Annotated in this window: 56 protein-coding genes and 3 pseudogenes (1 of these 59 running past the window's edge); 39 read left to right on the forward strand and 20 right to left on the reverse strand. The window is 58.6% G+C overall.

From position 1 onward, the window contains the following. Together minD and minC are read right to left on the reverse strand one after the other, a co-directional pair. Nucleotides 1-7, reverse strand: the 5' end (the start) of a protein-coding gene (gene minD / locus LRS40_RS16540) for a septum site-determining protein MinD (RefSeq protein ID WP_032611473.1). It extends 806 nt beyond the left edge of the window; 7 of the gene's 813 nt are visible here — the first part of the coding sequence; it begins with the start codon at nt 5-7; the stop codon falls past the left edge of the window. A gap of 23 nt (nt 8-30) precedes the next feature. Further along, nucleotides 31-723, reverse strand: a complete 693-nt coding sequence (gene minC / locus LRS40_RS16545; RefSeq protein WP_142489922.1) for a septum site-determining protein MinC — start codon at nt 721-723, stop codon at nt 31-33. A 125-nt stretch (nt 724-848) separates the two neighbouring features. Between minC and LRS40_RS16550 the strand changes: the two genes are divergently transcribed. The 3 genes from LRS40_RS16550 to LRS40_RS16560 all read left to right on the forward strand — a co-directional run bounded on the left by LRS40_RS16550 (nt 849) and on the right by LRS40_RS16560 (nt 2368). Next, entirely contained in the window at nt 849-1124 is a 276-nt protein-coding gene (locus LRS40_RS16550; protein WP_142489921.1) for a YcgL domain-containing protein, read from the forward strand. Nucleotides 1125-1171: 47 nt separating this feature from the next. Next, entirely contained in the window at nt 1172-1831 is a 660-nt protein-coding gene (locus LRS40_RS16555; protein WP_142489920.1) for a fumarylacetoacetate hydrolase family protein, read from the forward strand. 93 nt (nt 1832-1924) lie between these two features. Then, nucleotides 1925-2368: a YcgN family cysteine cluster protein gene (locus LRS40_RS16560; RefSeq protein WP_142489919.1), complete on the forward strand. Its 444-nt coding sequence runs from the start codon at nt 1925-1927 to the stop codon at nt 2366-2368. 98 nt (nt 2369-2466) lie between these two features. On the opposite strand, the gene dsbB is transcribed toward LRS40_RS16560, so the two are convergent. Both dsbB and nhaB read right to left on the reverse strand, forming a co-directional pair. Then, nucleotides 2467-2997, reverse strand: a complete 531-nt coding sequence (gene dsbB / locus LRS40_RS16565; RefSeq protein ID WP_142489918.1) for a disulfide bond formation protein DsbB — start codon at nt 2995-2997, stop codon at nt 2467-2469. Between the two features lie 142 nt (nt 2998-3139). Further along, nucleotides 3140-4678: a sodium/proton antiporter NhaB gene (gene nhaB / locus LRS40_RS16570; protein ID WP_231312108.1), complete on the reverse strand. Its 1539-nt coding sequence runs from the start codon at nt 4676-4678 to the stop codon at nt 3140-3142. Nucleotides 4679-4876: 198 nt separating this feature from the next. Here nhaB and fadR point away from each other — a divergent pair, with 198 nt between their 5' ends. Beyond that, nucleotides 4877-5596 (forward strand): fatty acid metabolism transcriptional regulator FadR, encoded by a 720-nt coding sequence (fadR, locus tag LRS40_RS16575; protein ID WP_142489916.1) that lies wholly within the window; start codon nt 4877-4879, stop codon nt 5594-5596. A gap of 102 nt (nt 5597-5698) precedes the next feature. On the opposite strand, the gene LRS40_RS16580 is transcribed toward fadR, so the two are convergent. After that, the gene (locus LRS40_RS16580; protein ID WP_156264025.1) at nt 5699-7231 is read right to left on the reverse strand and encodes a SpoVR family protein; all 1533 of its coding nucleotides are present in this window, start codon (nt 7229-7231) and stop codon (nt 5699-5701) included. 323 nt (nt 7232-7554) lie between these two features. On the opposite strand from LRS40_RS16580, the gene LRS40_RS16585 reads away from it, so the two are divergent. Both LRS40_RS16585 and dadX read left to right on the forward strand, forming a co-directional pair. Then, nucleotides 7555-8853 carry a D-amino acid dehydrogenase gene (locus LRS40_RS16585; RefSeq protein WP_231312109.1) on the forward strand — a complete coding sequence of 433 codons (1299 nt, stop codon included), beginning with the start codon at nt 7555-7557 and terminating at the stop codon, nt 8851-8853. A gap of 12 nt (nt 8854-8865) precedes the next feature. Next, entirely contained in the window at nt 8866-9936 is a 1071-nt protein-coding gene (gene dadX / locus LRS40_RS16590) for a catabolic alanine racemase DadX (RefSeq protein ID WP_231312110.1), read from the forward strand. An 85-nt stretch (nt 9937-10021) separates the two neighbouring features. Here the strand turns inward: dadX and LRS40_RS16595 are convergent, their stop codons facing one another. Beyond that, a complete protein-coding gene (locus tag LRS40_RS16595) occupies nt 10022-11755 on the reverse strand; it encodes a potassium/proton antiporter (protein ID WP_231312111.1) in 1734 nt (577 codons plus the stop codon). A gap of 98 nt (nt 11756-11853) precedes the next feature. Beyond that, nucleotides 11854-12768 (reverse strand): muramoyltetrapeptide carboxypeptidase, encoded by a 915-nt coding sequence (gene ldcA / locus LRS40_RS16600; protein WP_142489911.1) that lies wholly within the window; start codon nt 12766-12768, stop codon nt 11854-11856. Nucleotides 12769-12881: 113 nt separating this feature from the next. Between ldcA and emtA the strand changes: the two genes are divergently transcribed. Beyond that, on the forward strand, nt 12882-13493 hold the full coding sequence (gene emtA, locus LRS40_RS16605; protein WP_142489910.1) for a membrane-bound lytic murein transglycosylase EmtA: 612 nt from the start codon (nt 12882-12884) through the stop codon (nt 13491-13493). Nucleotides 13494-13529: 36 nt separating this feature from the next. On the opposite strand, the gene LRS40_RS16610 is transcribed toward emtA, so the two are convergent. After that, nucleotides 13530-14261, reverse strand: coding sequence for a flagellar brake protein (locus LRS40_RS16610; protein ID WP_142489909.1), 732 nt, complete (start codon nt 14259-14261; stop codon nt 13530-13532). 208 nt (nt 14262-14469) lie between these two features. Between LRS40_RS16610 and LRS40_RS16615 the strand changes: the two genes are divergently transcribed. Continuing rightward, entirely contained in the window at nt 14470-14724 is a 255-nt protein-coding gene (locus LRS40_RS16615) for a GlsB/YeaQ/YmgE family stress response membrane protein (RefSeq protein WP_142489908.1), read from the forward strand. A 99-nt stretch (nt 14725-14823) separates the two neighbouring features. Here the strand turns inward: LRS40_RS16615 and treA are convergent, their stop codons facing one another. Beyond that, nucleotides 14824-16662 carry an alpha,alpha-trehalase gene (gene treA / locus LRS40_RS16620; protein ID WP_231312112.1) on the reverse strand — a complete coding sequence of 613 codons (1839 nt, stop codon included), beginning with the start codon at nt 16660-16662 and terminating at the stop codon, nt 14824-14826. Between the two features lie 228 nt (nt 16663-16890). On the opposite strand from treA, the gene LRS40_RS16625 reads away from it, so the two are divergent. From LRS40_RS16625 to LRS40_RS16635, 3 genes are all read left to right on the forward strand, one after another. Beyond that, complete coding sequence (locus tag LRS40_RS16625) at nt 16891-17688, forward strand: OBAP family protein (RefSeq protein WP_231312113.1); 798 nt, start codon at nt 16891-16893, stop codon at nt 17686-17688. 12 nt (nt 17689-17700) lie between these two features. Beyond that, nucleotides 17701-18537, forward strand: coding sequence for an MBL fold metallo-hydrolase (locus LRS40_RS16630; protein ID WP_231312114.1), 837 nt, complete (start codon nt 17701-17703; stop codon nt 18535-18537). 128 nt (nt 18538-18665) lie between these two features. Further along, nucleotides 18666-19415, forward strand: a complete 750-nt coding sequence (locus tag LRS40_RS16635; protein WP_142489904.1) for a phage antirepressor KilAC domain-containing protein — start codon at nt 18666-18668, stop codon at nt 19413-19415. Between the two features lie 16 nt (nt 19416-19431). Here LRS40_RS16635 and LRS40_RS16640 read toward each other — a convergent pair whose 3' ends face one another. Continuing rightward, nucleotides 19432-20388, reverse strand: a complete 957-nt coding sequence (locus LRS40_RS16640) for an AraC family transcriptional regulator (protein ID WP_231312115.1) — start codon at nt 20386-20388, stop codon at nt 19432-19434. 115 nt (nt 20389-20503) lie between these two features. Between LRS40_RS16640 and LRS40_RS16645 the strand changes: the two genes are divergently transcribed. Continuing rightward, on the forward strand, nt 20504-21700 hold the full coding sequence (locus LRS40_RS16645) for an MFS transporter (RefSeq protein ID WP_142489902.1): 1197 nt from the start codon (nt 20504-20506) through the stop codon (nt 21698-21700). Nucleotides 21701-21784: 84 nt separating this feature from the next. Here LRS40_RS16645 and hpaX read toward each other — a convergent pair whose 3' ends face one another. After that, nucleotides 21785-23167 (reverse strand): 4-hydroxyphenylacetate permease, encoded by a 1383-nt coding sequence (gene hpaX, locus LRS40_RS16650; RefSeq protein WP_231312116.1) that lies wholly within the window; start codon nt 23165-23167, stop codon nt 21785-21787. A 278-nt stretch (nt 23168-23445) separates the two neighbouring features. Between hpaX and LRS40_RS16655 the strand changes: the two genes are divergently transcribed. The 19 genes from LRS40_RS16655 (at nt 23446) to LRS40_RS16745 (ending at nt 38646) form a co-directional block, all read left to right on the forward strand. Next, a complete protein-coding gene (locus LRS40_RS16655; RefSeq protein ID WP_231312117.1) occupies nt 23446-23910 on the forward strand; it encodes a MarR family winged helix-turn-helix transcriptional regulator in 465 nt (154 codons plus the stop codon). A 334-nt stretch (nt 23911-24244) separates the two neighbouring features. Next, nucleotides 24245-25369 carry an amidase gene (locus tag LRS40_RS16660; RefSeq protein WP_231312118.1) on the forward strand — a complete coding sequence of 375 codons (1125 nt, stop codon included), beginning with the start codon at nt 24245-24247 and terminating at the stop codon, nt 25367-25369. Nucleotides 25370-25475: 106 nt separating this feature from the next. Further along, nucleotides 25476-26603, forward strand: a complete 1128-nt coding sequence (locus LRS40_RS16665) for an acyl-CoA dehydrogenase family protein (protein ID WP_231312119.1) — start codon at nt 25476-25478, stop codon at nt 26601-26603. A gap of 21 nt (nt 26604-26624) precedes the next feature. Beyond that, complete coding sequence (locus tag LRS40_RS16670) at nt 26625-26981, forward strand: IacB protein (RefSeq protein WP_142489897.1); 357 nt, start codon at nt 26625-26627, stop codon at nt 26979-26981. Between the two features lie 11 nt (nt 26982-26992). Beyond that, nucleotides 26993-27544: a nuclear transport factor 2 family protein gene (locus tag LRS40_RS16675; protein WP_156264012.1), complete on the forward strand. Its 552-nt coding sequence runs from the start codon at nt 26993-26995 to the stop codon at nt 27542-27544. Next, the gene (locus LRS40_RS16680) at nt 27534-28847 is read left to right on the forward strand and encodes a Rieske 2Fe-2S domain-containing protein (protein WP_231312120.1); all 1314 of its coding nucleotides are present in this window, start codon (nt 27534-27536) and stop codon (nt 28845-28847) included. The genes LRS40_RS16675 and LRS40_RS16680 overlap by 11 nt, the downstream gene beginning before the upstream one ends. Then, nucleotides 28847-29326, forward strand: a complete 480-nt coding sequence (locus LRS40_RS16685) for an aromatic-ring-hydroxylating dioxygenase subunit beta (protein WP_370649965.1) — start codon at nt 28847-28849, stop codon at nt 29324-29326. The genes LRS40_RS16680 and LRS40_RS16685 overlap by 1 nt, the downstream gene beginning before the upstream one ends. Nucleotides 29327-29336: 10 nt before the next feature. After that, complete coding sequence (locus tag LRS40_RS16690) at nt 29337-30077, forward strand: SDR family NAD(P)-dependent oxidoreductase (RefSeq protein ID WP_231312122.1); 741 nt, start codon at nt 29337-29339, stop codon at nt 30075-30077. A 9-nt stretch (nt 30078-30086) separates the two neighbouring features. Then, entirely contained in the window at nt 30087-31019 is a 933-nt protein-coding gene (locus LRS40_RS16695) for a PDR/VanB family oxidoreductase (RefSeq protein WP_231312123.1), read from the forward strand. A 10-nt stretch (nt 31020-31029) separates the two neighbouring features. After that, on the forward strand, nt 31030-31524 hold the full coding sequence (locus LRS40_RS16700) for a flavin reductase (protein WP_142489892.1): 495 nt from the start codon (nt 31030-31032) through the stop codon (nt 31522-31524). A 24-nt stretch (nt 31525-31548) separates the two neighbouring features. Then, nucleotides 31549-32874 (forward strand): MFS transporter, encoded by a 1326-nt coding sequence (locus tag LRS40_RS16705; protein WP_231312124.1) that lies wholly within the window; start codon nt 31549-31551, stop codon nt 32872-32874. Next, nucleotides 32871-33557 (forward strand): 3-oxoacid CoA-transferase subunit A, encoded by a 687-nt coding sequence (locus tag LRS40_RS16710; RefSeq protein WP_231312125.1) that lies wholly within the window; start codon nt 32871-32873, stop codon nt 33555-33557. Before LRS40_RS16705 ends, LRS40_RS16710 begins: the two co-directional genes overlap by 4 nt. Nucleotides 33558-33566: 9 nt before the next feature. Next, nucleotides 33567-34229, forward strand: a complete 663-nt coding sequence (locus tag LRS40_RS16715) for a 3-oxoacid CoA-transferase subunit B (RefSeq protein WP_231312126.1) — start codon at nt 33567-33569, stop codon at nt 34227-34229. Next, a complete protein-coding gene (gene pcaD, locus LRS40_RS16720; protein ID WP_231312127.1) occupies nt 34230-35009 on the forward strand; it encodes a 3-oxoadipate enol-lactonase in 780 nt (259 codons plus the stop codon). Beyond that, entirely contained in the window at nt 34993-36108 is a 1116-nt protein-coding gene (locus LRS40_RS16725) for a muconate/chloromuconate family cycloisomerase (RefSeq protein WP_231312128.1), read from the forward strand. Before pcaD ends, LRS40_RS16725 begins: the two co-directional genes overlap by 17 nt. Nucleotides 36109-36119: 11 nt before the next feature. Then, nucleotides 36120-36407 (forward strand): muconolactone Delta-isomerase, encoded by a 288-nt coding sequence (gene catC, locus LRS40_RS16730; protein ID WP_231312129.1) that lies wholly within the window; start codon nt 36120-36122, stop codon nt 36405-36407. A gap of 45 nt (nt 36408-36452) precedes the next feature. Beyond that, complete coding sequence (gene catA / locus LRS40_RS16735; protein ID WP_231312130.1) at nt 36453-37379, forward strand: catechol 1,2-dioxygenase; 927 nt, start codon at nt 36453-36455, stop codon at nt 37377-37379. A gap of 251 nt (nt 37380-37630) precedes the next feature. After that, complete coding sequence (locus LRS40_RS16740) at nt 37631-38191, forward strand: hypothetical protein (RefSeq protein ID WP_231312131.1); 561 nt, start codon at nt 37631-37633, stop codon at nt 38189-38191. A gap of 98 nt (nt 38192-38289) precedes the next feature. Further along, the gene (locus LRS40_RS16745) at nt 38290-38646 is read left to right on the forward strand and encodes a DUF4440 domain-containing protein (protein ID WP_156264000.1); all 357 of its coding nucleotides are present in this window, start codon (nt 38290-38292) and stop codon (nt 38644-38646) included. 165 nt (nt 38647-38811) lie between these two features. Here LRS40_RS16745 and LRS40_RS16750 read toward each other — a convergent pair. Then, nucleotides 38812-39153, reverse strand: a pseudogene (locus tag LRS40_RS16750) (hypothetical protein); the annotation flags it as partial. 338 nt (nt 39154-39491) lie between these two features. Between LRS40_RS16750 and LRS40_RS16755 the strand changes: the two are divergent. The 4 genes from LRS40_RS16755 (at nt 39492) to LRS40_RS16770 (ending at nt 42271) form a co-directional block, all read left to right on the forward strand. Further along, complete coding sequence (locus LRS40_RS16755; protein ID WP_231312132.1) at nt 39492-40559, forward strand: FUSC family protein; 1068 nt, start codon at nt 39492-39494, stop codon at nt 40557-40559. Nucleotides 40560-40701: 142 nt separating this feature from the next. Beyond that, the gene (locus tag LRS40_RS16760; RefSeq protein WP_231312133.1) at nt 40702-41436 is read left to right on the forward strand and encodes an AzlC family ABC transporter permease; all 735 of its coding nucleotides are present in this window, start codon (nt 40702-40704) and stop codon (nt 41434-41436) included. A 1-nt stretch (nt 41437) separates the two neighbouring features. Continuing rightward, nucleotides 41438-41761 (forward strand): AzlD domain-containing protein, encoded by a 324-nt coding sequence (locus LRS40_RS16765; protein WP_142489878.1) that lies wholly within the window; start codon nt 41438-41440, stop codon nt 41759-41761. A gap of 108 nt (nt 41762-41869) precedes the next feature. Continuing rightward, nucleotides 41870-42271, forward strand: coding sequence for a DUF4440 domain-containing protein (locus LRS40_RS16770; RefSeq protein WP_142489877.1), 402 nt, complete (start codon nt 41870-41872; stop codon nt 42269-42271). A gap of 9 nt (nt 42272-42280) precedes the next feature. Here LRS40_RS16770 and LRS40_RS16775 read toward each other — a convergent pair whose 3' ends face one another. The 4 genes from LRS40_RS16775 to LRS40_RS16790 all read right to left on the reverse strand — a co-directional run bounded on the left by LRS40_RS16775 (nt 42281) and on the right by LRS40_RS16790 (nt 46319). Continuing rightward, nucleotides 42281-42970, reverse strand: coding sequence for an RES family NAD+ phosphorylase (locus LRS40_RS16775; protein WP_231312134.1), 690 nt, complete (start codon nt 42968-42970; stop codon nt 42281-42283). Further along, nucleotides 42967-43374 (reverse strand): MbcA/ParS/Xre antitoxin family protein, encoded by a 408-nt coding sequence (locus LRS40_RS16780; protein WP_156263996.1) that lies wholly within the window; start codon nt 43372-43374, stop codon nt 42967-42969. The genes LRS40_RS16775 and LRS40_RS16780 overlap by 4 nt, the downstream gene beginning before the upstream one ends. Nucleotides 43375-43480: 106 nt before the next feature. Beyond that, entirely contained in the window at nt 43481-45754 is a 2274-nt protein-coding gene (locus tag LRS40_RS16785) for an FdhF/YdeP family oxidoreductase (protein ID WP_231312135.1), read from the reverse strand. After that, nucleotides 45747-46319, reverse strand: a complete 573-nt coding sequence (locus LRS40_RS16790) for a HutD family protein (protein WP_156263994.1) — start codon at nt 46317-46319, stop codon at nt 45747-45749. The genes LRS40_RS16785 and LRS40_RS16790 overlap by 8 nt, the downstream gene beginning before the upstream one ends. Nucleotides 46320-46586: 267 nt before the next feature. On the opposite strand from LRS40_RS16790, the pseudogene LRS40_RS16795 reads away from it, so the two are divergent. Then, nucleotides 46587-47977: pseudogene (locus LRS40_RS16795) on the forward strand (cytosine permease). Nucleotides 47978-48022: 45 nt separating this feature from the next. Here LRS40_RS16795 and LRS40_RS16800 read toward each other — a convergent pair. After that, nucleotides 48023-48418 (reverse strand): rhodanese-like domain-containing protein, encoded by a 396-nt coding sequence (locus tag LRS40_RS16800; protein ID WP_142489871.1) that lies wholly within the window; start codon nt 48416-48418, stop codon nt 48023-48025. Between the two features lie 109 nt (nt 48419-48527). On the opposite strand from LRS40_RS16800, the gene ftrA reads away from it, so the two are divergent. After that, the gene (gene ftrA / locus LRS40_RS16805) at nt 48528-49490 is read left to right on the forward strand and encodes a transcriptional regulator FtrA (RefSeq protein WP_231312136.1); all 963 of its coding nucleotides are present in this window, start codon (nt 48528-48530) and stop codon (nt 49488-49490) included. A gap of 58 nt (nt 49491-49548) precedes the next feature. Here the strand turns inward: ftrA and LRS40_RS16810 are convergent. Beyond that, nucleotides 49549-50538 (reverse strand): annotated as a pseudogene (locus LRS40_RS16810) (LacI family DNA-binding transcriptional regulator); the annotation flags it as partial. Between the two features lie 342 nt (nt 50539-50880). On the opposite strand from LRS40_RS16810, the gene LRS40_RS16815 reads away from it, so the two are divergent. Together LRS40_RS16815 and LRS40_RS16820 are read left to right on the forward strand one after the other, a co-directional pair. Beyond that, nucleotides 50881-52113 (forward strand): oligosaccharide MFS transporter, encoded by a 1233-nt coding sequence (locus LRS40_RS16815; protein ID WP_231313905.1) that lies wholly within the window; start codon nt 50881-50883, stop codon nt 52111-52113. Nucleotides 52114-52124: 11 nt separating this feature from the next. Then, nucleotides 52125-54182, forward strand: coding sequence for a beta-galactosidase (locus LRS40_RS16820; protein ID WP_231312137.1), 2058 nt, complete (start codon nt 52125-52127; stop codon nt 54180-54182). Nucleotides 54183-54250: 68 nt separating this feature from the next. On the opposite strand, the gene ychF is transcribed toward LRS40_RS16820, so the two are convergent. After that, nucleotides 54251-55345, reverse strand: a complete 1095-nt coding sequence (gene ychF, locus LRS40_RS16825) for a redox-regulated ATPase YchF (protein WP_032611353.1) — start codon at nt 55343-55345, stop codon at nt 54251-54253. 126 nt (nt 55346-55471) lie between these two features. Further along, on the reverse strand, nt 55472-56056 hold the full coding sequence (gene pth, locus LRS40_RS16830; RefSeq protein ID WP_156263988.1) for an aminoacyl-tRNA hydrolase: 585 nt from the start codon (nt 56054-56056) through the stop codon (nt 55472-55474). Nucleotides 56057-56106: the final 50 nt, after the last annotated feature.

The raw sequence follows: 56106 nt of genomic DNA on the forward strand, positions 1-56106 counted from the left end.
GTGCCATAGAAATTCCTTGTTAAAAAGGGATCAATTCAACGGTTGAACGGTCAAAGCGTTGTCTGCCAGGCGCAGACGTGCCGCTTTGCCAGAAAATTCGGCCGGGATGTTATCACTCAGCCAGTAAACACCTGCGATGGAAACCAGCTCCGCCTCCAGGTGGGTACAAAAAATTTGCGCATCGCGATCGCCGCTGGCACCCGCCAGCGCACGGCCTCGCATTGAGCCATAAATATGGATATTGCCATCCGCAATCAGCTCCGCCCCCGCGCTGACGTGGTTGGTCACAATCAGGTCACAGTTTGGCGCATAAATGCGCTGACCGGAACGCACCGGCAGATCAATCAATCGCGTTTTTGTGACAGGAGTAACAGGGACTTCAGGTGGGGCAGGGGGCTCTGCGCGTGGGGCTTTATCTTTGCCTTCGTTCAGCAGCGGAAGACCCGCCCGATCGATTTCGGCTTTCAGTTCAGCGTCTTTGCAGCCGCTAATGCCCACAATTCGCAGGCCGGTGGCGGTGACCGCCTGTTGCAAATGGTGCCAGTTAACCGGCGCTTCGAGGCCGCTTACGTTGATGACCACGGGCGCATGTTTCAGAAATGCGGGCGCCTGGGCGATTTTGTCTTCTAACGCCTGACGAATAACCTCGGGTTTTGCTTCATGCAAATGAACCACTGATAAGGTGAAGCTACTGCCTTTAAGCTCGATGGGCGTGTTTGACATCCTGGCCTTACTCAATTTGCTTTTACCACGACGTGCGCGCCGTGATATTCCGAAGAGTATCAGGCATGTTATAGTCACAATTATATTGAGGCAAGTCACCCTCCCGCTTAATTCAGAGTAAATATATGTTTTGTGTGATCTACAGAAGTACCCAGCGCGACCAGACCTACCTGTATGTCGAAAAAAAGGACGATTTCTCCCGCGTGCCTGAGGCACTGCTGAAAAGCTTCGGTAAGCCGCAGCTGGTGATGCTCATGCCCCTCGACGGGCGTAAGCAGCTGAGCAACGCCGATCTGGAAAAAGTAAAAACCGCATTGACCGAACAGGGCTATTATTTACAACTCCCTCCACCGCAAGAGAATTTACTCAAACAGCATCTCGAGGCGCAGGGGAAAAAATAGTTTAAGAATTATCTGTCAGCGTCACATTAACCGTTCAGGGGACGTATATGTATCAACATCATAACTGGCAAGGAGCCTTACTGGATTATCCGGTAAGTAAAGTCGTCTGCGTAGGAAGTAATTACGCAAAGCATATTCAGGAAATGGGAAGCGCGATTCCGGACGAGCCGGTGCTGTTCATTAAACCGGAAACGGCGCTCTGTGATATCCGCCAGCCGCTGGCATTACCCCAGGGGCTTGGCTCGGTTCACCACGAAGTGGAGCTGGCGGTGCTGATCGGCGCCACGCTGCGTCAGGCTTCTGAAGATCATGTGCAGAAGGCGATTGCCGGTTATGGTGTGGCGCTGGATCTGACCCTGCGCGATGTGCAGGGCAAAATGAAGAAAGCGGGCCAGCCGTGGGAAAAAGCCAAAGGTTTTGATAACTCGTGCCCGATCTCCGGATTTGTCCCGGTATCGGAGTTTCAGGACGATCCGCAGAACACCACCCTGAGCCTGAAGGTGAACGGCGAGGTGCGTCAGCAGGGCACCACCGCCGACATGATCCATAAGATTGTGCCGCTGATTGCCTATATGAGTCGTTATTTCACCCTCAAACCGGGCGATGTGATCCTCACCGGCACCCCGGAAGGGGTGGGTCCACTCTCCGGCGGCGACGAGCTGGAAGTGGCCGTTAACGGCCTGTCGCTGAAAACCCGCGTGCTGTAATCCCCGCTTGCCGCCCCTTTTGGGCGGCAAAACTTGCATCGAGGTGCCAGACTGGTTATAAGGTGCGCTTTATTTTGACGTGTGGACATCCTTATGAGCGAAATCCCTTTCTGGCAAAGCAAAACTCTCGACAACATGACCGACGCCGAGTGGGAATCGCTGTGCGATGGCTGCGGGCAGTGCTGTCTGCATAAGCTGATGGATGAAGACTCGGACGAAATCTATTTCACCAACGTCGCCTGCAATCAGCTGAACATTAAAACCTGCCAGTGCCGAAACTACGAGCGACGCTTCGAGTTAGAGCCGGACTGCATCAAGTTGACCCGCGATAACCTGCCGACCTTTGAATGGCTGCCGCCGACCTGCGCCTATCGTCTGCTGGCGGAAGGGAAAGACCTGCCGAAGTGGCACCCGCTGCTGGCCGGTTCTAAAGCGGCGATGCACGGCGAGCGAATTTCTGTGCGCCACATTGCGGTGCGGGAATCAGAGGTGCGCGACTGGGAAGACCATATTATGAATCACCCCAACCGCGCATAATAAAAAACCCGCCTCGGCGGGTTTTTTATTGCCGGGTGGCGCTGCGCTTACCCGGCCTACAACACCGTAGGCCCGCGCAAGCGAAGCGCCGCCGGGCATTAGCGCCCAAACAGATCGCGTTTTTTCGGTTTAAACGGCTGGGCAATCAGCACCAGCAGCGCTACGACCAGATAGGCGGCGAAAATGCCCACCAGCCACTGCGGCATCTCAAGGGTCAGGAACTCCCACTGACGCACGGAGCAGTCACCGCTTGCCACGAATACCTGCGGCAGCCACTTATCCAGCGGCAGCCAGCTCGGGAAGCGGGCGGCAAAATCGCAGGTCTGAAACGGCGACGGATGCAGCTGGATCATGGTGTGCTCCCAGGCCAGCTGCAGGCCTTTTCCGGCGCTGTAGAGCCAGATGGCAATCGCGCCGTAGCGCAGCGGGCTTTTCGGCGCGATGGCACCGACCAGGCCTGCGCCCATCACGCCAAACAGCGCGCTGCGTTCATAGATACACAACACACAGGGCTTCAGCAACATCACATGCTGGAACCACAATGCCACCATTTCGAGCGCGAAGGCGGTCAGGGCCAACAGCAACCACGCTCCGCGTCCACGCGAGCACTGGTTCAAAAATTTCAACATAATCATTTCCCTGGAACAGGTATAGAAAGCGCAGTGTAAACGAAAACAATTTGCGCGCCAGCCTCGGCACGCAAAATATAACGTAATCGGATATTTATCATTCGTCAGTGCAGCCGGGTAATAAATTACCCGCCTGACTCACTTAATGCGTCGCCAGTATACCCGTCTGTAACATCCATTGGGTAAAAGGAATGAGGGTAATTTTGACGCACAACAAACCGATGCAGGTTAATACCACCGTATAGGGCAGAGCCATCCACACCATCCGGCCATAAGAGAGTCTTATCAGCGGCGCCAGCGCCGAGGTGAGCAGGAACAGGAACGCCGCCTGGCCGTTTGGCGTGGCGACGGAGGGCAGGTTGGTCCCGGTGTTGATCGCTACCGCCAGCAGTTCAAACTGTTGCTGGTTTATCGCCCCGCCCTGTAACGCGGTTTTGGCCTCATTGATATAGACCGAGCCGACAAACACGTTGTCGGAGATAGCCGACAGCAGGCCGTTAAACAGATAGAAGAGCGACAGCTGGGCATCTTGCTCGGCCTGTAGCACGTAGCGGATGATCGGCGCAAACAGCTGCTGGTCGACTATTACCGCCACCACCGCGAAAAAGACCGCCAGCAGGGCAGTAAAGGGCAGCGCTTCGGTAAAGGCTTTGCCGATAGCGTGCTCGTCGGTCACGCCGGTGAAGGAGGTCGCCAGGATGATCACCGACAGGCCAATCAACCCCACCTCCGCCAGATGAAACGCCAGGGCGATAATCAGCCAGACGCCAATCATCCCCTGAAAAATCAACGCCAGCTTCTGTTGACGGGTCCGCTGGCTGCGGCTCTCATCATCGTAACGCTGCAATACTTCGCGAACCTGAGTCGGGAGCAGGGTGCCGTAACCAAACCATCTGAATTTCTCCACCAGCCAGCAGGTCAGCAGGCCGCACACCAGCACCGGCACGCTGACCGGGGCCACCCGCAGGAAAAACTCGGTAAAGTTCCAGCCCACGGCTTTGGCGATGATCAGGTTCTGCGGCTCGCCGACCATGGTCATCACCCCACCCAGCGCGGTGCCCACGCCGGCGTGCATCATCAGGCTGCGCAGGAAGGCGCGAAACTGCTCCAGCACCTCGCGCTGTTTGTTATCAACCTTGCTGTCATCATGCAGGTTATCTTCCGGCTGGGCGGAGGCCACCCGGTGATAGATCCCGTAGAAGCCGACGGCGACGCTGATCACCACCGCCACCACCGTCAGGGCATCGAGGAAGGCCGATAAAAAAGCGGCCGCGATGCAGAAGGCCAGCGACAGCATCGTTTTTGAGGGGATACTCAGCAGCAGGCGGGTGAAGATAAACAGCAGCAGCTGCTTCATAAAGTAGATCCCGGCCACCATAAACATCAGCAGCAGGAGCACTTCCAGATTCGACGCCAGCTCCTCTTTCACATGCTCTGCGCTGGTCATGCCGATCGCCACCGCCTCAATGGCCAGCAGGCCGCCCGGCAGCAGGGGATAACATTTCAGCGCCATCGCCAGGGTAAAGATGAACTCGGCCACCAGTAACCAGCCTGCGGCAAACGGGCTCACGAGAAAGATAAGAGGATTGATAACCAGAAAAATAATAAGGGTCAGTTTGTACCAGTCAGGCGACTGGCCTAAAAAATTGCGCCAGAAGGCGCGGCTATAAGACATTTCCACAACAGATTTCCTTGCCCGTCACATAATTACGTTTTAAGTATACGCAAACTGACACATGGAGGGGGCGTCAGGCCTGACTTTTAAATGATAAAAATAAAACGGCGATCCCTTTTTTCTCGCCTCGCTGCGCTATCTGCCTCTGCCTGCCTCTGGTATGATGAGTGAATTTTGTAAAAAGCAGTTAATGGAAAACTCACTATGGTCATAAAGGCGCAAAGCCCGGCGGGTTTTGCGGAAGAGTACATTATCGAGAGCATCTGGAATAACCGATTCCCCCCTGGCTCGATACTTCCCGCAGAACGCGAACTCTCTGAACTGATTGGCGTCACACGTACCACCTTACGTGAAGTGTTGCAGCGACTGGCCCGCGATGGCTGGCTGACGATCCAACACGGCAAACCGACCAAAGTGAATAACTTCTGGGAAACGTCGGGCCTGAATATTCTTGAAACGCTGGCGCGCCTCGATCACGAGAGCGTACCGCAGCTGATCGATAATCTGCTCTCAGTGCGTACCAACATCGCCACCATCTTTATCCGTACGGCGTTTCGCCAGCATCCGGATAAGGCGCTGGAAGTGCTGGCCCGTGCTACCGCCGTGGAAGATCACGCCGATGCCTTCGCCCTGCTGGATTACAACGTCTTCCGCGGCCTGGCTTTTGCCTCCGGCAACCCGATCTACGGCCTGATCCTCAACGGCATGAAAGGGCTCTATACCCGCATCGGTCGTCACTACTTCGCCAACCCGGAAGCCCGCAGCCTGGCGCTCGGCTTCTACCATAAGCTGAGCGAGCTGTGCTCTGAAGGGTTGCACGACCAGGTGTACGAAACCGTGCGTCGCTACGGTCGTGACAGCGGCGAGATCTGGCACCGGATGCAGAAGTCCCTGCCGGGCGACCTGGTGATCCAGGGGCGCTAAAATAAAAAACCTCTCGCTTGAGAGGTTTTTTTTCGCCCGATGTCTGGATTTCGTAGGCCGGGTAAGGCGTAGCCGCCACCCGGCAAAACAGGCCGCACCGAACTACAACATATTGCCTTTAACCGGGCACCGCTCCAGCAGCTCCACGCTGCCGTCTTCGTTCTGTTGCTCAAGCATAATGTCAAAGCCCCACAGGCGGTGCACATGCTTCAGCACTTCCTTGCGCCCTTTATCCAGCGGCGCGCGGTTGTGCGGAATATAGCGCAGCGTCAGGGAGCGATCCCCGCGCAGATCCACATTCCAGACCTGAATATTCGGCTCAAGGTTGCTTAAGTTGTACTGGGCCGAGAGGCGGGAGCGGATCTCACGATACCCCTCTTCATTGTGGATCGCCGAAATCTCCAGGTAGTTGTTGTGATCGTCATCCAGCACCGTAAACAGGCGGAAATCACGCATCACCTTCGGCGACAGGAACTGACTGATAAAGCTCTCATCCTTGAAGTCGCGCATCGCGAAATGGAGCGTCTCCAGCCAGTCGGACCCGGCGATATCCGGGAACCAGTATTTATCCTCTTCCGTCGGGTTCTGACAGATACGCTTGATGTCCTGGAACATGGCAAAGCCCAGCGCATACGGGTTAATGCCGCTGTACCACGGGCTGTTGTAAGGCGGCTGGAACACCACGTTGGTGTGGCTGTGCAGGAACTCCAGCATAAAGCGTTCTGTCACTTTGCCTTCGTCATACAGGTGGTTAAGGATGGTGTAGTGCCAGAAGGTCGCCCAGCCTTCGTTCATCACCTGAGTCTGTTTTTGCGGATAGAAGTACTGGCTCACCTTACGCACGATGCGCAGGATCTCACGCTGCCACGGCTCCAGCAGCGGGGCGTTCTTCTCCATAAAGTAGAGCAGGTTCTCCTGCGGCTCGGAAGGGTAGCGGCGCGCTTCCACTACCGTTTTCTCTTCTTCACGTTTCGGCAGGGTACGCCACAGCGTATTCACCTGGCTTTGCAGATACTCTTCGCGGCTTTTCTGCCGGGCTTTCTCCTCCTGCAGGGAGATCTTCTGCGGACGTTTGTAGCGATCCACGCCGTAGTTCATCAGCGCATGGCAGGAGTCCAGCAGCTTTTCGACCTCATCCACGCCGTAGCGCTCTTCACACTGGGTGATGTAGTTACGGGCAAAGATCAGGTAGTCGACAATCGAACTGGCATCGGTCCAGCTGCGGAACAGGTAGTTATTTTTGAAAAACGAGTTATGTCCGTAGCAGGCGTGCGCCATCACCAGCGCCTGCATGGTGATGGTGTTCTCTTCCATCAGGTAGGCAATGCAGGGGTTGGAGTTGATAACGATCTCATACGCCAGCCCCTGCTGACCGTGTTTATACAGCCGTTCGGTTTCAATGAATTTTTTGCCAAACGACCAGTGGGTATAGTTAATGGGCATCCCGACGCTGGAGTAAGCGTCCATCATCTGTTCGGAGGTAATGACTTCAATCTGATGGGGATAGGCATCCAGACGGTAGAGTTTCGCCACCCGGTCAATTTCCGCCAGATAGGTGTCCAGCAGCTCGAATGTCCAGTCGGGTCCATCGCTCAGACGTGTGGTGTCCTTATTCATGGAATCAATAGTAGCCATTAGCGCGCCCTCATTGTTGGTAGCTCTCTCTGTCTGGAGAACCTCTTTTCAAGCATAGAACACGCCATTCAAAAGCGTGCTGGCACGCTATTTTTTTCTTTGCGATTTCCCGTTTTCCACATGACGAAAAAGGGGTGTCTCGCAGAATAATATGCTGGTTAAAAATGCCGCGCAGCAGGAGATGCCAAAACCGCGCTACCCGCGTCAGCAGGGGAAGGTGTGAGTTATGTCACCATAAAAAAGGCCTATGTTGAATAATATTTTCAGCTGGGTTATCAATATGTAATCAGAAGATTGTTCTTTTGCTTATTAAGGGAGTGGCTATGCGTGTTGTCATACTGGGAAGTGGCGTCGTTGGCGTAACCAGCGCCTGGTACCTGAGTCAGGCCGGGCACGACGTGACCGTCATCGATCGTGAGCCGGGTCCGGCGCTGGAGACCAGCGCCGCCAATGCCGGGCAAATTTCTCCGGGCTATGCGGCGCCCTGGGCGGCCCCGGGTGTGCCGCTGAAGGCGATTAAATGGATGTTCCAGCGCCATGCGCCGCTGGCGATCAGTCTCGACGGCACCCAGTTTCAGCTCAAGTGGATGTGGCAGATGCTGCGCAACTGCGACACCTCACACTATATGGAAAACAAAGGGCGGATGGTGCGTCTGGCGGAGTACAGCCGCGACTGCCTGAAAGCGCTGCGCGCCACCACCGGCATTCAGTATGAAGGCCGCCAGGGGGGCACGCTGCAGCTGTTCCGCACCGCCCAGCAGTACGAAAACGCCACCCGCGATATCGCCGTTCTTGAGGATGCCGGGGTGCCGTATCAGCTGCTGGAAGCCAGCCAGCTGGCGCAGGTCGAACCGGCGCTGGCGGAGGTCGCCCACAAGCTCACCGGCGGCCTGCGTCTGCCCAATGACGAAACCGGCGACTGCCAGCTCTTCACCCAGAATCTGGCCCAGATGGCCGAGCAGGCGGGGGTTAAATTCCGCTACAACACCTCAGTCGATAAGCTGCTGTACGAAGGGGAGAATATCTACGGCGTGCTGTGCGGCGACGAGGTGGTAAAAGCCGACGCCTACGTGATGGCGTTTGGCTCTTACTCCACGGCGATGCTGAAGGGCATCGTCGATATTCCGGTCTACCCGCTGAAGGGTTACTCGCTGACGATCCCGGTGAAAGAGGACAGCGGTGCCCCGGTTTCAACTATCCTTGATGAAACATACAAAATCGCGATCACCCGTTTTGACAATCGGATCCGCGTGGGAGGAATGGCGGAAATCGTCGGCTTTAACACCGAGCTGCTGCAGCCGCGTCGGGAAACGCTGGAGATGGTCGTGGGCGACCTCTTCCCGCGGGGCGGTTATATCGAACAGGCGACCTTCTGGACCGGGCTGCGCCCGATGACCCCGGACGGTACGCCGGTGGTGGGCCGCACCCCGTTTAAGAACCTGTGGCTCAACACCGGACACGGTACGCTGGGCTGGACGATGGCCTGCGGTTCAGGGCAGTTGCTCAGTGATTTGATCTCCGGGCGCACACCGGCTATTCCGTTTGATGATTTAAGCGTCGCGCGCTACCGTCCGGGGTTCACTCCGTCACGTCCACAGCATTTACACGGCGCGCATAACTAACAAGGAGTCGTCATGTCACGTCCTGTTGTGGCTCAGCTGGATCTGCAGGCCCTGAAAGATAACCTGCACATTGTCCGTCGCGCTGCGCCAGCTTCCCGGGTCTGGGCGGTAGTCAAAGCCAATGCTTACGGCCACGGTCTGGATCGCATCTGGAGCGCATTAAGCGCGACCGATGGCTTTGCGATGCTGAATCTGGAAGAGGCGATCCTGCTGCGCGAGCGCGGCTGGAAAGGGCCGATCCTGATGCTCGAAGGCTTCTTTAACAGCGATGAACTGCCGCTGTTCGATAAGTACCGCCTGACCACCAGCGTGCACAGCAACTGGCAGGTCAAGGCGTTGCAGAATGCAAAGCTGCACGCTCCGCTCGATATCTACCTGAAAGTGAACAGCGGCATGAACCGTCTCGGTTTCCCGCCGGATCGGGTTCACAGCGTCTGGCAGCAGCTGCGGGCGGTGAAAAACGTCGGCGAAATGACGCTGATGGCCCATTTTGCCGATGCGGAAAAGCCGGACGGCATCACGGAGCCGATGATGCGCATTGAACAGGCGGCGGAAGGGCTGAACTGTCCGCGTTCGCTCTCTAACTCAGCGGCGACCCTCTGGCACCCGGAAGCGCATTTTGACTGGGTGCGACCGGGGATTATTCTCTACGGCGCGTCACCTTCCGGCCAGTGGCAGGATATCGCCAACAGCGGCCTGAAGCCGGTGATGACCCTGCGCAGTGAAATCATTGGCGTCCAGACCCTGAAAGCGGGGGATACCGTGGGCTACGGCAGCCGCTATCGTGCCTCGGGCGAGCAGCGCATCGGCATTGTCGCCGGGGGCTATGCCGACGGCTATCCGCGCATTGCCCCTTCCGGTACCCCGGTCTGGGTGGACGGCGTGCGCACCGGCACGGTGGGCACCGTGTCGATGGATATGCTGGCGATCGATCTCACCCCCTGCCCGCAGGCCGGGATCGGCACGCCGGTTGAGCTGTGGGGAAATGAGGTGAAAGTGGATGATGTCGCCGCCGCGGCGGGCACAATAGGCTACGAGTTGTTAACCGCGTTAGCCCCGCGGGTGCCCGTCATTACGGTGTAAAGTCGTTGTAGGCCGGGTAAGGCGTAGCCGCCACCCGGCATGAACGCCGGAGCCAAACGCCGGGTGGCGCTTACGCTTACCCGGCCTACTCCTCGATATCCTCCGCCACGCGCACGCCCACTTTCCGCACCCTGTTATCTTCTTTCTCCGCCACCGTCCAGATCATCCCGGCAAACTCCACCTGATCACCCACGACCGGCGCGGCACCGAGCAGCTTCTGGATAATTTCGCCCAGGGTCTGCTGGTTATCCCGATACTCCAGCCCTTCATCCAGGCCGTAGATCAACGCCACGTCGGCAAATTTGGCGCTGGCTTCGAGAATAAAATCCCCAAAGAAGCGCTGATCCAGCGCCACCGGCGGTGACTGGCTGAACAGCTTACCGAGGGCAGGGAGGTCGCGCTCGCGGCCAATTACGCAGAGAATATCCCCCTCGCGCAGCCGGGTGCTCCCGGTCGGGTGCAGCAGGGCATTATCGCGGAACAGGGCGGCAATGCGCGTCTCTTCAGGCATATGCAGATCCCGCAGCGAAGCCCCCACGCACCACTTGTCGGCGCTGAGCTGGTAGACAAACTGTTCCCACGGATTCTCCGGATGCAGATCCAGCCCGACGCGTGAGACCGGCCAGCCCACCGGCGGGATCACCACTTTGGCCTTTTTCGCTGCCCACGACAGGGAAGTCCCCTGGAACAGCAGCGACACCAGCACCACGAAGAAGGCCACGTTGAAGAACAGGCGGGCGTTGTCCAGCCCGGCCATCATCGGGAACACCGCGAGGATAATAGGGACCGCGCCGCGCAGCCCCACCCAGCTGATAAACACCCGCTCGCGCAGGTTAAATCCCTTAAACGGCAGCAGGCCGGCAAACACCGACAGCGGACGGGCAAAGAAGATCATCCATATCGACAGCAGCAGCGCCGGAATGGCAATCGGCAGCAGATCCGACGGCGTCACCAGCAGCCCCAGCACCAGGAACATGCCGATTTGCGCCAGCCAGGCGAGGCCGTCAAAGTTCTGCAGAATGCCAAAGCGGTTGCGGATCGGCCGGTTCCCGAGAAGGAAGCCACACAGGTAGACCGCCAGAATGCCGCTGCCGTCCATCGCGGTGGTGAGAGCGAAAATCAAAATCCCGCCGCTCAGGGCCAGCAGCGGGTAAAGCCCGGCAGGCAGCGAGATACGGTTGATCATCTGTTGCAGCAGGTAGCCGCCGGCGAGACCAATGATGATCCCGAGGCCAAACTGCTGAATGATGTGCCAGGCGAACATCCAGCTCAGGCTGGTTTCATGCTGCTGGATCATCTCAATCAGGGTGATGGTAAGAAACACCGCCATCGGGTCGTTGCTGCCGGACTCAATCTCCAGCGTCGAGCCGACACGTTCGTTCAGCCCTTTGCCGCCCAGCAGCGAAAAGACCGCCGCGGCATCGGTCGAGCCGACAATGGCGCCAATCAGCAGGCCTTCCATGATATCCAGCTTAAACAGCCACGCTGCCATCATCCCGGTCAGGCCGGAGGTGATGAGCACCCCGACCGTCGCCAGCGACAGGGCCGGCCCCAGCGCCACGCGAAACGAGCTGGCCTGGGTGCGCATCCCGCCATCCAGCAGGATCACCGCCAGCGCGAGGTTACTGATCATGTAGGCAAAGGGGTAGTTATCGAAGGGGATCCCCCCGACGCCATCAACGCCCGCCAGCATGCCGATGGCGAGGAAAATAACCAGAATGGGGATGCCGAGACGAGAAGAAAACGAACTCAATAATATACTGCAGGTTACAAGAACTGAACCCAGGATAAAAAGACTGATTATTGCTGCGGCATCCAATGTGTGCGTACTCCCTGCGTGACGCGATGACTGTTATTAAAACCCTAACATATTAATGCCCCTTACAGCGTGCTAATCCGGCGCTTAAGAGGCTTTTTTTATGCCTTAATCACCGGATGTCCGCTCAGGGTTAAACAGGTCTTACCTGCGGCGTGAACAAGCGTAGCCTGCGCACCCAGCGGCAGAGTGACGGTCTTCTGTTCGTGGCCGAAATCGAGCCCGCTGATGATCGGCACCGACACCCGGGCGCGCAGATAATCGATCATGGTCGCCAGATCGTAGCCGGCATCGTAATCATTGGCAGTCGCGCCGCTAAAACTGCCGAGCACAATCGCCTGCTGACGGTCGAGAATGCCCGCGTGATGCAGCTGCAGCAGCATGCGCTCAACGCGGAACGGGTGCTCGTTGATATCTTCCAGCACCAGAATGCCGTTCTCAATGGCGGGCAGCCAGCGGGTGCCGATCAGCGACACGACCATCGCCAGATTGCCGCCCCACAGCTGGCCTGCGCGTTCACACGCCGGGCCCTCGCCCTGCCACTCCACGGAATAAGTGCTGTTTTGCAGCGCGCGCCAGAAGTGATCCAGGGTAAAAGCGTTCAGCTCCGGTGCGCCAAAGTTGCCCGCCAGCATCGGGCCGCTGAAGGTGATGACGTTATGCAACGCCAGCAGGCCGAGCTGGATGACGGTGAAATCGCTGTGGCCGCAAATCAGCAGCGGGTCCTGCTGCTGGCGTTCGGCCAGCCCCTGCCAGTCGATCTGCTCCAGCAGGCGGCTGGCGCCGTACCCCCCGCGCACCGCCAGTACAATCTGGTTGGCACCCGGCAGGCGAGCGAGGGCGTTTATGTCGCTCAGGCGCTGCGCCTCGGTTCCGGCAAATCGCTGCTGACGGCGGGGTATAATTATCTGATTTTGCACCTGATGCCCGTCGTCCAGTAAACGCGCAACGCCCCGGTGGGCCGCTTCCTGATTAATGCAGTAACCTGATGGTGCGATGAGATGAAACTGAGACATGGCATTTCCTTGCTGACTTATAAATCTAAATGTATATATCATGCCGCCTGAGCGCGTCCTTCATCAAGCGGAGGATAGGGTAACAGCGATGAATGACCATAAGGACAGATGACGTGAAATTGAGATGGTTTGCTTTTTTGATTGTGTTGCTTGCAGGCTGTAGTTCAAAGCAGGATTACAAAAAACAGGAATGGAACCCGGAAGTCCCGGTGAAACGGGCGATGCAGTGGATGCCGATCACTGAAAAAGCCGGTGCTGCTTGGGGCGTCAGCCCGCGTCTGGTGACCGCCATCATTGCGGTTGAGTCGGGCGGGAACCCGAATCTGGTCAGTAAATCGAACGCGGTGGGCCTGATGCAGCTGAAAGCCTCCACCGCCGGGCGGGAAGTCTACCGCCATATGGGCTGGAGCGGACAGCCATCCACCAGCGAGCTGAAGAACCCGGAGCGCAATATTTCGATGGGTACTGCCTATCTGAGTATTCTGGAGCACGGGATCCTGCAGGGAATTGAGGACCCGGAAGTGATGCAGTATGCGCTGGTGGTTTCCTACGTTAACGGGGCAGGCGCGCTGCTGCGCACCTTCTCCTCGGATCGCAAAAAGGCGATTGCCGAGATCAACGACCTGGACAAAGACGAGTTCTTTGAGCACGTTGTCAACAATCACCCCGCTCCGCAGGCGCCGCGCTATATCTGGAAAGTGCAGAAGGCGATGGACGCCATGTAATCCGTTGCCGGGCCGCCACGCGCTGCCCGGCCGCGATTAACGCACCTTGTTGGCGCGCTCCCGCGCTTCACGCTCCAGCGAGTAGATAATCCGCTGCAGTTCCCGCTCCGGGCCTGGCCCGACATTGAGAAAACGGAAGCTCAGACGCGGCGTGGTGATGGTTTCGTTTTTGCTGTCCACCACTTTACGTTCGCTCACCGTGATCAGCTGCGCATCGAAGAAAAAGCGACCCCAACCGCCCATATCCAGTTCGATTTGCGAAAAGCGCATCCCTTCGACCAGAGCGTCGGGTTTAGCGCTATCCATCAATGCCCCCATGCCGCCCAGGGAGAGATCGTGCAGGCGAAAACGGATCACGCTCTTGTCCGGCATTTTGGCTTTACAGAAGTAGGCCGGATGCAGCGGAGCATTGATGCGGAAATATTCCCGTCGCTGGATACACCATACCGATGCCGGCAGCGAGGTGATAAAGGCGGGCAGCCCCTGCCAGGTTCCCTGTTCCAGCCGCGGCAGCTCGAACTCCACTTTCGCCCCCTGGGTGTCGGCGGCCACGGTGATGGTTTCTGCGCGCAGCACCGCACGGTTTTCGTACTCCTGGCTGCCTAAATCCATCACCAGCCGCTCTGGCGTTGCATCCAGAATTTTGCTGATGAACTGGTTGTTCCCCCAGCTGATACGCACGGGAACATTCTGTTTTTGCAGATCGCGTAATACCCCTAATACAGCCAGCGGATTAGTTTTCAGGAACTGCTCACTGTAATTACTCACGCCCCAGGGCTCCTCGATAAATGACAGTCTGTGGTTGCGTTATCGGCAGGCAACGGCGGAACTTAATACAAACCAGCAATTATTTTTTTTCGCCACAGCCGCAATTAAGTCAGTGTCCTCAATATGGTTTTCCGGCTATTGCCTATACTTATATGACTTGCGCGGGCGGGTGTTCTGCGCAAGCTTAACTCTGCAAGAGGGCATCACTATGGGTATTATCGCCTGGATTGTATTTGGTCTGATTGCTGGTGTTATCGCAAAATTCATCATGCCGGGACGGGATGGTGGCGGTTTTATTGTGACCTGTATCCTTGGGGTCGTAGGTGCGGTTGTCGGCGGCTGGCTGGCAACGATGTTTGGCATCGGCGGCAATGTATCCGGATTTAACCTGCAAAGTTTTCTGGTCGCCGTGGTGGGCGCTATTCTCGTGCTACTGGTTTACAGGATGGTACGACGCGCCTGACACACGTAAAAACGGCTCTTTTGTAAGAGCCGTTTTTTTGTGCGGTTTTCCCTGCAATATCGCCGGGTGGCGGCTGCGCCTTACCCGGCCTACGACACTTTACTGCCCGACACTCTTCTGCGTTTCCGCCGGTTCATCGTTAGCGGCTGGCTGCGACGTGGCGTTGCCGCTGGTCGCCGGTGGCGTCGTTACCGAGGGTTGATCGCTTGTTGCCGCAGGTTGGTTACTGGTGGCCGGTGCGGGAGTGGCTGCTGGTTGATTACCGGTCGCCACTGGGGTGGTGGCCGCCGGTTCATCATTAGCCGCAGGCTGCTGGGCTGGCAGTTTGTCGCAAGGGTTGGCCTGCGGGCAAACCAGATCCAGCATCTTCAGCGTTACGCCGTTGGTCCAGCCAAAGCCGTCCTGCAACGGATATTCGCCGCCACCGCCGCCCGTACCGGTGGTGGACACATCATATTTCTCCACCAGCTTCTGCTCGCGATCGTAGGTGTGCTGGACGTTGGTAAGGAAGCGCCAGGTAACGTCCATCGCCACTTTTTTATGCCCGTAGTTCTGCAGGCCTTCGGTGGCGACCCACTGCAGCGGTGCCCAGCCGTTTGGCGCATCCCACTGCTGGCCGCTGTTGACGTTGGTCGTCGCGATCCCGCCGGCTTTCAGCAGCTGGGCCTCGGCGGCCGTGGCCGTTTTGTCCGCACGCTCCTGCGAGGCTGCCTGCACGTACAGCGGGAACAGCGCCGCGGCGGTCAGCTGATCGCGCACCTGTTTGGTTTTCAGATCGTAATCCGCATACCAGCCCTGTTTGTCGTTCCACAGATAGCGCTCCATCGCTTTCTGGCGATCGGCTGCCAGACCCTCGTAACGGCTGGCCGCCGCGCTGTCCCCGCCGTCCTGACTGGCCTTCGCCAGCAGTTTTTCCATCTTGAACATCAGGGCATTCAGATCCACCGGCACGATGCTGGTGGTGCGGATCGTCCCCAGCTGCTGCGGATCGTCCATCCAGCGTGAGCTAAAGTCCCAGCCGGAGGCGGCGGCGGAACGCAGATCGCGGTAGATCTCGGTCGCCGGGCGGTTGGGGTATTTTTTCGCCGTGTTGATATCATCCAGCCAGGATTCCGGGCGTGGGGTATCGCGATTGTCCCAGTAGCGGTTCAGCACGGCACCATCGTCCAGCTTCACCACCCGCTGGCTGGCCTGCCCCGGCTGGAGGGCATCCACCCCTTCCATCCAGTAGGCGTACTCTTTTTCCATCTGCGGACGGTATTTCTTCAGCGCCTCGCTGTCGTGGGTCGCCAGCAGCTCGACCATCAGGGAGAAGAACGGCGGCTGGGAGCGGCTCAGGTAGTAACTGCGGTTGCCGTTGGGGATATGGCCCCAGCTGTCCAGCTCATAAGCGAAGTTCGCCACCATATCGGCGACTTTGTCCCAGTGGCCGCTCTCGGCCAGACCCAGCATGGTGAAGTAGCTGTCCCAGTAGTAGATCTCGCGGAAACGCCCGCCCGGCACCACGTAAGGTTTCGGCAGCGGCAGCAGCGAATCCCACTTCCCGGCGCTGGAGGTGGTGCGCGTCAGCACCGGCCACAGGCCGTCGATATGCGCGCGCAGGCTCTGTCCGGCAGGCGGAACGTACTTTTCCTTTTCCGTCGGCAGGGTAAAGTTCATGTCAACAAAGTGACGCAGGTCGAAGCCGGACTGTTTGCGCTGCATGTGGTAATCGGCAAGGATCGCCTGGGGATCGTTTTTCGGTACGGCATCGGCAAAGGTTTTTTGATCGGGGAAGAGCTTGGCGCTTTGCACGTCGTTAAACAGCGGCCCGAACAAAATGTCCGGGGGTTGTTTCTGGGCGCTGGACGAGTCGTCCGCATAGCTGAAGGCGGTGATCCCAAGCAGGATGCCGCCAATCGCCAGCCGCAGTGTGGCGGGGCGTTGAGGTCTCATCATGGTTGTTCTCCTAAGTTCGCTGGGCAGCGTGGCCGCTGTCATCAATCACCTGAAAACCTTAGACGAATCTTAGCCATTTCGCGTGTCGGATAGCGCATTTTGCGCATATCCAGACAATTTACCGTTGCGGATGGATCGGAGCGAAGCCGCTGTTTTTTCACATATATGCCGGAACAATCCTCACATCTGCACTACCTTCATAACCAGGCTAAGTGAAAGGGAGTGCCAATGAAATCTTTACCTTTGATCGTTCCAGCCATCCTGCTTCTTGTCTGCTGCGGGGCAAACAACTCACCGCCGCAGGCCCCCATCCCCGGTGAAAGCACCTCCGCCAAAATGCGCACCCTGGAAACGGGCGCCCAGGTGATTCAGTCCCGCCCGCCGGTGGAGGCCATCAGCGCGTATCTCGACGGCTTTCATTTTTACAGCGGGGATAAAAACGGACAGATGGAGGCCCATCACTACGTGACGGTGCTCAATGAAGACGTGATGCAGGCGGTTATTTATGACGGTAATACGAAGGATGCCCGGCTGATGGGCGTCGAGTACATCATCAGCGAGCACCTGTTTAATACCCTGCCGCCGGAGGAGAAAAAGCTCTGGCACAGCCATCAGTACGAAGTGAAATCGGGCAGCCTGGTGGCCCCCGGCCTGCCGGCGGTGGCGGACAAGGCGCTGATGAGCAAAATCGTCAACACCTACGGCAAAACCTGGCATACCTGGCATACGGATCGCGACAAAACCCTGCCGCTCGGCATTCCGGCCCTGATGATGGGCTTTACCGGGGAAGGGCAGCTCGACCCGGCGCTGCTGGCGGATCGCGATCGGCGTCTGGGGATCGATACGCAGGAGATTAAACGTCAGCGTGCCGATATCGTTGCCCACCCGGTGGCGAAGGGCGCCAATGCCTGGCAGCAGGGCGAGGTCATCCAGCTCCGGCGCGTGCAGGGCAGCGGTGAACACGGTCACGGCGACACTACGCATTTTGGCACGTCCGAACAGAGTCAGCAGACGCAATCACGTTGATGAGGAGGCGATATGAAGATCCATCACCTTAACTGCGGGTGCATGTGCCCGCTGGGCGGCGCGTTTTACGACGGTTTCAGCAAGGGGCTGCATGCGCACCTGGTCTGCCACTGCCTGCTGATCGAAACCGAGCGCGACGGGCTGGTGCTGGTGGATACCGGCTTCGGCCAGGGGGACGTGCGCGAGCCCTCCAGGCTGTCGGGCTTTTTCCGGGTGCTGAATAACATCCAGCGCCGGGAGTCGCTCACGGCCCGCGCCCGGGTCGAGGCGCTGGGCTTCAGCGTGGCGGACGTCCGCCATATCATTCTGACGCACCTGGATTTCGATCATGCGGGCGGGCTGACCGATTTCCCCCACGCGCGCATCCACTTAATGCAGCAGGAGATCGACACCGCGCAGCAGCGCCACAGCTGGCTGCAGCGGGAGCGCTATCGCCCCGGGCAGTGGAGCGCCACCTCTGGCTGGGACGGCTATCAGGTGCAGGGCGAGCGCTGGTTTGGCTTCGACGCGGTAACGGCCCTGAACGGACTGCCGCCGGAGATCCTGCTGGTGCCGCTGGCCGGGCACACGCCGGGGCACGCCGGGATTGCCATCCAGCAGCCGCAGGGGTGGCTGCTCCACGGCGGCGACGCCTGGTTTTACCGGGATGAGATGCGCCAGCCGCAGCGCCACTGTACTCCCGGGCTGCGTTTTTACCAGTGGATGATGGCAATGGACAACGATGCCCGGCGGCGCAACCAGCAGCGGCTGCGCGAGCTCTCCTGCACCCATGCCCACGACATCACTTTTTTCTGTAGCCATGATGCGCGGGAGCTGGAAAGTCTGGCGACGCAGCCAAAACCGTCCTGATTACCGGAACTTAGGCGTGGCCTGCTTTTGCGGGGATACGCTTAAAAATTATACTGGATATTTGAACAGGTATTTGTATACTATTAGAGCAAATTACCCGAGTAATGTATGAGTGAGGGGTGAAACCTATGGTAATTCCTGTTCAAAATTTCCAGTCCAACAACCAGCTTGCCACCATCAGCAGCCGTGAGATCGCAAAAATGACCGGCATTGCCCATACCGAGGTGAAGCGCATGGTGAAGAGTCTGGAAACAGCGCAGCGTCTTTCGCAGCCGGTAACGGCCAGTCTGTACGAGCGCGAAGGTGAAACGCGGCAGGAGTTTTTGCTGAACAAACGCGACTCCCTGCTGACGGTTTCACGCATCTCCCCGGGCTTCACGGCTGCCATGCTGGATCGCTGGCAGGAGCGTGAGAGAAACGCCAATATCCCGGACTTTACCAACCCGGCGGCGGCGGCACGCGCCTGGGCCGAGCAGTATGAAAAATGCCACCGGGCGGAGGAGCAGCTTGCGCTCTGGGCCCCAAAGGCGGTCTTTTTTGACCAGTTCGTCAGAGTGAAAGAGGCGATGGGTTTTCGTCAGCTCTGTAAGATGCTCAAGGCTAAAGAGCCGCAGTTCCGCGAGTTCCTGCTGGAGCGCAATATCATGCAGCGCGTCGGCGGCAATCTGGTGCCGCCGCAGCACCATATCGACGCGGGCTATTTTACGCTGCACAGCGGCGTGGGCGAAAACCAGCACACCTGGTCTCAGGCGCGCTTTACCGCGCGCGGCGTGAAATGGGTGGCCGATCTGTGGTCAAAACATCTCTCCACGCTCACCATCGAACTGCCCCGCGAGGAGCGCAGCGAAGGCACACCGTCGCAGCAGAGCTGGCTTTAACCGCTAATCGAACCGGTCAGATCTCCTGTGGGGTGTGGCCGGCTTCGCGTAATGCCCCCGGCGACTGGCCGACAATCCGCTTAAACGCCCGGCTGAAGGCCGCCAGCGAGCCGTAGCCGAGGCGCAGGGCCACGGTCTCAATCGCCTGATTCTCCTGGCCGATATACTGGATCGCCAGCCGCATCCGCAGCTCGGTCAGGTATTTCGCCGGGGTCGTGCCGGTAGCCGAGAGAAACCGCTCGGCAAACACCGACCGCGACGTTCCTGCCTCTTTTGCCAGCTCCGCCACGCTCCAGTTAACTCCCGGCTGCTGGTGCATGGCGTAGATCGCCCGGCTGAGGCGCGGATCGCGCAGCACCTGGATCCAGCCGGTGGCTTTTCCGCACCCGGCCTCGACCCAGCCGCGCACAATCAGCGCCGCCACCACGTCCGCCAGCCGGGCGAGGATCCCGGCAAATCCCACCTGACGGGTCATCGACTCGCGCTCCATCGCCTCCAGCAGAGGATGGATCTCCGGCCAGGTGGTCATCAAACGGCTGACCATCATCACCTCCGGCATCGCCTTGATCAGCGGCTGCATCCCGCCGAGATCGAAATCCATACACCCGCTAAATATCACCACGTTGTCGCTGTCCGGGCAGGGCTCGCAGTGGATATCGCAGACGCTGTTGCAGATCGGCTCGCTGGGAAAGGCCGAGACCGGGGTCACCGTCGCGTCGTCTCCGGAGAGCAGGGCATGAGCATCGCCGTTGGGGATAAACACCGCGTCGCCGCTGTTCAGCGCGAAGCGCGCTCCGCTGTGCATCCGCAAGACCGCCGGACCGCGGCTGATAAAGTGGAACTGGGCTTTTCCCGCGGCCGCGCTGAAGGCCACGCCAAAGGGCATGCTGGCCTCAATCCGGCGGTACTTCACCCCCGACAGGCGCATTCCGCGCAGTAACTCACTGATCAAATCAGGCGACTGGAGCGTCATTTCTCGATTCCCGGACGAATAATCAATAAGTGGAGATTATATGTCATAGATCGTCCGCGGTGAACTGCCTATGCTTTGCGACATACATCACATTTTCCTGACGGGAGTAGTACAAATGCATTCATCCATCGCCGCAAATGATACCAGCGCCCCGGCCAGACCCGCCTGGCGCGCGGTCTGGTCGCTGGGGCTGGGGGTATTCGGCCTGATTGTCGCCGAGTTTCTGCCTGCCAGCCTGCTGACGCCCATGGCTGCCAGTCTCGGCGTCAGCGAAGGGGTGGCCGGGCAGTCAGTGACCGCCACCGCGCTGGTGGCGCTGGTCACCGGCCTGCTGATCACCTCCGCCACCAAAAGCATCGACCGCCGCTGGGTGCTGATGTTCTTCTCGGTCCTGCAAATTATCTCCAGTCTGATGGTCGCCTTCGCGCCGACGCTGCACGTCCTGCTGATGGGCCGCTTGCTGCTCGGCGTGGCGATTGGCGGCTTCTGGGCAATGTCCACCGCCACCGCGATGCGTCTCGTGCCCGCCAGCGACGTGCCAAAGGCGCTGGCCATTATCTTCTCCGGGGTGTCGATTGCCACCGTGGTGGCCGCGCCGCTGGGTAGCTATCTCGGCAGCCTGATCGGCTGGCGTAACGTCTTTATCCTCTGCGTGGTGCCCAGCGCGCTGGCCCTGCTGTGGCAGCTGTGGGTACTGCCGTCGATGCGTCCGGAGAACAGCGGTAGCCTCAGCACGCTGTGGCGGGTTCTGCGTCGTCCGGGGATGATCGGTGGCCTGCTGGCGACTATTTTGATCTTCAGCGGCCATTTCGCCTTCTTTACCTATTTGCGTCCGTTCCTCGAGACGGTGGGGCAGGCGAGCGTGGAAACCATTTCCCTGATCCTGCTTGGCTTTGGCGTGGCAAACTTCGTCGGCACCTCTATTGCCGGGCATCTGCTGGCGCGCAACCTGCGCCTTACCCTGGCGCTGGTGCCGTTCGCGATGGGGATCCTGGCGTTGCTGATGGTGGCCTTTGGGCATCTGGCGCTGGTCGACGGCCTGCTGGTGAGCCTGTGGGGCTTCGCCTTCGGTCTGGTACCGGTAGGCTGGTCAACCTGGCTGGCGACCACCGTCACTGACGAGGCCGAAAGCGCGGGCGGACTCATGGTCGCCGCGATCCAGCTGGCGATCGGCGCCGGTGCGGCAGGGGGCGGGGCGGTGTTCGATCTCAACGGGGCCAGCGGGGTATTTACCGCCAGCGGCGTGCTGCTGGTCGCAGCGATGGTGATGGTGTTTGCCGGGGTAAGGGTGAAACCGGTCGCGGCGGAGTAAGTTTGCATGCCCGGCGGCGCTGCGCTTGCCGGGCCTACAAAAACCGTAGGCCGGGTAAGGCGTAGCCGCCACCCGGCGATGCCACTACTGCTGCGCGGTATTTTTCATTGGAATCAACGAAATCACCACCGCGCCCAGCACCAGGAAACCAGCCACCATAAAGATCCCGGCGTTGAAGTTGCCGGTGACATCCTTCATCCAGCCCATCAGCAGCGGCCCCAGCGCGGCACCGGTCATCCCGGTGGCGTTGATCACCGCAATCCCCAGGGCACGGGCGCGCAGCGAAATAGAACGGTCCGGCGTGGTCCAGAAGATCACCATCGCCGCAAAGGCACCGGATGAAGCCATCACGATCCCGGTGAACTGCAACATCGGATCGCTGCTGGTGGCGGTCAGGATCCAGCCTGCGGCGGCAAACAGGTACGGCAGCAGGGTGTGAACTTTACGCTCGTTGCGCTTATCGGAACGTTTACTCCACCAGACCATCGCCACTATGGTACAGACCTGCGGGATGGCGCTCAGGATCCCGATGGTCACGTTGCTGCTCTCCTCGCTGATGCTGCGCAGGATCAGCGGCGTCCAGACGCTGAGGGCGCTCAGGGTGTTGGTCAGGCAGAAGTAGGCGAGGGTGTAGAGCATGATGGTCGGGGTGAACAGCTCCCGCATCAGGCTGCCCTGTTTCGGCGCCAGCGCGGCCCGCTCCCGCTGCTGGGTGCTCTCAGCATTCAGGCGATCCGCCTCCAGCATCTCCTTCAGGCAGGCCTTGTCATCCTGGGTCAGCCAGCGGGCTTTGTCCGGGCTATCGTCCAGCCAGAACCAGACCACGAAGCCCAGAATCACTGACGGGAAGCCTTCCAGCAGGAACAGCCACTGCCAGCCCTTCAGGTTCATCACCCCATCGAGGTTCAGAATGTACCCCGAGGCCAGCGAGCCCAGCGCCATCGTCACCGGCATGGCAATCATAAACAGGGCGTTAGCGCGGGCGCGGTAGTGGGCCGGGAACCAGAAGGTTAAATAGAGCAGCAGGCCCGGCAGGAAGCCGGCTTCAGCGATCCCCACCAGCATGCGCAGCACGTACAGGCTACCAGGGCCGGTGGCGAACATGGTGGCGGTGGATGCAATCCCCCAGACCACCATCAGAATGGCGATCCAGCGCCGGGCGCCCACGATACTCAGCATTACATTGCTGGGGATCCCGCAGATAACATACATCACGTAAAACAGGGTGGTCGCCAGGCCAAACATGGTGCTGGTGAGGCCCAGATCTTTGCCCATCGTCAGCCCGGCAAAGCCGATGTTGATCCGATCCAGGTACGAGAAGACGAACAGGATGAACAAAAAAGTGATTAGCCTGCGGAATAACTTTTTGATCACCCGCTGTTGACGCGGATCGAGCGCGGCGTCAGCAGGCGAAGGTGGAGCCAGCACGTCAGCGCGTGTCTGTTCCAGCGATGGACTCTCGTTCATGAAAAGCTCCACATTGCGGTTATAGGTATTGTTGTTTCGTGCAACCTGAACACGTGCGCTAACGTATAGGAAATCGCACACATAAACGTCAATGTTATGTTTGAAAAATGATACGCAATTGTTTATCACGTAGCGTTTTCGAATCATATTGCGATGTCGATCGGCTTTCGTGGCGCGCAGGTAATAAGAGAAGGCATTGCCGGGCGTGAAGAGGCTATAGCGGGCGGACAATAGCGGGTATAATTGCGGCCATTGCATCACTTCTGGAACGTCATTTCATGAGTCAAACCACACCATCGTCAGACACCGGCTCCTCTTTTCATCGCGAAGAGTTCCCGTTCTACTGGATCGTTAATGTCTATGCGCGCTACACGCAAGTTATGGAAATCACACTGAAAAAGGTGCAGCTCGATGTTTCCCGCTTTCGGGTGCTGATGATTACCGAGCAGTACGGTAAGGCCAGCATCTCGCAGATCTCCGAATATGCGATGACCAAGATGCCGACCGTCACCAAAATTGTTGGTCGCCTGCGTGATGACGGCCTGGTGACCACCGCCAGCAGCGCGCAGGACGCCAGGGTGACCGAGGTGATGCTCACTGATGCCGGACGTGAAAAAGTGGCCGAGGCGCACCGCCTTACCAGCAAGGTTTTTGAGAAGGGTTTTAAAGGGATGACCGCCGCCCAGATGGAAAAAATGAACCTCTCGCTGGCGAAGGTACTCGATAACCTGAACGAGCTTTGAAGCGGCCGCAGGGAGAATTGCGGATTTGTGACAGCCTTAAAAATTTCAGATAATCTAATTTAAAACAATGAGTTAATAAAAAGCCGCGCTGAGTCCCAGCGCGGCTTTTTTTTCATTTCCGTGCAGTTTTAATTGTTATTAATCATCATCATACCCCTCTCGCCTGCAAGTGTTATAAAAATGTTTCCATGTTATTTTTACGTAAAATTAACGTGAAAAATTACTTGAATATTCATCTAAATATTCCATCATTGACCTGAGTTCACGTGGGTCGAATCGCAGCGAAGACTGCCCCGTCCGAATATGATTCGTTTTTCTGTCTAAGGTGCGAATTATGCAGCCTGTTACTGAGAGCAATGGTTACGTAGCACGGTTTACCCTCGGCGAGGGCGACCTCAGCTTCGCGGTGAAAGACACCCTCGACATCGCAGGCTTCCCGACCCGCGCCGGCTGTCCGGCACTGGCGTCCAACCCGGCGGCGGAACAGCATGCCGAGGTGGTGGCGACCCTGCTCGGACAGGGCTGCGTCCTGACCGGAAAAACCACCCTGCATGAGCTGGCGTTTGGCGTCACCGGGGTTAACCCCTGGGGCGGCACGCCGATTAACCCGCGTTTCCCTGACTTGATACCCGGCGGCTCCTCCAGCGGCTCGGCCGCGGTGGTGGCTGCCGGAGGGGTGGATTTCGCCCTCGGCACCGATACCGGCGGCTCGGTGCGGATGCCCGCCGCCTGCTGCGGGATCCTTGGCTTAAAACCCACCTACGGCCGGCTTAGCCGGGCAGGGGTGATGCCCGCTCACAGCTCGCTGGACTGCGTGGGCATCTTTGCCCGCAGCAGCAGCGTCCTGCGCCAGGTGCTGACCCGTCTTGCCCTTCCGGTCGACGCGCCCGTGACCACGCTGCCCGCGATGGGCTTTATCCCGACGGCCACGAGCGACATAGACGCGCTGCTGCTGAATTTCCTCGCGCAGTGGGACCTGCGCCCGCAGCAGGTTGATCTCCCCCTGCTGGGCGATGCTCATCGCGCCGGGCTGACCCTCATCAGTCGCGAAAACTGGCAGGCCTTTAATCCCTTACTGAGCGACGACAGAGTGTCTGCCGACGTGGCAACCCGCATTCGCGCCGGAGCCAGTATCGATGTTAATGCCCTGAATGGCGCTGAAGATATCCGCCGGGCATTCACCGCCCAGGTCGATGCCCGGCTGGCGAACACCCCGCTGCTGGCGCTGGCAACCCTGCCGGAACTGCCCCCGACCCTGGACGAGGCGAAAGACCCGCTGAGCGTGGTCAACCTCACCCGGCTGGTGCGCCCGTTCAACCTCAGCGGCCATCCGGCGCTGACCCTGCCTGCGGGCACGCTTGGTGGCCGTCCGGTGGCGTTGCAGCTGATCGCCGCCAAAGGGCAGGAGGGCCTGCTGATCCAGGCCGCCGAATGGCTGGCTGAACGACGACGCCGCTAACCATCCCGTTTTACCGCGCCCGGTTTTAACAATAACTCAGTGAGTACCACTCATTGCGGCAGCGCTCGTCTCTCTGCGGGCCGCACACTCTTTTCGGGAGGAAGCTATGTCAGCCATTCATGTTCGTGAGGAGCTCGTTCCACTGCTGAATGACGTTGCGGCCCGCAGCGCCGATTTTGAGCAGCAGCGTCATATCTCTGACGACATCATCGCCCGGTTTAAGCAGGTCGGCGTCTACCGCGCGCTGGTCCCCAAAATCTATGGCGGCAAGGAGTGCTCTCCGGCGCAGTTCTGTGAGCTGATCGAGCAGATCGCCACCGCCGATGGCTCCGCAGGCTGGGTCGCCAGCTTCGGCATGAGCCCGTTTTATCTCGGGGCGTTGCCAACGGACACCCTGAAAGCGCTCTACCGCGACGGCCCGGACGTGGTCTTCGCTGGCGGTATCTTCCCGCCGCAGAAGGCGGTGCTGGCCGACGGCGGCTACCGCGTCAGCGGCCGCTGGGGCTTTGCCAGCGGCAGCATGGGCGCCTCGGTGTTTGGCGTCGGCATCCTGCCGGAAAGCGGCGAACCTCTGCCGCGGATGGCGGTTCTGCCGCGTGATTGCGTGCAGATCGACCCGGTGTGGAACACCGTCGGTCTGGCCGGAACCGGCAGCCACGATCTGGTGGTTAACGATGCCTTTGTGCCCCAGGAGTGGACCTTCGTGCGCGGCGGCGCCCTTAACCTCGACGGGGCGCTCTATCGCTATCCGGTGCTGTCTCTCGCCACTCAGGTGCTCTCGGTGGTGGCGCTCGGCGTGGCCCGCGCCGCCCTGAATGAAATCTATGCCATAGCTCATCGTCAGCAGTCGGTGACCGGTGCCCCACGGCTGGCCGACCGCCCGCAGGCGCAGATGCAGATTGCCCGCTGCGAAGCGGATCTGCGCTCCGCCCGGGCCTGGTTCTACGACGCCATCGACGATGTCTGGCAGTGCATTCTCGCCGGGGATGAGCCCGTCAGCGAGCAGATCAACGCCCTGCGGCTCTCCTCTACCCACGTCACCCGCGTGGCCGCCGAGGTCACCCGCCAGGCGCTGGCGCTGAACGGCATGGGCGGCATCACCATGAAAAGCCCGCTGCAACGCTACGTGCGCGACACCATGGTGATCACCCAGCACGCCTTTATGGGCGACCTCTCTTATCTCAACGCCGGTACGGTCTATTTCGGTGGCCAGCCTCTGCCGGGTTATTTGTAATTTTGACGAAAGGAGCAACAGATGAGCCAGACAACAACCTTACGCGTGCTGTTTTGCATCGGCGTGAACCAGAACTTCTTTGATGCCACCCCGGCGGAAGCCAAACAGGTGTGGGGCGCGTTCGGCGTGATGATGAAAGGCATCGACGAAACCCAGGGCATCCGGGTGATCGGCAACATGGACGACGACCGTCTGATGGTTGGCCCGTCTACGACCTCCCCGTGGACCACCTACGTGCTGGCCGATGCCGACAACCTCGACAGCGTGGTGGCCGCCTGCAACCTGTTCCGCACCACCCCGGTGGGCGACGGCGAGAGCAAGCTGTGGAAGTACTGCAAGATCGAAGCCCGCGTCGGGCGTGAACTGATCATTCAGTAACGGAGCCCATCATGAGCCCACAGGATGCGCTGCGTTTACAGCAGCTTGAGGATCAGCAGGCAGCCCGGGTCTGTATCAGCAACTACATGCGGCTGTGCGATCGGCTGGACAGCATGGAGACGGTACAGGCCATCGGGGCGCTGTTCAGCGCAGACGCCTGCTGGGAAGGGGTGGGGGAGCCCTACGCCACCCGGCTGGGCAGGCATCAGGGGCGTGCGGCGATTGAGGCGATGATGGCGAGCTACGTCCGCCACCCGGCGCACTTCGCCCTCAATGCCCACTTTCTCTGTTCCGAAGCCCTTTATCAGGATGCCGACGGCGAGCTGCACGGCCGTTGGCTGATGCTGCAAACCTCCGCCTTTACCGCCGGAGGGGCGCACCTGAACGCGGCCGAGTTGCAGATTATTTTCCGTCGCGAGGCGGGGGAGATGACCATCCACCATTTCACCACCCGCAACCTGTTCAGCAGGCCGGTAAGCCACTGGCAGGCGGCGGATGCGCTCCCGGTACCAGACAACAATCAGACCCCCGACGACGAGCAGGAGACAGATTATGCAGTGTGACCACATCATCAATGTCAAAAATATCGATACCACGGCGCAGCCCCTCCCGACCAGAGAAGAGATTGCGGCCCTGGTGAAGGCGGACCGCGTCCACACCTCGCTCTATACCTCAGACGAGCTCTTCCAGCTGGAGCTGGACCGTATTTTCACGAAAACCTGGGTCTGGGTGGCGCACGTCAGCGAGATCCCGGAGACCGGCAGCTTTAAAACCACCGAGATCGGCACCCAGCCGGTGATTGTGGTGCGCGACCGCAAAGGCACCGTCCACACCCTGCTGAACCGCTGCCGACACCGCGCGGCCACCGTCTGCGAACACCGCACCGGCAAAACCAACAGCTTCGTCTGCCCGTACCACGGCTGGGGCTACGCCCTCGACGGCAGCCTGCGCGGCGTGCCGCACCCGGAAAGCTACGCCGACAGGCTTGAGAAGAACGAACTGGGGCTGGTGTCGCTGCGTACCGAGCAGTACGCGGGCATGGTGTTCGCCACCTTTAACGAGCAGATCGAACCTCTGGAGGATTTCCTCGGCGCGGCGAAGAAGTGGATGGATCTGTTTATGAAGCAGGGGGCGGGCTACCCGGTCAAGACCGGGCCTGCGCACCGCTTCCGCTTCCCGGGCAACTGGAAGATCCAGCTGGAGAACACCACCGACGGCTACCACTTCCCGGTGGTGCACCGCTCCTTCCTCAGTTCGGTCGATAAGCAGACCGAAGAGATGCTCAATTTTGTGGACGGCAGCGGCTATGTCGAAGATCTGGGTAACGGCCACAGCGTGATGGTGATGATCCCCGAGCTGGTGGATCTGGAAGCCAACCTCGATGCGCCGATCCCGGAACGCTTTATCGGGCTGGCAGACGAACTGCGCAAAGAGCACGACGAAGAGCAGGTCCGCCGCATCGTGCGGGCGGTGGGCGGCTCTGGCTTCAACCTCAACCTGTTCCCGAACATCGCCTGCTCGATGGCCTTCTTCCGCGTTCTGCAGCCGATCTCGGTGATGGAAACCGAAATTCACCACGCGGTGATCACCATGGACGGCGGGCCGGAGATTGCCAACCAGGCACGTCTGCGTCTGCACGAACACTTCCAGGGCCCGATGGGCTTTGGCACCCCGGATGACTCCGAGGCCTGGGAACGCGTCCAGCGCGGGGCCACCGCGGGGGACGACCTGTGGATCATGCTTAACCGCGGCCTGGCCGGGGAGTACCGCACTGACGACGGCCTGCGCAGCGACGTCAGCGCCGAAACCGGGATGCGTGCGGCCTACCAGCAGTGGAAAAAGTTAATGACGGAGAGCGAAAAATGATGACGCCAGATTCTGTGCTGTTTGCGGCGATGTCCGTAATTAACCTCGAAGGCGATCTGCTGGACCAGGGCGAGTTCAACGCCTGGCTGGATCTGTGGCAGCACGACGGCCTGTACGTGGTGCCGATCGACCCGAATGAGAACGATTTCAAAAACACCCTTAACTACGCCTGCGACGATCATCACATGCGCGAGCGCCGGGTGAAGCGCCTCTACAGCGGGGAGTCAATCTCCACTACGCCGCGGGCCAGAACGCTGCGCACCCTGTCGCGCTTCCGCCTGCTGGAGTCCAGCGAGGATCTGATCGTGGTGCGCGGGGCGCAATCCCTGTGGGAGCACCGCAAAGGCCACAGCCGCCACTACGCGGCGGACATCACCTGGCACCTCAAGCCGCAGGACGGCAGGTTGCTGATTACGCAGAAGGTGATCCGCCTGGTCAACAGCGACGATGTGCTGCACAGCATCGGCTACATCCTCTGAGGAGCCGTCCATGACGCAAACCGTATTAGTGACCGGCGCCGCCGCCGGTCTGGGCAACGCCATTGCCGCTCATCTGCTGAAGCAGGGTTATCAGGTGGTGCTGACCGATGTCGATGTGGATCGCGCCCGGGAGGCCGCAGATCGGCTCGATGACGGTCAGGGCAGGGTGCTGGCGCTGGGGCTGGATATCTGCCAGCCGCAGGATTTTACGCAGGCGCTGGAGGCCAGCGTTGAACGCTTCGGCAGCCTGGAGGTGCTGGTCAACAACGCCGCCCTGACCCTCGCCACCCCGGTGATGGAGATTAACGTTGAGGAGTTCGACCGGGTGATCGCCACCAACCTGCGCGGCACCTTTGTCGGCTGTCAGACCTTTGGGCGTTACTTCGCCACCCGCGGCTACGGTCGCATCATTAACCTGGCCTCGCTGGCCGGGCAGAACGGCGGCACTGCCTCCGGGGCCCACTACGCGGCCTCGAAGGGCGGCATTCTGACCCTGACCAAAATCTTTGCCCGCGAGCTGAGCAAATCCGGCGTAACGGTCAATGCCATCGCCCCGGGCCCGCTGGATCTGCCCATGGTTCACGCCTTGGTGCCGGAAGAGAAGATGGCCGGGCTGCTGCAAACGATCCCGGTGGGCCAGCTAGGGGAAGCAGAGTTTGTCGCCCAGGCCGTGGCCTTGCTGGCATCCGAACAGGCGTCGTTTGTCACCGGGGCGACCTGGGACATCAACGGCGGTCTGTTTATGCGTTAAGGAGTCAACATGCTGACATTACAGGTTATCAGGCGGGAGTTGCAGGGCGAAGTGGTCCTGCTGACGCTGGCGCATGCTGAGGGTATCGACCTCCCGGCCTTCAGCGCGGGGGCGCATATCGATCTGCATCTGGCAGACGACCTGGTGCGACCGTACTCCCTGTGCGGCGACCCTGAAGATCGCCAGCACTACCAGCTCGGCATTCTGAAAGATACCCAATCCCAGGGGGGCTCCCTTGCCGCCCACGCCCTCAACGTGGGGGATCGGATCCCGGTCAGCGAACCGCGCAACCTGTTTGCGCTGGATGCGTCAGCCAGCCACAGCCTGCTGATTGGCGGAGGGATTGGCATCACCCCGATGCTGGCGATGGCCGCCGAGCTGCACGCCTGCGGGCGCTCCTTCAGCCTGCACTACTGCGCCCGTACCCGCGATGGGGCGGCCTTTATAACGCAGCTGGAACAGGCGGCTTGGGCCGACCGCGTTCAGCTGCACTTCAGCGACACCCGGCGGCTGAACCTGGCGGCAGTGCTGACCGACGTCCCGGCCAATACCCACGTCTACACCTGCGGCCCGACGCGGCTGATGGATGCCGTTACTGAACAGGCCGCGGCCCTGGGTTACTGCCCGGAGCAGGTGCATCTGGAGTGTTTCAGCGTCGAAGTCGAAACCGGCGGCGCGGCATTCGAAGTCTTCGCCGCAGCCAGCGGCATCACCGTGCAGGTGCTGGAGAGCCAGACCATCGTCGAGGCGCTGGCGCTTGCCGGGCTGAAGGTGTGCGTCTCCTGCAAACAGGGGATCTGCGGCAGCTGCCTGACCGACGTGCTGGAGGGCGAGCCGGACCATCGCGACAGCTACCTGACCGACGAAGAGAAAGCCGACGGCGACCAGATTTTGTTGTGTTGTTCCCGGGCGAAAAGCGCCCGTTTAGTCATCGATCTGTGAGGAAACCCTTATGACACTGCAAACCGAATTTCGTAATGCGATGGCACAGCTGGGAAGTGCGGTCTCGGTGATCACCACCGACGGCCCGGCGGGCAAGTTTGGCTTTACCGCCTCCGCCGTGTGCAGCGTTACGGACTCGCCGCCGACGCTGCTGGTCTGCATGAACCGCAACTCCTTTGCGCACGCGCCCTTCAGGCAGAACGGGGCCCTCTGCGTCAACGTGCTCTCCAGCGACCATCAGGATCTCTCCGGGGTGTTCGCCAACGCCAGCCTGCGATCCGAGCAGCGCTTTGCGTATGACTCCTGGCAGGTGCTGGCCAGCGGCGCACCGGTGCTCAGCTCATCCGTCGCCAGCTTCGACTGCCTGATCGACACCTGCCATGAAGTGGGCAGCCACTCGGTTTTCTACTGCCAGGTGCAGGCGATACGCATTAGCGAAACGCCGCGCGGCCTCGTTTACTTTAACCGTCGCTACCATGCCGTCGGGCATGACCTGGAAGCGTAACACCCACAATAAAAGGTAACGCGGATGAGCCATGTTGAAACTCAAACAACTGCTGCCCCGGCTGCGGGCGCACAGGATGCCGGACAGCTGCGCAAGCTGGTGATCGCCTCGGTGCTGGGCAATGCCCTGGAATGGTATGACTTCTTCCTCTACGGCACCGCCGCGGCGCTGGTCTTCGGGCCACTGTTCTTCCCGGTGGGCGGCGACCCGATGCAGGGCACGCTGCTGGCCTTCTCCGGCTTTGCGGTGGGTTTCCTTGCCCGTCCGCTGGGCGGGATCGTCTTCGGCCATATCGGGGATCGTTACAGCCGCAAGATGACGCTGATCATGACCCTGACCCTGATGGGAGCCACCACCTTTGTGATCGGCCTGCTGCCGGTCTATGCCCAGATTGGCATCTGGGCGCCAATCTCGCTCATCACCCTGCGCTTTTTACAGGGCGTGGCGTCCGGCGGCGAGTGGGGCGGCGGGGTGCTGATGTTGAGCGAGAACGCCCCGGCGTCGCGTCGCGGCTACTTTACCGCCTGGAGCCAGATGGGGGTGTCCGGCGGGTTTGTCCTCTCCGCCTTCGCCTTTTATCTGGTGCAGAAGCTGCCGGAAGACGACCTGATGAGCTGGGGCTGGCGCGTGCCTTTCCTGCTCAGCATCGTGATTTTCCTGGTCGGGGTCTATATCCGCAAAAACATCCGCGAGAGCAAGGCTTTCAGCCAGGCAAAACCGGAGGCGAAGCACGAGAAGATCCCGCTGATGGTGCTGATCCGCGAGCACCCGAAGGCGCTGCTCCAGGCCATCGCCCTGCGTCTGCCGGAGAACGGGGCCTCCTATATCTTCTTTACCTTCTCGGTGGTCTACGCCAAACACATTGGCATTGGCACCGGGGAGATCATCAGTGCCGTGACCCTGGCGATGCTGGTGGAGTTCTTCTCGATCCTGTTCTGGGGCGCGCTCTCGGATCGCATCGGCCTGAAGCCGGTCTACTACATCGGCGTCATCGGCCTGCTGGTGATGGCCTTCCCGTTCTTCTGGCTGCTCTCCACCGGGGACTACGGCTGGATCATGGTGGCGATGCTGCTCGGCCTGCCGTTCTGCCACGGGGCGATGATCGGCACTCAGCCCTGCATCATGAGCGACCTGTTCCCGGTGCGCGTGCGCTACTCCGGCCTGGCGCTGGGGCATGAGGTGGGCTCGATCTTCTCCGGCGGTCTGGGACCGATGCTGGCGGTGGCGCTGCTGATGCATTTTGACGCCTCCTGGCCGGTCTCCCTGCTGCTGATGGCCTATGCGCTGCTGGCGTGGATCGCCCTGCGCAGCCTGCCGTCCACGAATAAAAACAACGAGGTAAGCAAATGATTGATAAACGGATTGCCGCCGCCGATGCCGCCGTGGCCGATATTTTCGACGGCGCGGTGGTGATGGTGGGCGGCTTTGGCGCGGCCGGACAGCCCGCCGAGCTGCTGGACGTCCTGATCCGCCGCCAGCCGCGGGATCTGACCCTGATCAGCAACAACGCTGGCAACGGCGATTATGGCCTGGCGGCGCTGCTGAAGGCCGGCTGCGTGAAGAAGGTGATCTGCTCCTTCCCGCGCCAGACCGACTCCTGGGTGTTTGACGACCTCTACCGCCGAGGCGAAGTCGAGCTGGAGCTGGTGCCGCAGGGCAACCTTGCGGCACGCATTCAGGCGGGCGGCTCCGGACTGGGGGCAATTTTCACCCCCACCGGATTTGGCACCGAGCTGGCGGCGGGCAAAGAGACTCGTCACATCGACGGCAAAGATTATGTCCTCGAGTACCCGCTCAAAGCCGATTTCGCCCTGATCAAAGCCCTGAAGGCCGACCGCTGGGGCAACCTGGTGTATGACAAAACCGGGCGCAACTTCGGGCCGATCATGGCTGCGGCAGCCAGCTGCACCATTGCCCAGGTGAGCGAGATGGTCGCCCTCGGCGAACTCGACCCGGAAGCGGTGGTGACGCCGGGGATTTTTGTTCAACGCGTGGTGACGGTCGCACCCGTTCGCCTGCCGCAGACGGCATAAGGAGATCCCGTGAATAAACTGACCCATCAACAGCTGGCCGAGCGCATTGCGCGGGACATCCCGGAAGGGGCCTACGTGAACCTCGGCATCGGCCTTCCAACCCGGATCGCCAACTACCTCCCGGCGGATCGCGAGATCTTCCTGCACAGCGAAAACGGCATTCTCGGCATGGGGCCTGCGCCTGCGCCGGGAGAAGAAGATCCGGAGCTGATTAACGCCGGGAAACAGCCGGTGACCCTGCTTCAGGGCGGCTGCTATTTCCACCACGGCGACTCCTTCACCATGATGCGCGGCGGCCACCTCGATATCTGCGTGCTGGGGGCCTATCAGGTCTCCGAGCGCGGCGACCTGGCCAACTGGAGCACCGGCGAACCGTCCTCCATTCCCGCCGTCGGCGGGGCGATGGACCTGGCGATTGGCGCGAAGCGCGTCTATGTGATGACCGAACATCTGACCCGTCAGGGCGAGTGCAAGATCGTTAAAACCTGCACCTATCCGCTGACCGGCATGGCCTGCATCGACCGGATCTACACCGACATGGCGGTGATGGATATCACAGCGGACGGCATTGTGGTGCGCGAGCTGTTTGGCGACGTGACGGCGGAGTATCTCCAGTCCGTCACCCCGGTGGCGCTGACCTTTGCCCTCAACGCCGAAACCGAGGAGGCGTAAATGGATCTGGAATATCGCCTCGATGGCCCGGAAGAGGCTCCGGTGCTGGTGCTCTCCAACTCGCTGGGCACCACCTGGCAGATGTGGCAGCCGCAGATGGCTGACTTTACTCAACACTTCCGCGTGCTGCGCTACAACACCCGCGGGCACGGTCGCTCTCCGGTTCCGGCAGAGGGCATCACCCTTGATTTGCTGGGGCAGGACGCGATCGCTCTGCTGGATCATCTGGATATTGAGCGCGCCTTTTACTGCGGCATCTCTCTCGGCGGGATGACCGGGATGTGGCTCAACCGCCACGCCCCGTCGCGTTTTCCGCGCATCGTGGTCGCCAATACCGCGGCAAAAATCGGCGAGTCCAGAGGCTGGTTGCAGCGTGCGGCCACCGTGCGCCAGCAGGGGATGGCCCCGGTCGCCAGCACCGCGGCGGAGCGCTGGTTTACTCCGGCGTATCGCCAGCAGAACCCCGGGATGGTCCAGCTGCTGATCGACGATCTCGCCGATACCCCAACCGAAGGCTATGCCGCCTGCTGCGAAGCGCTGGCAACGGCGGATCTGCGCGATGAGGTCGCCGCCATGCTGCGCCCGATGCTGGTGATTACCGGTACTGAAGATCCGGTCACTACCGTGCAGGACGCCGAATGGCTTGCCGCCCAGGCGAAGCAGACTGAATGCGTCGCCTTGCCCGCCTCACACCTGTCGAACGTGGCTTGCCCATCCGGGTTCAACCACCACGTCGTGAGCTTTTTAACCGCAGGAGCTGTACATGACCATCACCATTGAATCCCTGGCCTGCTGGCTGGTGGATATCCCGACCATTCGCCCGCACAAGCTGTCGATGGCGACCATGGGCTGCCAGACGCTGACCATTGTCCGCATGGAGTGCGCGAACGGCATCACCGGCTGGGGCGAAGCCACCACCATCGGCGGCCTGAGCTACGGCGCCGAAAGCCCGGAGGCGATCAAATCCGCCATTGAAACCTATCTGGACCCACTCCTTTGCGGCCAGTCGTTCCACGGCGTGGCCGACCTGGCGGAGAAGATGAACGCCAGCGTGAAGGGCAACACCTTCGCTAAATCCGCCCTCGAAACCGCGTTTCTCGATGCCCAGGGTAAAGCGCTGGGTCTGCCAGTGAGCTCCTTGCTGGGCGGGGCATTGACTCAACGCCTGCCGGTGCTGTGGACCCTGGCGAGCGGCGACACGCAAAAAGACATTGAAGAGGGTAAACGCCTGCTGGCGGAAGGGCGGCACAACACCTTCAAGCTGAAGATCGGCGCCCGCGGGCTGGATGTGGACATTCGACACGCCCTGGCGATCAAAGCCGCGCTGGGGGATGAGGTGAGCGTGCGGGTCGACGTTAACCAGGCCTGGGATCTGACCACCGCCATCAAAGGGATGACCCGGCTGCAGGACGGCGGGATCGACCTGGTGGAACAGCCGATCCCGCTCTGGGATCGACAGGGGCTTATCACTCTCAGCCAGCGTTTTGCGGTATCGATCCTCGCCGACGAAGCGGTGGCAACCAGCCATGACGGCTACGCCCTTGCAAGCGGCGGCTTTACCGGCGCGTATGCCCTGAAGATCGCCAAAGCGGGCGGCCCGGCGCAGGCCCTGAAGCTGGCGCACGTGGCGCAGGCGGCGGGCGTGGCGCTGTACGGCGGCACCATGCTGGAAGGGACGCTCGGCACGGTGGCCTCATTGCATGCCTGGTCGACGGTAAACATGCAGTGGGGCACCGAGATGTTCGGCCCGCTGCTGCTGAAGGATGACATCGTGGTACGTCCGCTGGAATTCAGCCAGGGAGAGGTGACGTTACCGCAGGGGCCAGGACTGGGCGTCGAGATCGACGAAGACAAGCTGCGTCATTACGCACGTAACTAAAGGAAAACGCAATGCTTTTTAAAGTGGAAATGACGGTCAACATCCCGTCGTCGCTGCCTTCAGCAGAGGTTGAAGCGATCAAAGCGAAAGAGAAAGCCTACTCCCAGCGCTTACAGCGGGAGGGCAAATGGCCGCACATCTGGCGCGTGGTCGGGCAGTACGCCAACGTCAGCATTTTTGACGTGGCGGACAACCAGGAGCTACACGACATTCTGACCGCGCTACCGCTCTACCCGTGGATGGACATCAGCGTGCAGCCTCTGTGCATGCATCCGTCCTCCATTCATAACGAACAGTAGTCGTCGACATAACAACAAACTGAACCCTACAAAGAGGAAGATGCAATGTCCGTGAATCCTGCACATCAAACCGAACTGGAATCCTTACTGGCGATCAGCAGCGGCTTAAACGCCACCGGCGGTAACGATCGTCTGAAAAACATCATGCACCAGCTGCTGAGCGACCTGTGCAAAACCATCAAGCAGTTCGACGTCACCGACGAAGAGTTCTGGGTGGCGGTGAACTACCTCAACGAGCTGGGCGGTCGCCAGGAAGCGGCGCTGCTGGCGGCTGGCCTGGGCCTGGAGCACTATCTGGATATGCGTGCCGACGAGAAAGAGGCCGCATCCGGCGAGAACCAGGGAACCCCGCGCACCATCGAAGGCCCGCTGTACGTGGCGAATGCGCCGCTGAGCGATGGCTTTGCCCGCATGGACGACGGCAAGGAGCAGGCGGAAACCATGTGGCTGCAGGGCCAGGTGACCGATCTGCAGGGTAAGCCGGTGGCGGGCGCGATTGTCGATATCTGGCACGCTAACACCCTCGGCGGCTACTCGTTCTTCGACCAGTCCCAGAGCGAATATAACCTGCGCCGCCGCATCTGTACCGGTGAAGACGGCCGCTATGCGGTGCGCAGCATCGTGCCGTGCGGCTACGGCTGTCCGCCGGATGGCCCGACCCAGAAGCTGCTGACAGCCATTGGCCGCCACGGTAACCGCCCGGCGCACGTGCACTTCTTTGTGTCGGCACCGGGGTATAAGCACCTGACCACGCAGATCAACCTGAACGGGGATGAGTATCTGTGGGATGACTTTGCCTTTGCGACGAGGGCGGAGCTGATTGCGGATCCGGTAAAGATTACGGACAGTGCCGTAGCTAAACAGCGGGATCTTGATGGGGAGCATACGGAGGTGAACTTTAGTTTTGCGCTGGTGGAAACTGCTGAAAGTAATGAAGAGCAGCGAGGGAAGCGGGCGCGGGTTAAGGAATAGGTCCGAAAGGTTAGAACACCGGGGCCGGAATGTGGCCCCGGTGTTCTATTGTATGGAGATATCACGTTTATGGCTGGGTATATTGATGCCTCGCTTGAATGACTGTTAAGTGCCAAAAGCGGACGTTGCTAACACTTGAATGTACTCATCCGCGGGGCCCGGTCAGTGCAATATGGCAACCTAAGGCGCTGTCGTGACATCAGCTTGTAAAGTAGTATGTGTTCTTCTGCTGTTCACACTTTGGATACTCAATGACATTGCAAGCGACTTGGCTTGAACAGCCTAAGCCCGGTGATGAAAGGGAAGGTGTTTCGATCATCGACGTCAATCCCTTTGGCGCTAATGGAGAAAAGGATCGACGACTGTTAATCAGTAAGGGCGGTGAGCCCATTGTGATTTTACAGTTATATATACGTGCCGACGAGGATGGCTGGCTGATTTCCAGCGCCTTTTGTGATTTCCTACTGAATGAATCCCAAGTGGCAATCATTTGTGGCGACCACTTTCATGTTGTTGAGATGACCACACACTCGTTCAGAAGCCATCCACTAGGTGATTACGTTGGCCATATTTATTCGGTTCCTGACATCCATTCTGACAGGCTACATAATCGGGTTCTGGTCACCACTTACTGCCACGTTTTTCTGTTGGATATTGCTGCGGGCATTCTCTGGAAATCTAGGCAGTGCGCCATTGATGGCGTGATCATTACATCGATAGAGAATGAGACGGTGCTGGGCCTGGGAGAATGGGACCCGCCAGGAGGTTGGGAACCTTTTAAGCTCGATCTTAAAACGGGCATCCCGATTTGAAGAAGGGGGCCCCTCACAGTCTTCGGCCGGCGCGGACGTTGCATTCCAGCAATTATTGCCTTAAGAGTTAATGTTCGATTGTGATGAGGACAAACACTATGCTCCTGGAGACGCTAAAAAGACTTGAATGCTCTCTTCATAGCAGCAGGCGGAAAGATCGGGTCAGGCTTGAACAGATACTCCACGAAAGATTTAGCGAAATAACACGCTCAGGTGTAGTCGTTGATCGTACTCAGACTATTGAAGCGCTTTTAAGTGAAGATAATGTTCCGGTTATTCTTAGTCGTGATTACCGGCTTATCAGCGTTGGAAATAATTTCGCAATATTGCACTACAGAACTGTTAATCCAGATGGCAGTCGTGCAACCCTACGTTCTTCATACTGGGAATTCTCTGCGAACGGGCAATGGAAATTGGTATTCCACCAGGGAACGCCAGAGGCAGGGAGCGTATAGATGCCAGATACAATGTCCGCTCCTCGCTCTTAACAGACATCCATTTATTCTTAACTTGTAAATACGGATGTCATAGCGTTGATTGAACCTTATAACTATCAACAACCCGGTCTTTTTGACCGGGTTACTTGTTATGAGAAAGCGTTCATCAACTGTCAGCCGTACTTAATGGGTTGCGATATAAGGCTCCTTCACAAACTCCGCCAACAACCACACCATATCATGCAGCAAACCCGTCAATTCCTTCGCCACGCCCAGCGGTAGCATGCCTGCCAGCAGCGCCTGCGTTAACGCCTGCGCATAGTCCACCTGTAGCGCAGTTTCCTGCCAGCACTCCGGTACGCAGGAGGTAACTTTCTCCCCCACGATAAGCTGTGTGACCAGGTACGGCGGCAGGTCGGCATCGCAGAGTTCTCGCAGCTGGCGCAGGCCATGCAGCAGACGTTCACAGAGCGCAGTACATGTTTCGCTATCGTCAGTTTCAAGCAACATGCTCATCAGCGCAGCGAAGTAGTAGCGCTGACGGAGGTAGGAATGCCGTACACGACAAAAACGGCCAGCCTTGCGGCTGCTCCGCCAGCGCCACCGTGATTTTCACGGGATGAGCGCTGTCGCGACAAAAAATGTCGTGTCGTGAAAGTACAGGTTCCTGGGCCCGATTGCGGATGTGCCGCAACGCCGTCACTCTATGACGCCGATCCCCTGAAAAAAGAGTTCACCCCGAATTACATCAGGTTGCTTAAGGCTTTGCGAGGCGGCTTCCAGAAAGGTCATACCGGGTGATTTGCTTGCCCTGCGCGGCTAACTACACTCCCTTTTAGCCAAATAAAAAGAGGGAGAAGATCGTGAACATCAGCTTTCATTCACCGACCGCTCAACTCAAACAGTGGCTAAATCGTCTGGTCGCAGTAACGCTGAAAGAGATATTCGCGATTCAGGTTATCGCTGCCGTGCTGGTGTCGGTGCTGTTGTCCGATCTGGCGGGTTTTGATTACCCTGGCTGGGCAGCACTCAGTAGCTACGCGGTCATGAATACGTCAGTCAAGGCCTCGACGGTCCGGGCTTTCAACCGGGTGACAGGGACGGTACTTGGCGGTGTGCTGGCACTCCTGCTTACCACGTATCTTATCCAGGATGCGGCGTTTCTGGTCCTGTTCTGCGCAATTGTCGGGGGCGTGGCGGTATGGCGGGCGGACGTCTCCCGCTGGTCATACTCCTGGGTACTGGGGGCGGTCACATCCATGATGGTGATGGCGGAAGCGCAGAAGAACAGTGAATTTCGCCATCTGCTACGTTTTACGTTTAACCGCATCGAAGAGGTGGTGCTGGGTTGTGCAGTCTGTATTGCGATTACGATACTCTTTTACCCGTTGAACCGTCGCAGACAGGTTGCAACGCCGCAGCAAAATAGTCACCCTGAGCCGCCCCGCCGACCGCTGTTGCCCCTGCAGGCCGGGATCACCTTGTTACTGGTGACGCCGATACTGCTTGTTTTCCAGCTGACGGGATTCTGGCAGGCGATGGTTTCCGTGCTGGCGGTCTTTATTCTTCCGGCCTCAACTCAGCCCGTACAGCAGCAGGTCAGCCAGCGAATGCAGCAACGTTTATACGGCTGCATGGCCGCTACATTGCTGAGTTTGATCCTTTTACCCGTCACGCACCATTATCCCCCGATTTATATTGCTACGCTGGTTGCGGGGTTATGGCTGGGGTGTCACCTGCAACAGGGAAAGCCGTCCATCAGTTATTTTGGTCGGCAGTTTACCGTGGCCTGGATCATCGTTTATATCCAGGAGTCGTTGTGGCAGACCGAGCCGATTCAGGCGGTCATGCGCTCTGTCAGCATCCTGATCGCCATTATTATGATTGGCATGGTGATGGCGGTGTTTCGCGCGTTAAAACTGAGTGTCTAAAATAGTGCGCATCGTGGCGGGGTGGAGCAATGCCGGGGGCGCTTCGCTTGCCCGGCCTACAAACCAGATCTCATTTTTACTCTGGCTTTTGGTGTTGATTCTTAAGATAGTTATCGCACTAAGCAATACAAGGGAAGCAATAATGTTAACGAAGATAAATACCGGGCACCCCGCGTCCGCGACGGGCGAATTTCGGGCCGGTATTGCCGCCTGTATCCCGACCATTGCGGGCTACTGGAGCATTGGCTTTGCCGCCGGGGCGATCGGCACGCTCTCGGGTTTTACCACCGGACAAATTGCCCTGCTGGCCAGTGCCCTCTACGCCGGGTCGGCGCAGTTTCTGTTTTACTCTCTGTGGGCGGCGGGCGCCGAAATGGCATCCGTGGTGCTGAGCGTGCTGCTGGTGAACCTGCGCTACCTGCTGATGAGCTCCTCCATGAGCGTCTTTTTTCGCGACTACACCACGCTGCAAAAAGTGGTCAGCGGGCTGCTGCTGACGGACGAAACCTTTGGCGTGGCGGTTCAGCGCGCCAGCCCACAGGGCAACATCAGCTATGCCTGGATGCTGGGCCTGAACGTGACTGCCTGGCTGAACTGGATCATCGCCTGCGTGACCGGTGCCTGGCTGGCGACCACGCTGCCTGTATCGCTGATGGAGGGGCTGGGCTTTAGCCTGGTGTCGATGTTTATCGGCCTGATCCTGATGATGTGGTTCGCCAGCCGCAGAAAGGTACTCGAAACCATCAATATCGCTGTCGCGGTGGTCATTACGCTGTTAACTGCCGGGAATGGCTCGCTCAGTCTGGTGGTGATTGTGGCCGCCTCCCTTGCCGCGACCCTGGCGACGCTGCTGTTACGCACCCGGAAAGGAAAATAAGATGGAACGACATATTCTGCTGACCATTCTCGCCTCGGCGCTGGTCACCGCCCTGATGCGTACCGTGCCGGTGTTATTGCTGTCCCGCTTCCGTCTGCCGGATGTGCTATTACAGTGGCTGAGCTTTATCCCCACCGCCATCATGGCCGCCCTGGTCGCCGCTGAACTGCTGAGCAAGCCCGCGATGACCGATTCCGGGATCAGCATTTCGCTGCTGGCGGCGGGATTTGCCACGCTGGTGGGCATTCTGACCCGCGGGTTATTTGCCACGGTCATTGCCGGGGTAGTGGCGTTTTGCGCGGCGGGGTATTTATTGGCGCATTAATCTTTGAATAGTAAAGGCATGCCGGGGGCGCTTCGCTTGCCCGGCCTACACATTGCGCCGTCTGATGATAGAGTGAATACAGGCAGCCACTCACCAGGAGAAAAGCACATGAACGAACATCCGCTTCGCCAGATCATTAAGGCCTGTGACAGGGCGATCACAGCCAAAGATTTCGATTCGTTGATGGAGTATTACGCTGAAGACGCCGTGCTGGTGGTTAAGCCCGGTACGATCGTTAAGGGCAAAAACAATATCCGCAGCGCGTTTATCTCTATCTCGGACTATTTTCAGGATCGGCTCATCGTCAAACAGGGCGAAATGCAGATCATCGAAGGCGGCGGAGATGCGCTGGTGATCATGGAAACCCAGCTTTTTTATCCGGATGAACTGGGTGGAACTGCTGAGATAACGCGTCGGGCAACCTATGTCTTCCGCCTGGAAAATGACCGTTGGCTCTGCACCATCGACAACTCTTACGGCACTTCGCTTTTAGATGGTGATAATGCCTGAATATTGCTCTTACGTAGGCGTCACCAGCCCGACGCTGACCATGCCTTTGTCCCAGATGATTTGGTGCAGGGAGGTCTGAATAATGCTGGTGATAGGTTTCGGGGTTAGCAGTGCCCAGCAAATACCTTCCCGGTGGCGAACCGAGCGGTATGTTATGCCGGTCTCACCCGCGACGCGCAGGCTTGCGCCCAGCTGTTGCGGTGCGCGGTAGTCCGTTGGATGGTACCAGGGGTGCGTATCCGGCAGGCCGGTGATATCGGCAAAGGACGAGCCGCTCAGCTCCGTTTCCAGACAGCGGTACTCGAATCGTTCGAACTTCAGTTCAGGCACGTTCCGCCAGTAGCACTGGCAGTGGTAGACCACTTCCGCCAGCGCCGTTTCCCGGCTGTCGCCAAGGTAATAGACGCCAAAATCGCCATTCGAAAAGCGGCTGCCGTCGGGGTTGATATGGGTGAAAGCCGCCATCGCATAATGCGCGCCGCGGATCCCCAGCACCCACTCTTTGCGGGGCAACAGATCCAGATTACCCACTTCCTGCGTCAGGCGCGGGTTGGTTAATTTCTGAATGTCATAGAGAACGTCAAACTCCTCCGGGGTGGCAACGTCCTCGAATACGTAAATGGCAGGGTACTTGGTATGGAGCAGGCGGTAGCCTTTGATGGGAGTTTGTGCCGTTCTGGGGATCTCAGGATGGATCATCCGGACAGGCCTCCGCGCAGGACATCAACCCGCTTGGCGACTTCATGCAGGTTGCCGAACTCCCCCCCCTCAATCAGGGACAATGGCGTTGCTCCATTGAAGTAAGCATTGTGATTTGCCATGGACATAAACCCGTAGACGTTCTCGGGGTTGCTGAACACGATCCGCAGCGCCGAGTGCATATTCAGCAGGTAGCTGATCCGGGTTAACTGATCGTGAGTCAGCGAGGCCGTCTTCGTCTCTTTCTGGCGGTATTTGTAGAGCGCCGCTCTGGAGAGTTGCAGAATGTTCTGCTGTTGCTCTGTCGTGCAGCCCCATTTATCCAGAATGTTCATTGCAGCTCTGATGGCGATGAGATCGCGATCGCCGCGGGCTTCAGAGTTAAGGTTCAGGTGCTTCGTCATGTGATCGCTCCCTCAGCTCAGCGTGACTGATATAGTCTTAGCATGAACTAAATAAGACAATCTGTCTACGCGAAGACACCTTTGCCTGATTAATGCGCATGGCGCGCTATAGCGTCCTCATCTCTTTTGAACGCAGGGTGATACGTACCGGCACCGATTTATACGATGGCGTGCCGCTCTCCTTATCAAGATAATTGAGCGGAACCAGCACGTTAGCCTCCGGGTAGTAGGCAGCCACCGTGCCCGGCGCGATGCTGTAGGCCACCAGGGTGATGTCGTCGAGGCGCTGCCGACTGTCGGGCAGGGCGGTGGTGATATCCACCCGGTCGCCATGCTCCAGCCCCAGCTGCTGCATATCCTCTTCATTCATAAACAACACGTCGCGGCGACCAAACACCCCACGATAGCGATCGTCCAGGGCGTAGATGGTGGTGTTGTACTGGTCGTGACTGCGCAGGGTGACCAGGCGCAGCACGTTTTCACCTTCCCCCGGGCTGTTCTCCGTTACGCCGTCAAACAGGGAGAACATCGCCTTGCCGCTGGCGGTAGGCCAGACGCGCTCGGTAGGCGGCAGCGGCATGCGGAATCCGCCGGGAATACGGATCCGTTCATTGAAGTTCTCAAAGCCGGGAAGAGTCTGTTCGATCCGGTCGCGGATGCGATCGTAATCGGCCACCAGCGCCAGCCAGTCGGTTTTACTGTTCGTCAGGGTGGCGTGGGCTATCCCGGCGACAATGGCCGGCTCCGAGCGCAGCCACGGCGAGGCCGGTTTCAGCTTCCCGCTGGAGGCATGCACCATCGACATGGAATCTTCCACGGTGATCGACTGCTGGCCGCTGCGCTGTATGTCCAGCTCGGTGCGCCCGAGGCAGGGCAGCAGATACGTCTCTTTGCCGACAAGCAGGTGGGTGCGGTTCAGCTTGGTGGCAACATGTACGCTGAGATCGAGGCTTTTTAACGCCGGGAAAGCCTTGTCATGATCGGGCATCGCTACGGCAAAATTGCCCCCGAGGCAGAGCAGCGCTTTGGCCTCGCCGTCGATCATCGCCTGGGCGGCCTGCACCGCGTCGTGGCCGTGGGCGGCCGGCGGCGTAAAGCCAAACACCTCGCCCAGCCGGTTGAGGAAGGCGGTGGTCGGTTTTTCGGTGATCCCCACCGTGCGGTTACCCTGCACGTTGGAGTGGCCGCGCAGCGGGCAAATACCTGCTCCGGGCTTGCCGATATTGCCGCGCAGCAACAGCAGGTCGGCAATCAGGCGTACGTTGGCGGTGCCCTTGTTGTGCTGGGTGATCCCCATGCCGTAGGTGATGATGGTGGCGTGGGATTTGGCGTAGATCTGCGCCACGTTCTCCAGATCGGCGCGGCTGAGCCCGGACTCGCGTTCGATAGCCTCCCAGGTGGTGGCGGCGATGTCGGCGGCAAACTCCGCGAACCCCTGGGTCTGGGTGGCGATAAAGTCGCGATCCAGCGCGTCCAGCACCAGCAAGTGTTTGGCGATCCCTTTTAACGCGGCGGCGTCACCCCCGGCTTTCACCTGATAGTAGGTTGAGGCGATATCGGTGGCGCTGTACGTCGCCATCTCGCGGACGCTTTGCGGATCGGCGAAGCGCTCAAGGGCGGTTTCGCGCAGCGGGTTAAAGACGATAATCGGCACGCCACGGCGGGCAAGCTCGTGCAGGGTACCCATCATCCGCGGGTGGTTAGTGCCCGGGTTATGGCCGATGGAGATCACCAGCTCGGTGTGGTCAAAATCCTCCAGCGAGACGGTGCCTTTACCAATGCCGATGGAGCGGGGCAGACCGACGCTGGTGGCCTGATGGCACATGTTGGAGCAGTCGGGGAAGTTATTGGTGCCCAGTTCGCGGGCAAACAGCTGATACAGGAACGCGGCTTCGTTCGAGGCGCGCCCGGAGGTGTAAAACTCCACCTGATTCGGCGCCAGGCTGCGCAGCACCTCCCCGATACGGGTAAAGGCCTCGTCCCACTCTACCGGGCGAAAGGTGTCGCTCTGCGGATCGTACTTCATGGGATGGGTCAGACGGCCATAGCCCTCCAGCTCAAAATCGCTTTTCGCCCACAGGGTGCTGACGGTGTGCTCCGCGAAAAATTCAGGAGTAACGCGCTTCGTGGTCGCTTCCCAGGTCACCGCCTTGGCGCCGTTCTCGCAAAACTGAAAGGTGGACTTGTGCTCTTTGTCCGGCCAGGCGCAGCCCGGGCAGTCAAAGCCGTCGGGCTGGTTGGTGCGCAGCAGGGTCGCAGGGGCGTCAAAGGCATCCATCTGCGTGCGCACGGCAATGGCCGTGGCTTTTAAGGCTCCCCAACCGCCCGCCGGCCCGGCGTAATGGCGGATCCCGGGAACCGCTCGTCTGTTGTTACTCATCTGCACTCCTGTCTGTTCTCTCATCATGACGGCGGATCTCCGCCAGCAGCAGCGACGCCTCCTCTGAGTGTGGCACAAGCTCACCCGGCGTCTCCCCCTGCCACCAGATCCCGCTGGCAGGCGAACAATGATTTCCGGCTAACTGCCAGTGACCGTTCAGCACATATGCGATGCCCTCCGCCCCGGGTCGCAGGGCGTGGCTTGCGATCGTCACCTGCGCGCGGGCCCGGCTGCGCTGGGTCATGACGTTAAAATCCAGGCCCGGCCCGGTGACACCCTCGCTGGCAAGCGGCCACTCGCCAGGAAAGGCCCAGGGCACGCCGGGCTCAAGGCGGTGCAGCAGGTCGTCGCCGCGCAGCCACAGCCCGGAACCGCCGAGCAGCATAATCACCCGGTCGACACCGGGGAAGAGGGAGAAAGGTCCATCCTGGCCGAGCGTAGCGATGCTGGCTCGCCACAGAAAGGGGGCATCCGCCGAGGGAATACTGACAATTTCCCGGGTTTCCCCCGCCCCGTTTTTCCACGGGGTGACCGGCAGGGAAGCAAGCGTAAAGGGGGTAATCATGTCCGTCTGACCCTGATTGTGGTGGTTAATGATTCATATGTGCTACAGATAATTTTCAAAATAATTACAAATTATTCACAGTTCAGTTCACAAATCCATCATCAGATTCGTGTCGGCAGATGTCAATGGTTGTATATACATGATCTGTCATGTGGCATTGCCCCTACGCAGGCAGGGTGTCTGGCGGTCATTCATCATCCATTCAGAGAGGAAGCTATGTCGTCTTTTTCGTCTTCAGAAACGCAGTCAAAGAAAAACGGGACGCGGTTGTCGGAAACGCGCTCCATCGATTACATCCCGGATAATGAACGTCATGGTCACCCCTTCAGTCAGTTCACGCTGTGGTTTGGCGGCAACCTGCAGATCACGGCCATTGTGACCGGCGCGCTGGCGGTGGTGCTGGGCGGCGATGTGGTGTGGTCCATTATTGGTCTGCTGGTGGGGCAGGTGCTCGGGGCGACGGTGATGTCATTCCATGCCCTGCAGGGGCCACGTCTGGGCCTGCCGCAGATGATCATCAGCCGCGCTCAGTTTGGCGTGCTGGGGGCGGTGATCCCGCTGGTGCTGGTATGCGTGATGTACGTTGGCTTCTCCGCCAGCGGAACGGTGCTGGCCGGACAGGCGATGGCGAAACTGCTGTCGGTATCGAACGTGGCGGGGATGATCCTGTTCAGCGCGATCATTATCGTGATTGCTGTGCTGTGCTGGGCTATCGCGTGATCCACAAGCTCGGCAAGGTGGCGAGCGTGGTGGGCGTACTGGCGTTTGTGTACCTGTTTATCGCCCTGCTGATGTCCAGCGACCTGGGGGCGATTGTGCAGAACAACCACTTCTCGATGCCGATGTTCCTGCTGGCGGTGTCGCTCTCTTCATCCTGGCAGATCGCCTTTTGCCCCTACGTGTCGGACTATTCGCGCTATCTGCCGCGAGACGTCTCCGGTGTGAAAACCTTCTTCTCTGTCTTCAGCGGCACGGTGCTGGGCACCCAGGCCTCGATGACCCTCGGGGTGATCACCGCGGCGATTGCCGGCAGCGCTTTCAAGGGGCATGAGGTGAGCTACATTGTCGGGCTGGGCAAAAGCGAGGCGATGGCGATGGTGATCTATTTTGCGATCTGCTTCGGCAAAATCACCTTCACCACCCTGAACGCCTACGGCAGCTTTATGTCGTTGACCACCATCGTGTCGGGTTTCCGCAACCAGACCACGCTGAGCCAGAGAAGCCGGGTGATCTTTGTGGTGCTGATGGTGGCTATCTCCTGCGTGATTGCGCTGCTCAGCGAACCGGCATTCCTGAAACACTTCACCCATTTCCTGCTGTTCCTGCTGGCGTTTTTCGTGCCGTGGAGCGCCATCAGCCTGACCGACTACTTTATTATTTCCCGTAAAGCGGTGGATATTCCGGCGCTGTTCGATCCGCGTGAACGCTACGGATACTGGAATATGTTTGGAATTAGCGTGTATGCCGTTGGTGTCCTGATCCAGCTGCCGTTCATTGAAAACCCGCTCTATCACGGCTCCCTGACGTGGATCTTCGCCGATAATGACTTGTCGTGGATCATCGGCTGGTTCTGTACGGCGGCGCTGTACTATGCGTTCAGACGTTTTGATCGCCGGGTGCTGCCGGAGCAGACCATCTATCCGGCGACGGGCAGGTAAGGGGAGTGCCAGCGACCCCGCAGATGATACGGGGTCGCTGTTGCTTTACCGGTCGTTAAAAGCAAAACCTTCGTCGGCCCACCCGGTCATGCCACCAATCATAATTTTCACCGGGCGACCCAGCTGCGCCAGCTTCAGCGCCGCGCGATCGGCACCGTTGCAGTGCGGCCCGGCGCAGTAGACCACAAACAGGGTATCCGCTGGCCATTCCGCCATCCGCTGGGCGGTGATCTCCCGATGGGGCAGATGCAGGGCGCCCGGAATATGGCGCCGGGCAAAGATCTCCGGGCTACCCACCACGTGCAGCAACACAAAATCGGTATCCCCCTCTTTGAAGGCGCTCCAGACATCGGCACAATCTGTCTCCACGCTCAGTCGCTGTAAAAAATGGTTCACCGCGTTTTCTGCCGCCGCGGCAGGGTAATCAGTCACATAGCTCATACTTTCCTCCAGGATTGAGACTTTACTCTACGGCGGCAGCGCGCTTTTGACAGCTGGCAGAAATGCCATATACCATCGAGATCATGACAAAAATACCCTGAGTGCGGTGATGAAAAATCCTCTGGTGGTTGCGCTGGCCTATGACGGCTTGTGTACGTTTGAATTCGGCATCGCTGTGGAAATTTTTGGCCTTGCCCGCCCTGAAATGGGGGATCACTGGTATCGCTTTGCGGTGGCGGGTGTCGAACCGGGGGAGCTGCGCGCCACGGGCGGCATCCGGCTGGTGGTCGACGGCGGGCTGGAGCTGCTGGCGGAGGCCGGGACCATTATCGTTCCTGGCTGGCGGGGCGCCGATGTCCCGGTACCCGCCGCGCTGTGTGAGCAGCTGGTCGCCGCCCATCAGCGTGGGGCGAGAATTTTATCCATTTGTTCTGGCGTCTTTGTGCTGGCCGCCGCAGGGTTGCTCGAAAACCGTCAGGCCACCACCCACTGGCGTTACACCGACCTGCTGCAGCAGCGTTATCCCGCCATTCAGGTGACCCCTGACGTACTGTATATCGACAGCGGCGATGTGCTGACCTCCGCCGGCAGCGCCGCGGGTATCGACCTGTGTCTGCACCTGGTGCGCCGGGATTATGGCAGCGTGGCGGCTAACCAGGTGGCGCGTCGGCTGGTGGTGTCGCCGCATCGTGATGGCGGCCAGGCGCAGTTTATCCAGCAGGCGGTGCCTGTCGCCTATGAGGGCAACCGGTTTGGCGCGCTCTTTGATTACCTGCTTGAAAACCTTGCCGCTCCGCACAGCGTCGATTCGCTGGCGAAATTTGTCGGCATGAGTCCCCGTACCTTTCTGCGCCGTTTTGCGGCGACCACCGGCAAAACGCCTGCCCAGTGGTTGCTTCATGCTCGCCTGACTCGTAGCCAGGATCTACTGGAGAACACCCAGCTGTCGATAGAGCAGATTGCCGAGCAGGTGGGGTTTGGCAGCGTAGCGACCATGCGCCATCACTTCCGCAATCAGCTGTCGACCACGCCTGCGGCGTACCGGAGAGGGTTTGCGGAGCCAGCGCGGTGATTCATTCAGGAGGACAGCCGCTTGCGCGGCTTTGTTATCCCTTTTAATTTACCGCAATCGAATCACGCAAAATAAATTCCGCAGGCAGAATGCAACTGTCGGGAGCGCTTTCCGGTGCTGCTGCGAGCACTCTGGCTACCGCCTCCTTTCCCTGCGCGTCTAAATCGAGGCGCACCGTGGTAAGGGAAGGAATGAAGAAGGCGCTTTCATAACTGTCATCATAGCCAATAATGGAAACCTGGCGGGGTACCGCGATGCCGGCTTTGTTCAATGCGCTCAATGCGCCCAGCGCCATCTGGTCGTTACCCACCAGCAGAGCGCTGAATTCCACCTTATTGTCGATAAGCTGTCGCGCTCCGTCGTGGCCGCTTTGGGCATCCCAGGTACCATAGATAATCGCCGCGGGCGTTTTGCCAAATGCGGCCAGGCTGCTTAACCAGTTTTCCAGGCGCAATTTTGCCGCAACAGAATTCTGCGGACCCGGCATCAGCGCGATGTCGTTATGCCCCTGGTCACATAAGCGCTTAACGCTCTCCTGGGTACCGTTAGCCGGGTCGAAGATAACGTGAAACACGTCGCTGTCCGGGGCGACGTCGAGAAACAGGCAGGTCACATCGGCGTTGTGTTCTGCCAGCTCCCGGGCGAGGGGCGTCTCCAGCGGGACGTTAATCAGGATTTTTTCGATAAACTGGGATTTAAAGTCGTTGATCGACTGCTGGATCGCCGTGGCGTCGCGCTCATCAATCATGGATATCAATACCTGGTAGCCCGCTTCACGGGCATGTTTTTTCACCGATGCGGCGATTTGCGACGGCGCGTGCAGCGCCAGGGAGGTGGTGATTAATCCCAGCGCCTGGGTACGTTTCCCGACCAGCTGTTGTGCCAGACGGTTAGGAACGTAGCGCAGATCCTCAATCGCCTGCTCAACGCGAATCCGCGTTTTCTCGGCGACATTCACAGATTTATTGAGCACCCGGGAGACGGTCTGGTAGGAGACGCCCGCCTGGCGAGCAACATCTTCCAGCGTCGCATTTCTGTTTTTATTCACCCTCGATCCTTTCTTTCACGTGGCTAAAAATACGCGTTTCTCCGCAGTCTGAAGGCAACATTATATCAAAATGTCATACGTTCACATGTTGGAATTTAGCGATCTTGCTCACCTTTTCCCGCTTAAAAAATTGTGTTCTGTGATGGCAGTTGCAGTTTTCATCAGCGGGGGTTGTTTGCGACTTTTGTCAGGTATTGTATGTAACACATTGATGTGAACGTCATACATTTTCAGGCTGCGGACAATTATCCTGGCCCAGTCGTTCCAACGTGACCCAAAAGAACGCTATTCGCTGCACGCTCAGCGAAGCAACAACCCTGTTCCTTGATGAGGAAGAAAAATATGGTTACCAGTAAAAGGAACTACATCCTTTTAAGTATTTTCGATTTTCTCTATCTGTTTGCCTGGTCCTCGACGATGGCCTTTTTTGTTATCTGGACGACGCAACATCTGGGGATCAGCGCGACGAAAACAGGGTGGTTGTATGCCATAAATGCCTTTATTGCGCTAACCATGCAGCCGTTCTTCGGTTTTATCTCTGATAAATTCGGCACTAAAAAATCGCTCATCTTTTTAATTATTGCGCTGCTACTGCCGGTCGGACCCTTCTTTATTTATATTTATGCGCCTTTGCTGGTCAGCTCCTTCTGGTTGGGGGCGATTCTTGGCGGGATTTATCTGGGGGTGATTTTTAACTCCGGGTGTGGCGTTATTGATTCCTATATCGACAAAATATCGCGCCGTTATTCTTTCGAATATGGACGGGTGAGAATGTGGGGCTCTTTGGGATGGGCAGCTGCGGCGTATATTGTCGGGCGTAATATTAACGATAATCCAAATCTCTCATTCTGGCTGGCCAGCATTGCCATCGTGTTAGCGGCTGTGTGCTTTATGCTGACGAAAATCACGGTCACGCTGGAAGAAGAAAAAATGACCTCGTCATTAAAAGCGGGGCATGTTTTTGAATTGATGAAAGACAAGCAGTTCTGGATGCTGATTATTTTTACCTTGTTCGTCACGCAAATCTATGACACCTACGATCAACAGTTCGCACAGTACTTCTCTTTACAGTTCCCAAGCGTTGACGAAGGGAATAAATGGTACGGCACCCTGGCGTCGATTCAGGTGTGCGGCGAGACCTTATTCCTTGGGCTGATGCCGTGGTTTGTTAACCGTGTCGGCGCGAAGTGGGCGCTGGTGATTGCCGGAACCATTATGTCGGTGCGTATTCTGGGCTCTGCGGTTCCGCTGGGTCCGGTATGGATCGCTGCGGTGAAGATGATGCACGCCATTGAAAAACCTTTAATCCTGATCTCTGTCTTTAAGTTTATTGCGCAGAATTTTGACCATAAATTATCATCCACGATCTATTTACTGGTGCTGTTTGCGGCGTCCATCGCCACGACGATCTACTCCCCGGTGGTCGGCCATTTATATGACACCATTGGGTTTGCCAATACCTATATCATTCTTGGCGTTATTTCAGGACTCTTTACGCTGTTCTCGGTGTTCTCTCTGAGGAACAAAAAAGACAAAGTTATTGCTCTTTCTCAAGAGAGAGAATCTTTAGCATAAGGGAGGTGGTTATGAGCAAGTTATTTACGCAACTCAATTTCTTACACGGTGCGGATTATAATCCTGATCAGTGGCTCAGTCAGCCCGATATTCTTGAGAAAGATATTGCCCTGATGAAAGAGACGAAATGCAACGTGATGTCGGTGGGGATATTCAGCTGGGCTAAACTGGAGCCCGCCGAAGGTGAATACCAGTTTGAGTGGCTGGATGCGGTTCTGGACAGACTATATGCCAACGGGATTTTTGTTTTTCTGGCAACTCCGAGTGGGGCAAGGCCGGCATGGGTATCAGAAAATTACCCGGAGGTATTGCGGACCAATAAAGACCAGACCAGGAACCTGCATGGAGAGCGGCATAATCATTGTGTTTCTTCCCCGGATTATTTACGGCTGACCGGGAATATTAATCAGCAGCTTGCCAGACGCTATGCGAACCACCCGGCAGTCCTGGCCTGGCATATCTCTAATGAGTATGGCGGCGAGTGCCACTGTGATATTTGCCAGCAGGCCTTCCGCGACTGGCTGAAGCAGAAGTACCAGACCTTAAAGAACCTGAATGAGCGCTGGTGGAGTGCATTCTGGAGTCACGAATATTCAAGCTGGAGCCAGATCCATTCGCCGGGGCCGCTGGGTGAACAGTCCGTTCATGGGCTGAATCTCGACTGGCGACGTTTTGTGAGCGAGCAGGTCGCGCTCTTTTGCCGCCATGAAATACAGGCGGTGAAAGCCTTTAATCCTGCGTTGCCCGCGACCACTAACTTCCATGGCGTATTCAGCGATTACGATTACTGGCGTCTGGCGCAGGAGGTGGATTTTATCTCCTGGGACAGTTACCCGGAGTGGCATAAACCCCGACAGCAGCAGGAGGTCGCCGCGTACACGGCCTTTACGTTTGATCTGATGCGAAGCCTGAAACCGGGTCTGCCGTTCCTGCTGATGGAGTCCACACCCGGCACCACCAACTGGCAGGCGGTCAGCAAGCTGAAACGGCCGGGAATGCACCTGCTTTCGGCTCTGCAGGCGTTGGCCCATGGGTCTGACTCGGTGCAGTATTTTCAGTGGCGAAAAAGCCGCGGTTCGGTCGAAAAATTACACGGCGCAGTGGTAGATCACGTCGGTCATCTCAATACCCGCGTCGGGCAGGACGTAAAGCAGGTCGGTGCAGCCCTGGAAAAACTGGCACCTGCGGCGGGAGCGGATTACCAGGCTGAAGTGGCGATAGTCTATGACTGGGATAATCGCTGGGCAGTAAACGACGCTGCCGGGCCCCGTAATTGTGGCATCAAGTTTGAAGAGACAGTGCAGAAGCATTATCAGGCGCTCTGGCAGCAGAGTATCCCGGTGGATATCGTGTCTCAGCAGTCAGATCTCAGCGCCTACCGGGTCATCATCGCCCCAATGCTCTATATGGTGGATGAAGCTTTTGCCGCACGCGTTAATCAGTTTGTCGCGGCAGGAGGCATTTTTATTGCGACCTACTGGACGGGGATCGTCAATCCAGATGACCTGTGCTTCACAACCGGTTTCCCGGGACCGTTGCGCGACGTATTGGGTATCTGGTCGGAAGAGATCGACGCTCTGTACGATGGCGAAACCAATCATATCAGCATGACGTCATCAGGGTGGAGCAGTCCGGAGCATGGGTACGAATGTCGGGAACTCTGCGATCTTATTCACGCGGAAACGGCAGAGGTACTTGGTGTTTATCAGGATGATTTCTACGCCGGAAGGCCCGCGGTAACCCGTAATGCCTGGGGCAAAGGGCAGGCGTATTATCTGGCGGCAAGAACCGGAAGCGATTTCCTGCAGGATTTTTACCAGATGATTGCGTATCAACATGGCGTGACCGCCAGCACGGCGATGCAGCTGCCGGAGGGGGTGGTCGCCACGGCAAGACAAAGCGGGGAGAGGACCTACATTTTCGTGCAGAACTATGGTGACCAGGCCGTTACGCTGGATCTGACGGAAGAAAGCCGGGCGCTGAAACCGTTACTGAATGGCGACGTGCTTAACGGGTACCACTACCCGCTGCCAGCGTTCGGCGTTGAGGTGTTTTTAGCGGGAAATTAATAATCTGATGTTCCTTAATCAAAAAAAATCCACGCATTGGCGTGGATTTTAAGTGGGGTAGTTTAACCTTAAACGTTAAACAGGAAGTTCATCACATCGCCATCTTTAACGATGTAATCTTTCCCTTCAGCACGCATCTTACCGGCTTCTTTCGCGCCTTGCTCACCCTTATAGGTGATGAAGTCTTCAAACGCGATTGTCTGCGCACGGATAAAGCCCTTCTCGAAGTCGGTGTGGATCTTACCCGCAGCCTGAGGAGCGGTCGCGCCAACAGGGATAGTCCATGCACGCACTTCTTTCACGCCAGCGGTGAAGTAAGTTTGCAGGTTCAGCAGTTCGTAACCGGCGCGGATCACACGGTTCAGACCTGGCTCTTCCAGACCCAGCTCGGCCATGAACTCTTCACGGTCGGCATCGTCCAACTCGGCGATATCAGATTCCACCGCAGCACAGACAGCCACAACCACAGAGCCTTCGGCCGCCGCGATTTCGCGCACTTTGTCGAGGTATGGGTTGTTTTCGAAACCGTCTTCATTGACGTTAGCGATGTACATGGTTGGCTTCAGGGTCAGGAAGCTCAGGTATTTGATCGCCGCTTTGTCTTCTTCGGTCAGGTTTTTCAGCGCGCGCAGCATGCCGGCGTTTTCCAGCTGTGGCAGACATTTTTCCAGCGCAGCCTGTTCCGCTTTCGCGTCTTTGTCGCCGCCTTTGGCTTTCTTCTGCACGCGGTGCAGGGCGCGCTCGCAGGTGTCGAGGTCAGACAGCGCCAGCTCGGTGTTGATGACTTCGATATCGTCAGCTGGATCCACTTTGTTGTTCACGTGGATGATGTTGTCGTTTTCAAAGCAACGCACCACGTGACCGATGGCTTCGGTTTCACGGATGTTGGTCAGGAACTGATTGCCCAGGCCTTCACCTTTGGATGCGCCTTTAACCAGACCAGCGATGTCCACGAACTCCATGGTGGTTGGCAGAATGCGCTGCGGCTTAACGATCTCAGCCAGCTGGTCCAGACGCGGATCGGGCATTGGCACGACACCGGTGTTTGGCTCGATGGTGCAGAACGGGAAGTTAGCTGCTTCGATGCCCGCTTTAGTCAGCGCGTTAAACAGGGTGGATTTGCCAACGTTAGGCAGACCAACGATACCGCATTTGAATCCCATTTCTGAATCACCTTAATATCTTGATATTCAACACGTTAACATTAACGAGTCGAAGAAAAGTAAATAACTTTGCCTATTATACACGTAACCCGCAGCCTGCGGGGCAAAAAAGGCGTCTCGCGCCGGTTATTGCGCTTTGAAAGCGTGCAGACGGTTGGTGGCCTTGGTTAAGCCATCCTGCAGCCAGATTTCGGTACAACGCACCGCTTCGTCTACCGCCTCGTCGATCAGCTTCTGTTCTGAAGCCGGGGGTTTACCGAGGACAAAGCCGACAACTTTGTTTTTATCGCCCGGATGACCAATACCGACGCGCAAACGGTGAAAATTGGGGTTATTGCCCAGTTTGCTGATGATGTCTTTTAAGCCGTTATGCCCGCCGTGACCGCCGCCGAGTTTGAATTTCGCCACGCCCGGCGGCAGATCCAGCTCGTCGTGGGCCACCAGGATCTCATCCGGGTTAATACGGTAGAAGGTCGCCAGCGCGGCAACGGCTTTGCCGCTTAAGTTCATAAACGTGGTCGGCACCAGCAGACGCACATCGGCTCCGGCCAGATTCACGCGTGAGGTATAGCCGAAGAATTTCGGTTCCTCGCGCAGGGGAGCGCGCAACCGCTCGGCCAGCAGATCAACATACCAGGCGCCCGCATTGTGGCGGGTGGCCGCATATTCCGCGCCGGGGTTGGCCAGGCCGACAATCAGTTTAATCGTCACGTTTTGGTTCCTGAAAGTGCTAAGTCTGGCGCGTAGTGTACTGTCTGCCG

This window comes from Leclercia sp. G3L (assembly GCF_021117075.1).
Lineage (GTDB): Bacteria > Pseudomonadota > Gammaproteobacteria > Enterobacterales > Enterobacteriaceae > Enterobacter > Enterobacter adecarboxylatus_C.

What these genes read in the sequence shown, in the direction of transcription:
- minC (WP_142489922.1), bottom strand. Translation starts at nt 723, where the DNA reads ATGTCAAACACGCCCATCGAGCTTAAAGGCAGTAGCTTCACCTTATCA.
- LRS40_RS16550 (WP_142489921.1), top strand. Translation starts at nt 849, where the DNA reads ATGTTTTGTGTGATCTACAGAAGTACCCAGCGCGACCAGACCTACCTG.
- LRS40_RS16555 (WP_142489920.1), top strand. Translation starts at nt 1,172, where the DNA reads ATGTATCAACATCATAACTGGCAAGGAGCCTTACTGGATTATCCGGTA.
- LRS40_RS16560 (WP_142489919.1), top strand. Translation starts at nt 1,925, where the DNA reads ATGAGCGAAATCCCTTTCTGGCAAAGCAAAACTCTCGACAACATGACC.
- dsbB (WP_142489918.1), bottom strand. Translation starts at nt 2,997, where the DNA reads ATGTTGAAATTTTTGAACCAGTGCTCGCGTGGACGCGGAGCGTGGTTG.
- fadR (WP_142489916.1), top strand. Translation starts at nt 4,877, where the DNA reads ATGGTCATAAAGGCGCAAAGCCCGGCGGGTTTTGCGGAAGAGTACATT.
- LRS40_RS16580 (WP_156264025.1), bottom strand. Translation starts at nt 7,231, where the DNA reads ATGGCTACTATTGATTCCATGAATAAGGACACCACACGTCTGAGCGAT.
- LRS40_RS16585 (WP_231312109.1), top strand. Translation starts at nt 7,555, where the DNA reads ATGCGTGTTGTCATACTGGGAAGTGGCGTCGTTGGCGTAACCAGCGCC.
- dadX (WP_231312110.1), top strand. Translation starts at nt 8,866, where the DNA reads ATGTCACGTCCTGTTGTGGCTCAGCTGGATCTGCAGGCCCTGAAAGAT.
- ldcA (WP_142489911.1), bottom strand. Translation starts at nt 12,768, where the DNA reads ATGTCTCAGTTTCATCTCATCGCACCATCAGGTTACTGCATTAATCAG.
- LRS40_RS16615 (WP_142489908.1), top strand. Translation starts at nt 14,470, where the DNA reads ATGGGTATTATCGCCTGGATTGTATTTGGTCTGATTGCTGGTGTTATC.
- treA (WP_231312112.1), bottom strand. Translation starts at nt 16,662, where the DNA reads ATGATGAGACCTCAACGCCCCGCCACACTGCGGCTGGCGATTGGCGGC.
- LRS40_RS16625 (WP_231312113.1), top strand. Translation starts at nt 16,891, where the DNA reads ATGAAATCTTTACCTTTGATCGTTCCAGCCATCCTGCTTCTTGTCTGC.
- LRS40_RS16630 (WP_231312114.1), top strand. Translation starts at nt 17,701, where the DNA reads ATGAAGATCCATCACCTTAACTGCGGGTGCATGTGCCCGCTGGGCGGC.
- LRS40_RS16635 (WP_142489904.1), top strand. Translation starts at nt 18,666, where the DNA reads ATGGTAATTCCTGTTCAAAATTTCCAGTCCAACAACCAGCTTGCCACC.
- LRS40_RS16640 (WP_231312115.1), bottom strand. Translation starts at nt 20,388, where the DNA reads ATGACGCTCCAGTCGCCTGATTTGATCAGTGAGTTACTGCGCGGAATG.
- LRS40_RS16645 (WP_142489902.1), top strand. Translation starts at nt 20,504, where the DNA reads ATGCATTCATCCATCGCCGCAAATGATACCAGCGCCCCGGCCAGACCC.
- hpaX (WP_231312116.1), bottom strand. Translation starts at nt 23,167, where the DNA reads ATGAACGAGAGTCCATCGCTGGAACAGACACGCGCTGACGTGCTGGCT.
- LRS40_RS16655 (WP_231312117.1), top strand. Translation starts at nt 23,446, where the DNA reads ATGAGTCAAACCACACCATCGTCAGACACCGGCTCCTCTTTTCATCGC.
- LRS40_RS16660 (WP_231312118.1), top strand. Translation starts at nt 24,245, where the DNA reads ATGCAGCCTGTTACTGAGAGCAATGGTTACGTAGCACGGTTTACCCTC.
- LRS40_RS16665 (WP_231312119.1), top strand. Translation starts at nt 25,476, where the DNA reads ATGTCAGCCATTCATGTTCGTGAGGAGCTCGTTCCACTGCTGAATGAC.
- LRS40_RS16670 (WP_142489897.1), top strand. Translation starts at nt 26,625, where the DNA reads ATGAGCCAGACAACAACCTTACGCGTGCTGTTTTGCATCGGCGTGAAC.
- LRS40_RS16675 (WP_156264012.1), top strand. Translation starts at nt 26,993, where the DNA reads ATGAGCCCACAGGATGCGCTGCGTTTACAGCAGCTTGAGGATCAGCAG.
- LRS40_RS16680 (WP_231312120.1), top strand. Translation starts at nt 27,534, where the DNA reads ATGCAGTGTGACCACATCATCAATGTCAAAAATATCGATACCACGGCG.
- LRS40_RS16685 (WP_370649965.1), top strand. Translation starts at nt 28,847, where the DNA reads ATGACGCCAGATTCTGTGCTGTTTGCGGCGATGTCCGTAATTAACCTC.
- LRS40_RS16690 (WP_231312122.1), top strand. Translation starts at nt 29,337, where the DNA reads ATGACGCAAACCGTATTAGTGACCGGCGCCGCCGCCGGTCTGGGCAAC.
- LRS40_RS16695 (WP_231312123.1), top strand. Translation starts at nt 30,087, where the DNA reads ATGCTGACATTACAGGTTATCAGGCGGGAGTTGCAGGGCGAAGTGGTC.
- LRS40_RS16700 (WP_142489892.1), top strand. Translation starts at nt 31,030, where the DNA reads ATGACACTGCAAACCGAATTTCGTAATGCGATGGCACAGCTGGGAAGT.
- LRS40_RS16705 (WP_231312124.1), top strand. Translation starts at nt 31,549, where the DNA reads ATGAGCCATGTTGAAACTCAAACAACTGCTGCCCCGGCTGCGGGCGCA.
- LRS40_RS16710 (WP_231312125.1), top strand. Translation starts at nt 32,871, where the DNA reads ATGATTGATAAACGGATTGCCGCCGCCGATGCCGCCGTGGCCGATATT.
- pcaD (WP_231312127.1), top strand. Translation starts at nt 34,230, where the DNA reads ATGGATCTGGAATATCGCCTCGATGGCCCGGAAGAGGCTCCGGTGCTG.
- LRS40_RS16725 (WP_231312128.1), top strand. Translation starts at nt 34,993, where the DNA reads ATGACCATCACCATTGAATCCCTGGCCTGCTGGCTGGTGGATATCCCG.
- catC (WP_231312129.1), top strand. Translation starts at nt 36,120, where the DNA reads ATGCTTTTTAAAGTGGAAATGACGGTCAACATCCCGTCGTCGCTGCCT.
- catA (WP_231312130.1), top strand. Translation starts at nt 36,453, where the DNA reads ATGTCCGTGAATCCTGCACATCAAACCGAACTGGAATCCTTACTGGCG.
- LRS40_RS16740 (WP_231312131.1), top strand. Translation starts at nt 37,631, where the DNA reads ATGACATTGCAAGCGACTTGGCTTGAACAGCCTAAGCCCGGTGATGAA.
- LRS40_RS16745 (WP_156264000.1), top strand. Translation starts at nt 38,290, where the DNA reads ATGCTCCTGGAGACGCTAAAAAGACTTGAATGCTCTCTTCATAGCAGC.
- LRS40_RS16760 (WP_231312133.1), top strand. Translation starts at nt 40,702, where the DNA reads ATGTTAACGAAGATAAATACCGGGCACCCCGCGTCCGCGACGGGCGAA.
- LRS40_RS16765 (WP_142489878.1), top strand. Translation starts at nt 41,438, where the DNA reads ATGGAACGACATATTCTGCTGACCATTCTCGCCTCGGCGCTGGTCACC.
- LRS40_RS16770 (WP_142489877.1), top strand. Translation starts at nt 41,870, where the DNA reads ATGAACGAACATCCGCTTCGCCAGATCATTAAGGCCTGTGACAGGGCG.
- LRS40_RS16775 (WP_231312134.1), bottom strand. Translation starts at nt 42,970, where the DNA reads ATGATCCATCCTGAGATCCCCAGAACGGCACAAACTCCCATCAAAGGC.
- LRS40_RS16780 (WP_156263996.1), bottom strand. Translation starts at nt 43,374, where the DNA reads ATGACGAAGCACCTGAACCTTAACTCTGAAGCCCGCGGCGATCGCGAT.
- LRS40_RS16785 (WP_231312135.1), bottom strand. Translation starts at nt 45,754, where the DNA reads ATGAGTAACAACAGACGAGCGGTTCCCGGGATCCGCCATTACGCCGGG.
- LRS40_RS16790 (WP_156263994.1), bottom strand. Translation starts at nt 46,319, where the DNA reads ATGATTACCCCCTTTACGCTTGCTTCCCTGCCGGTCACCCCGTGGAAA.
- LRS40_RS16800 (WP_142489871.1), bottom strand. Translation starts at nt 48,418, where the DNA reads ATGAGCTATGTGACTGATTACCCTGCCGCGGCGGCAGAAAACGCGGTG.
- ftrA (WP_231312136.1), top strand. Translation starts at nt 48,528, where the DNA reads ATGAAAAATCCTCTGGTGGTTGCGCTGGCCTATGACGGCTTGTGTACG.
- LRS40_RS16815 (WP_231313905.1), top strand. Translation starts at nt 50,881, where the DNA reads ATGGTTACCAGTAAAAGGAACTACATCCTTTTAAGTATTTTCGATTTT.
- LRS40_RS16820 (WP_231312137.1), top strand. Translation starts at nt 52,125, where the DNA reads ATGAGCAAGTTATTTACGCAACTCAATTTCTTACACGGTGCGGATTAT.
- ychF (WP_032611353.1), bottom strand. Translation starts at nt 55,345, where the DNA reads ATGGGATTCAAATGCGGTATCGTTGGTCTGCCTAACGTTGGCAAATCC.